Consider the following 57,671-nt stretch of genomic DNA (forward strand, 5'->3'; position numbering starts at 1 on the left):
ATCGCCCGGAAGGGCGTCAGTCAACAAACCGCAGCGGGTGCGCTCCCGGTTGTCGCCCCGGAAGGCTGCGTGTTCCATCTATCCCCTGGGGATAGCTGCTCAGGAATCGCCCAGGGTTGAACGCAGTTTCGCCAGGTAGGCCCGCGCTGCCTCGCGGCCAGGGCCGTTCGGCGCGGGCGGTGGCGGTGCAGACGGTGCCGGTGCGGCTGGCCGTGGCGGCGGCGCAGGCGGCGTCGATGGCGAACCGCCTTCGCCGGCCCAAGCCTTGAACTCGCCGCGGATCGCTTTCTGAATGATGCCGAACAGGTAGCCGGCCGGGTTGCGCACCGCGCTGTTGCGGCAGCGGGCATCCCATTCGTCCAGCACCGCTTGCCGTAGAGACTCGTCCACCTGCTGCAATGCCACCAGTGCGCCGCTTTGCTGCTCGTCTTTCAAGCGCAGCAAACGCTCGGGCAGGCACAAATGCTGCGACGCCTTTACGCGCGGTACTGTACGTACTTGATTTATACGACCCATACGTACTGTACGGTCCTCCTTCGGATTCCGAAGTAAGCCGTCTGGCGCGGGTTTCGGCCCTGCTTCAGATTTCGAAGACGGGGTTTCGAGATTCCGAAGTAGGCCGTCTTGGCCTTCTTCGGATTCGTGATCCACAGGCTCTTGTGGATAACTCGCATCCAGCCATTCGTTGCGGGCCATGCGCTGTGCCAGCACCTGCAGCCGCGTGGGCAACGTGCGGCCATTGAGCATCGGGTCTTCGGCGATCTCGCGCAGGGTGTTCATACCGACGATCTGTACCGCCTTCGCAGCATGGGTCAGTGCCTGGCTGACTAGGCCCAGGTAGTCGGGGTCGAGCTGCATTGCCTCGAAGGGCGTCAGCGGTTCGTCGTGCAGCACGTAGAGGTTGCCGAGGATGCGCCCGGTCTTCGGGTCGCGCCGCCGTCGCACCAGGCTCAGCCAGCGCGTCAGCCGCAGCAGCGTCAAGGCGCGCGCCACGGTCTCGTGCGAGGCCTGCGCCGCGCAGGGCATCGAGGCGAGATAGGGTCGGAGCTGGTCGTAGGTCGGAAAAGCGGTCACGCCGTCGTCGTTGAGCTGCAGGCGGAACACCTGCCAGGCATTGCGCTCCAGCGGTGTCAGGCGGCGGTCGAGAAACAACGTGCGCGGCACGCTTTCGTGCCGGTTGCCGCTGAAGAGGAAGCCATCGCTGACCGGCGCAGCCGGCGACGTGGGGGCTGTGCCGCGTGCAGCCAGCGCTGCCGGTGGCACCAGTTCCTGGATCGCCTCGTCAAACAGCTCCGACAGCGCCACGGGGCCATCGCGCCGGGGTGCGCCGCCGGTTGCCATGGCCTACACCAGCCCCTGGTCAATCCAGTTGCGTATCGCCGACCAGATCACCGACATCGGCAGGCTCAAGGTCTCGGCCAGGTCCATGGTCAGCGCCAGAATTGCCATCTCATCGTCGAGTGCGATGCCACGTTGCGCAACGCCGGCCTTCCAGTGCTTCCACAGCACCGTGTCCTGCGCCTCGTCCAGCACCGGATGCCGTCCCTTGCGCTTGGGCAGGCCGAGGATGTCGCGCCGCAACGCGACCTCCTGGTGCGTCAGCCCGTAGAAGCGGCTGACCATCTCCGTGCTAGCGCCCAGGCGCAGCATGCGGTCGACAGTCGCAATCTCCCGCTCCACGTCGTGCACCTGGCTCAGCAATCGCTTGAGCACCTCGCGGTTGACCGACACAGAGCACCACGAGACGGTGGCATTGACCAGCATGCTCACGAGTTCGGGATGCTTCAGCGCATCGAGTTCTTCCTCACCGAAGCCCATCGCCTTGCAGCGTCGCAGTTGCCCGTTGCGCAGGTCGTGCAACGCCTGCGCGATCACGGCCTGGTTGAGCGGGTGCGGTGCGGACATGGGCGGCCTCCGCTCAGACGCCGTGGTCGGGAGCGCTGGCGCCCGCGCCGGATTCCAGATCCACAAGCCGCCGCGCCAGGCGCAGCAGCCGGAACAGCTTGACCAGCCCGGCATCGCTCAGGCGCGGGTGGACCCCGCCGCCATACAGCAAAGGCGCCAGGTCGTCGGCCAGCCGGGCGCGATCGAGTCCGTCTGTGGCATGTGCGGCGCACAGCGCCTGCAGCAGCGTCAGCACCGCCCGCGCGAACGGTGGCATTGCGCGTGCGGCCGGCGGCGCCACGCAGGCGAAGCCGATCCCGCCGTCGCTGGGCTCGACCTGTTCGGTCACGCCGGCCTCCTCGGCGATCTCGCGTGCGAACTGCGCGATGTGCACGCGCAGCCGATCCGGCACGTCCAGGCCGGGCTCGATATACCAGACGTCCGAGATGGGATAGAGCCCGCCCACCTGCACGGGAATGGCGCGCAGCGCGTCGGCCTCGAAATCGGGTAGCTTGTCACCCATCTGGTCGGCGACCATGCGCTGGATGGATTGCAGGCGCTCGGTGGTCGGCGCCGGCGACACGATGTGGCCCTGCAGACGTTCATCGCGCTGGCCGTCGCCCTGCTGCTCGCCTTCGGCGCTAGCGGCCGGTGCTGCCTTGCCGGCATCCGCCGGCGCGGAAGCAGGAGGCCCCAACGACTGCACCGAAGGAGCAGCCGGCGACGAAGGCGGTGATGGAGGCCGTTGCGGCTCGGGTGCAGGTGTGGTCGGCGCCGAAGGTCGTGCCGATGGTGGCGCCGGATCGCTGGTCAGCGCACGCTGCCGGCTCTCCGTGTCGTCGATTTCCAGGGCCAGCGTGTCGTAGTCCGCTTCCAGCAGCTCGGCCATCTGGCCGACCAGCTCGTCCTGCACCCGCTGCGGCGAGAAGTTGTCGGGCTGCGTGTCGAACTGCCCCAACACGTCCTGGAATAGCGTGGCGAAATCCACCGGCAGGCTGCGGCCCAGGGCACGTCGCTCCCAGGTGCGTTCGCAGGCCTTGCGCAGCACTGCGAGCCGTTCGACCTGGTGCCGACCGAGCCCGCCATACAGCAGGTTTGGGATCGCCGGCAGCAGGTAGTGCACCGCGTCCTGCATGCGGCTGATGTGCGACTGCGGCACCGGAAAGCCATCGGCGGTGAGCCGCCGTGCCAGCTCGCTTTGCGACAGTGGCTGGCCGCTGTCCCGCCCCATTTCCTGCTCGTAGAACTCGCGCGCCTTCTCCACGCCCAGAGCCCGCTCGATGAAGCTCAAGCCACCGCGCAGCTCGTTCTCGGCCAGGTGGCCGGTCAGCATCACCACCTCGCCACGCTGCGGCCAGGGGCGAAACAAGCAGGGGATGCGGAAGAAGCGCTGGTCCTTGGTTTCGCTCCACAGCTCGCGCAGGATGGCTAGGCGCGTGTTGCCGCCGTTGCGGATGATGTAGTGCGGCTCGCCGGGCCGGCGGGTGATCGCGGGCGGCGCGTCCAGCCCGCGCTCGCGGATTGACGCCTTGATGTCCGCGTAGGCTGGGTTGCGCGTCACGCGCGGGTCGTGGTCATAGGGGCGTAACTGATCCAGCGTCACCACCATCGGTGTGTCGGCGATGGGATCGGCCAAGGCCGCGGCCGAAGGACCGCTGCGCTCGAAGCCCGAGACCAGCAGCTTGGCGACCATGTCGTCCGGCGTCATGTCAGCCATGGCCGCTCTCCTGCGGAGATGCCACGACTTCGACCGCCTGCGCCTGGCGGTCGGCGCGGCGAAGCTGCGCACGGGCATTGCGTTCGGCGCGGTAGTCGCTTGCCGTCGAGCTGGTGTAGATCGGCGCACAGTCCGGCTTCGTGAACAGCAGATGCCCGCCTCGGGTGCGCACCACCTTCCAGCCCTCGCCGAGGGCGAACTCGATCAGCGCTCGCAGCCGCTTGTGGCCGCGTTCCAGTTCATGCGCGCTGGCCATGGCCGGCCCCTCCCGCTTGTTCTCGGCCGGTGACGAGCGCAAAGCGCTCCTGCCAGGCCGGGAACAGCTCGCCGGCCAGCGCGCGCATGGTGTCCAGCGCCGCGGGTGCGGAGCGGCCCGCCGGCTGGCGGTACTCCACCCGATGCACCGGCAGGCCGCGCGTGGCCGCACGCGGATACGCCTCGATCGCCGGAACGTCGGTGTCCAGCACTCGCACACCGGGCTGCTCCTGGAATACCTGCCGCAGTGCCTGCTGGATCAGCCGCGCATTGGACGACACCGGATGCACGCGGTTGATGAGCAGGTGCAGCGGCGGCGGTTCGATGCCAAGGTGGCGGTATGGCGCGATGTCCTCGATGAGTTGCAGCGTGCCGCGCCGCAGCTCGCGGGCTGCGAGGATTTCCGGCGTCACCGGCGACAGCGCCAGGTTCGAGGCCAGCACCGCCATCTCCAGCAACACGCTGCGTGCGCCCTGGGTGTCGATCAGCAGCAGGTCGTAGCGCGGCGCCAAGGTGGGCAGCAGGTGGCGCAGCCTCAATCTGCCATCGGGCGCGTGCAGCAGCAGCGTGTTCAGCTCGCCCCGGTCGTCGTTCGAGAGCACCAGGTCAAGCCGCTCGATCGCGGTGTGCGACACCAGTTGCTCGACGCGCTGCTCGTTATAGGCCAGCATCTCGTAGATGCCGGCCGGCGCGCGTTCGGCCAGCGTGAAGTAGCTCGACAGCGTGGGCTGCACGTCCAGGTCCAGCAGCAGCACGCGCAGCCCGGCGTCGGCCGCGAAGCCGCCCAGGTTGGCCGCCGTCGTGGTCTTGCCTACGCCACCCTTGGTCGAAATGATGGACACCACCTGCATGGGCTTCTCCCAGTTGGTTGGCATGTGCCGGAAGAAGCGTCAGGCGCGCTCGTTGAGGCGGTCAGCGATCCACTGCTCGATCTCCACCGAGTCCCAGCCCACGGCGCGCACGCCCAGGCGCAGCGCCTTGGGGAACTTGCCTTCCTTCATGAGCGAATAGATGTGGGCGCGCTTGAAGCCGGTCTTGGCCTCGACTTCGGTGCGGCGCAAGATGCGGTGTTCGGCTGCCGGCGCGGCCGGTACGGTGGTCTGCGAAGACATGAGAGACACTCCTTGACGCTTACTGGCGCTGTTCGGAAAGTGCCTCGCATTGAATAGACGACCGCCGCCGAAATCACTGCAATTGCAGAAGGTGCGACTGCAATTGCAGACCGCACCCGGGGCGCAGGTCAGCGTGACGCTTCGAGGTGGCGCCGCGCCTGCGCAAGCTTGCTCCACAAGGTGCGTTCGCTCAGGCCAGGCCGGCCCTCGTGGTGCGCGAGCAGCGCGCTCACCACGGCATCCATGCTGTGGAACGACGAATAGGCCGCACCCGAAGGCGACTTGCCCAGCAGCAGCGTTAGTAGCCCGCCGATGATGTTGAGGTAAGTCGTCTCGCTGCGCAGGCCCGGCTCACGCGAAGTGTCGTTGGCGTCGCCGCGCGCGGCCTGCTTCTTCGCCAGGGCTTCATGCGCGGCGCGCAGCACCTCGTACACCTGCGAGAGTTCGGCGAGTTGCACCTTTGTCGCCTCGCGGTCCGCCAGCAGGATGTTGAGTGTGTCCACATTCACCATCGGATGCATCGTGCGTTCGATGTCGTCAAACAAGAATTCCGGCCGCTCGCCGGGGTAGTAGTGAGACATCCACGCTTTGAGATCCACGTGGCGCACGGTCAGCTCCGGGTCATCGAGCGCCGGCCGCTGCGCGTCGAGCACGATGCCGGACTTGCCGCCCGCAAGCTCGCCATGCGTTAGCGCGTCAAAGATGCGATCGACATACAGGCGAAGCAGCGGCCAACGAGGAAACTCACCAGACTCCGGCATGGCACGCGGCCCCAGCGTTTCCAGGATGTGCTGCTCGAAGCGCAGCAGCCCGCACCAGCGGATGCCCGCCTCGACCGGGCGGTAGGAGGTTTTTGCGCCAAAGGCAAGGCTGCTCGATTTCGGCATAATGCGCTCTTCCCATCGTCGGATCGACACATGGCAAGCGCGCGCGGCCCGATGAGGGCGCGTCGATTGCCCAGAACCCGATGAAGCGCGGGCCGGTCGGCACATGGCGGGGATTGCATCGGCGTTGACGCCGAGCGTTGCATAAGGGGCAAACACCTCCTGGCGATGCCCAATACGCCTCCACCATAATGCGCCTGCAAAAAATGCCTATTACCGGCGCAACGGTTTGAAAAGTCGCGCATCCAAACCAAAGCAGGGATGCCGCGCTTAACCGGGAAACCAGTGCAAAGTCTTCCGTAGGAAATCAGATCGGGTAAAGCGCCAATGCGTCAGCCGGATGAGCCGGTTTGCATCCAGGCAAAGCTCATGCGTTCTGCGTCAGTGCATTGGCCTTAAATGAGCTTGCGCGCAGGATCTTTCATGTCATGTAGATCGGCTGATCAATCGGCTGCGTCCCCGTGACGTAAAGAAGATGCCAAGCTGCGATCCAAATTGGGTCTGCCGTCAGACCAAAATAGAATCGCGCGATCCGAATTTCCCGCATCACATCGAGCGTTAATCGTCGTTTCGCACGCGCCCCACACGCTCCACACGGTCGATGAACTGCTGCAACGGCTCTGTGATTTCGCCTTCGAGCCGCAGTAGAAAGGTCGTCAACGAGGCGGTCTGATCGACCAGCGGACGAACCACGACGTTAGCCTGATGGCAACCGGCCATATGCGCCGCGCTCGTAAAACCCACACCGTAGCCGGCGGCCACGAGGGTCATCATCAAAGAATGTGTGCTGACGTACTCGGCCACCGTCGGCCGTACATCCGCCGTGCGGAACAACCGTTCGCGTTGTCGGTTGTACCATTCACAAAGCGGCGGTTCGCACAGCACCAGTGGATAGCTCGCCACTTCCTCCAGGGGCACTTCCTTGAAAACCAGCAGCGGATGTCGCGCCGGCAGCGCCACCATCAGCGGGTCTCGCCATACAGGCGTAGCGACAACGCCGGAATCCACCTCGCCAGCCAATGCAAGACCAACGTCATACAAGTCGTTGCGCAGTCCGCTCACCAACTGCGCCAGTGGCGCTTCAAATATCCGAATACCGAACCGTGGCACCTCCTCCCGGCAAAGCGCAAGCAACGCCGACAAGCGGACCTGCCCCATGTCCCCCGATAGCGCGATGCGCAACGTGTTCCGATGGTTCGTTGCGGCGCGCGCCTTGGTCTGAGCTTGCTCAAAGGCTAGCAGCACGCGCCGAGCATCTTCTAGGAAAACCTGGCCCGCCAACGTGAGACGAACGCTGCGCGGCAAGCGGTCGAGGAGTGACACTCCTAAGTCCGTCTCCATTTGGCGGATCGTCCGCGACAGTGGAGACTGTTCGATGTGCAGCCGTCTAGCAGCTCGGCCGAAGTGCAGTTCCTCGGCCACGGCGATGAAGCAGCGAAGGTGACGTAAGTTCATGCTTGCTCCCTACTGATGTGATCAATCCATATGATCGTAGGGAGCCCCATAGGTGCGGATGAGTCACCTCGGTATCGGGACGAGAAACAACCTAGGGGCGATATACGATTGAGATCCTTACTGTGCTACTCGGACAATTTCCCCGACTTCGTTTGCGTAACCTAGTGCGTAGGCGAGTTCCCCTTGCGTTTGCGCATGCAGGCGTAGCAATGTTTGGCCGCGTGCGACCTCATCGCCCAGCCGCACATGCATGCTGATGCCGGCGGCCAGGCTCTGCGGTGCTCCCGCCAGTTTGGCCAGTCGAGCGAGCTTGCGGTTGTCGATGTGCACGACTCGCCCTGCGTGCGCCGCGATCAGTGGTTCGACATACTCGGCGACGGGGGGCTGACGCAAGCCGCCTTGGGCTGCGCAAATGCGCTGGAATTTCTCCCATGCGCGACCGCTGTCGATCGTCTCCAAAGCCAGCCGCATGCCATCTCCTTCAGTTGCAGCCCCAGCCAATTCCAGCACTGCGCCCGCGACCGAGGCAGCGCGTTCACGCAAGTCCATAGGAGCGTCATCATCGCGATGCAGCACCGCCAGCACATCCTGTGCTTCCAGGGCGGGCCCGATGCCGCACCCCACTGGCTGATTGCCATCGCTGAAGATGCAGCGCAGAACCAGCCCGAATTGCGCAGCGGTCTCGGCCAGGCGGGCAGCCAGGTGTTGTGCCGCTTCCTTGCTGCGTACTTTCGCGGTGGAGCCTACGGGAATGTCGATGACGACATGGGTCGCACCGGCAGATATCTTCTTGGACAGCACCGATGCGATCAACTGGCCTTCGGTGTCGATGTCCAGTTCGCGCTCGATGCGCACGAAAATGTCGTCGGCGGGTGACAGGTGCATGGCCCCGCCCCAGGCGAGGCATCCGCCTTCGGTCTCGACCACGCGCCTCAGCGCCGCGATGTCCAGGTCTACCGGCGCCAGCGTCTCCATGGTATCGGCCGTGCCTGCCGGCGAGGTAATCGCGCGCGAGGAGGTCTTGGGCATGACCAGTCCATTGGCGGCAGCGATCGCGACCACGATGGGCGTTGTCCGGTTGCCGGGCAGACCGCCGACACAATGCTTGTCTACCACGATGGGTGCGTTCCATTTCAGTGTTTCACCGACCTCAACCATGGCGCGCGTCAGGGACACGGTTTCTTGCGCGTCGAGCGGCAATACTGCTGTGGCCGTCAGGAAAGCCGACAAATGCACGTCGGTGTAGCGCCCCTGAACCACATCGCGCACGATGGCCGCGAGCTCCTCTGGACTCAGGCGTTGCCCATGGACGCGCCTGCGAATGCCGGCCAGCGATTCCAGCACTGGCGGATGCCGGACGACCACGCTATCGCCGTCTCCGATGTCCAGGGCCGTCCAGGCGGCTTCGGACAATGCGACCTGGCCGGTGGCGAGCAAGTCGCTGTCGATTTGGTACAGCAGGGCTTGCACCTCGCGGTCGCCTGCAACGATCAGCACCTGGGAGCGAGGTGCCAGACCTTCAGCGCGGCAGACGTGACAGTCGGTGCGCATGAGCGCGACAGGCTGGTGCTGGGCATGCAGGTACATGCGTACCGCCCGCAGGGGAGGCGGAGGTAGCCGTGCGCTCACAGCTCGAACTCCTGGCCTTGCAGCGGCACCGTGGCCAGCCAGTTGAGTTCGCGCTGGACACGTTCGCGCAGGCCTTCGGAGGCATCGGGCTCACCATGCACGATGAAGAGGCGTTTGGGTGCTTGCGCAAAGCCCGACAGCCATTGCACAAGCTCGTCGCTGTCCGCATGCGCTGAAAGCATCGGCAGTTCAGCCACTTCAGCGTTTACGGGGATCCACTGGCCGAACATCTTCACCTCGCGTGCGCCTTCAATCAGCTTGCGTCCGCGGGTGCCTGCGGCCTGGAAGCCGGAGAAGAGCAAGGTGTTGCGGTGATCTGGCGCGAAGGCGGCAATGTGATGCAGCACGCGGCCACCGGTGGCCATGCCGCTGGCCGACAGAATCACCTTGGGATAACGGTTGGCCGACAGCGCCTTGGACTCTTCGACTTCGCGCACGTAGGTGACGGCCGCACAGGCTTGCTCGAACTCGTGCTCCGCGAGCTTGTGCTCGCTCTTGTGCCGGTACAGCAGTTCGGTCGCACTGCTCGCCATGGGGCTGTCCAGGTACACGGGGACGTTGTTCAACCCGCCTTGTTGGCGCAGCAGCCACAGATCGTGGATCAAGGACTGGGCACGGCCGACCGCGAACGCCGGCACCACCACCGTACCGCCGCGTTGCACCGTGCGGGAGATCACTTCGCCAAGCGCCTTGACCGCGTCCGAGCGGTCATGGCGGCGATTACCGTAGGTGGATTCGATCACAATATAGTCGGCCGACGGCACCGCTTCGGGATCGTGCATGACCGTGTCGCCGTAGCGCCCCAAGTCGCCCGAGAAGACGATGCGCTGGCCATCGATATCGATCTGTGCCGTTGTGGCGCCCAGGATGTGGCCCGCGCGGCGCAGCGTGAGTCTGGCACCGCCGGGCAGTTCGACCTCACTGTGCAGCGCTACCGGATGGAAGTGCTTGAGCGCACGTTCGGCGTCTGGCACGGTGTACAGCGGCAAGGCCGGCTTGTGCTTGGAAAATCCCTTGCGGTTGGCGAAGTCAGCGTCCTTTTCCTGCAGCCAGGCACTGTCGAGGAGGATCAACTCGGCCACGTCGCGCGTGGGCTGGGTGCAGAAGATCTTGCCGCGGAATCCGTCCAGTATCAGTCGGGGCAGGTAGCCGCAATGGTCAAGATGGGCGTGAGTTAGCACCACTGCATCGATGTCGCGAGGCGACACTTCCAAGCGGCGCCAGTTGAGTTCACGCAGGTTCTTCAGCCCCTGGAACAGGCCACAGTCGATCAGGATGCGTGTGTCGCCACTGGTGAGCAGGTGCTTGGAGCCGGTAACGGTGCCGGATCCGCCTAGGCTGGTCAATGAAAGCATGGATTTTTCTTTCTATGTTGGAATGATGTGAATCAGGCTGCCGATGAGCCCGTGGCAACCGCCTCAGAACTGGCAGACGCTGATTGGTCGTCCGGGTTGCCCACGGCAGCCTGCGAGTTGTTCCAGCCCGTGACTTGCGCTGCGGCATAAATGGCACTCACCCAGGTGCATCGGTTGGCGATCAGCATGCCAGCGACGTCGAGTGTGCCGCCACGGTTGATGTAGCCGAGCGCCCGTGTCTTCGAGGGGCCCGCGTCGATCCGGCGCAACACGCCCAGCATGGGTTCCGGACGGGTGTGGCTCAGCAGCACGCGTGGCAGCTGCGGGGGAAAGAGGCTCTCCAGGTCGGCATCGCCGAGCACGAAACCGGCTTCGATATCGTCGCGCGGCATGCGCAGCCGGCCGGGCTCGACCACCACGGTGACGCACGATGCCAGGCCATGGTGTGCCAGGCGCGCATGAGCCTTGAGGGCTTCCTCTAACTGGTAGGCACCGACCGCCACGAACTGCAGCTGCGCGGTGGCTGGGTCGCCGGCCACATGGGCCGCCCCGTGCGCGAGCAACGCCTGGGCCGCTTCGGCTGTGAAATGATTCGGCGTGTCGCGCTTGGACACCACGATGCAGGCCAATTGGCCCCGGCCGGCGTAGACCTCGCGCAGCGCGGCGGTCGCCGTGTTGGCATCGACCGGAAACAGCACCCGCGCGGTGTCCGACATCTCGCCCAGCAGTGTTTCTCCGATGGTGGGATCTTGGTGCGACTGCTCGTTCTTGCTGTTCTCCCAAGTGTGGGAGGTCACGATCAGCGGAACCGAGATCCAGCCCGGCGATTGGCCGAGCTCCTTCTGCCGGCGCGCGAAGATGATCTCCTGGCGCAGCATGCCCAGCATCTTGACCGCGAAGGCTTCGTAGCTGACGATCAAATTCAACCCACCCTTGTTGCCGAGCGCGGCTCCCGCAACGGCCTCCTCGTTCAGCGCCGTGATCACCGCGCCGTCCAGCGATTCCGCAACGCCGGGCTCGGGCACGTTGACGCGGTGCTTGAGTAGCGCCAACGTGGTGCCCATCTTGTTGCTGGCGAGTTCGTCGGGGTTGCCGATGCGCACGCGCAGCTGTGGATTCGCCTGCACTAGCGCGACGAACCAGTGGTCCAGCGCAGCCATGGCGCAGCTCGATGCGCCCGCCGGCGCCCAGTTCGGCAGCGGCAAGTGAGGGTTCGCTGGACGGCGGTGGGCCATAGGGTGTCCGCTCTCGCGCGGGCGCCGGTTCCAATCGTGGTTCGTGAGCGCGGCGAGAGCCTCCTCCAGCTGGGCCTCCGGCACAAAAAGCGCCGCAGCGCTCGCATTGAAAACCGCTCGTACTTGTGCGTTCTCGCGCGGGTTGCCCGCTAGCGGCAGGTTGTGGGCGGCATTGGTAGCAGCGCCCGGAAAGCCGAAGCCTTTCTCCGTCTCGGCAATCACGTAGGGCAACTTGGCTGGATAGCGCCGGTCCGCTTGCGCTACGAATGCGCTCAATGCATCCTCGGCTTCGATGATGGCACAGGCGATCGCCGCAGGATCGCGCCCATCGACAATGATGGGATCGAAGCCGTTGTGGCGCAGATCCTCGGCCAGCCAGCCAGCGCCGCCCTCCTGCACGATCTGGGTGCGTTGCTCGATGCGCCGGCCGTTGAGGACCATGACGGGGATGGCAAAGCCGCAGTCCTCGGCACGCCACCAGCGCGGCGCCCAGTCCGAGCCGCGCTGCTCCTCGAAGGCACCGTCGCTGAGGAAGGTGACCAGGCTTTCTCCCGGCAGTGGCGTATGCACATACTGCAGCTCGGCAAGCCCCAGGTAACCACCCTCGGAGATCGCGCCGGCCGTGTTCGGTCCGGCATGGCTGCCCAACGGCACCGCAGGCCGGCCCTGCTCATCGATGGCATAGGAGTAGAAATCCCCGATCAGCCGCGACAGGCCCGCCTCGCTGCGGTCGTAGCGGCCGCGTTGCGTAGCGGATACATCGCCGATCAAGGCATTCACCGCCTCGATGGCGGCCACGCAGTGGCCCTGTCCCATCACCCAGCCGCGTGTCGTTCCGGTCAACGCATTGGCCAGCAAGTAGCCCACGAAAGCCGGCACCATGTTCAGCGAGCCGCCGGTGTGGCCTTCAGGGGTGCGCTTGAAATCCTCGGGTTCCAGAGGGTTGCCGCTGCGGTCGATGCGCCGGGCATAGGTCATGTGGGCCACCACGCTCATGGCCGTGCAACTGACACGGTCGGCCGCACTCAACAGCGCATGGGCCGTGGCAACGTCTGCCACACGCATTTGTGTGACCAGTCGCTGCACCAGGGCCTGCATGCGTTCGATGGTTTCAGCGCGGTGGACGATGGGCCCGTAGCCGGACTGCCAGTCGGCAAGAGGGTTGGCCTGATGAGGGGGCATGTCGGTCTCCTTCAGATGTTGGGTATGCAGGGATCAGCCGCACGGATCGGTCTGACCGCTGAGCAGGGCTTGGGCGAACAATGGAGCCAAGGCAATCCGGTTGCTCGCATGCGGTACCGCGTCGGTGGACGTGATCCTGAAGAACAAGGGCGCCAGTTGTGTCCAGGCATCCTCTGCGAACAGCGCATGCACCACGACGCACTCAGGCCGACGCATCCCCTGCTCGACGAGCTTGTGCGCCGCCATGGCCAGCGTGCGCCCCGACGACGCGATGTCGTCCACCAAGACCGGGGTTCTGTCGCGCCAGGCGGACAGATCGGGGGCGTCAATGTCGACACTGCGATCACCATGGCGGGTCTTACGCAGCACGGCGTGCGGGACGCCGATGCGAGCCGCGATGGCGCCCACCCATTGCTCGCTCTCCTCGTCGGGACCGACGACCAAGGGCTTTTCGACGTGTTGCACGATCCAGTCGGCCAGCAACGGCGCGGCATGCAAAGCCTTGGTAGGAATGGTGTAAACCGCCGAGAGCGTGGGATGCCGGTGCAGATGCGGATCCACCGTGAGCAGCTTGTCGAATGTCGACGAGACCAAGCGTGCGAAAGACAGCGACGTCACGCTTTCCCCCTCCTGGAATCGCTTGTCCTGGCGCATATAGGCCAGATACGGCGCGACCAGGTTCACCTCGCTGGCGCCAAGCTCGCGCGCAGCATCAGCGGCGAACACCAGAGACAGGAATTGTGGATCGGGCCGGGCCAGCGTGCAGACCAGATCGACGGGACGACCCAAGGGATCGCCATGCAGACGGACATAGCTCTCGCCATCGGGGAATCGGCGTATTTCGATGCCGCCGACCTCGCTGCCGCACGCCTGGGCGAGGCTATGGGCCAGTTCTTCATTACCGGGAAGGGCCAGGGTCAGTCGTCGCATGGGGTGCTCTCTTTCTTCATGAGCTGCTTTGGATCTCACATGGTGACGCTGCCTCAAATAGCCACGACTGGGCCAGGGCGCGCAACGTCGCTACGTACAGCATGCCGCCTGCCAGTGCCTCAGAAATACGGTACCGGCGCAGCGGTTCCACGCCAGCGACCAAGCCCTTGCCAATGAACAGCAGCAAGATGGCCAGTGTGGAGCCCAGGAAGCGATCGACCTGCATCAAAATCTCCGCCCCACGGTGATCGTTCCGTAGACTGGGATCTCTTGCTGTCCGCGAAATTCGCGTGTGCGGTAGTAGCGCGCGAACGCGATGCGCCAGTGATCATGCGTGAACGCGAGGCCATAGCCGATGTCGGCCACGAAGGGCCGCTTGTCGACACTGTGGCTGGACTGAAAGGTATTGCCGTCCAGCGTGATGTCGTGCAAAACCCAGCGGGCGTCAAGCGCAACGAACAGATGCCCGTTCCAGTTGCCGCCAGCGGTTTTTCTGACAGGCGAGGTATTTTCACCGGCTGGCCGCAGCGGCGCGGTACCGAGGTCATCGGGCAGACGTATTCCGTAGCGAAGCTCTGCACCCGCGTTCGCGTAGGTGGCGAAGTTGCCCAGGCTGCCGCCCCAGTGGTGGGTGAAGTCCAATCCCCAACCGCCGGCAGTCTCTTGCCTGAATGCGCGAGTCCTGCGTTCGTGGATCAACTGCAGCACCGGTTCGTCGCGCAATTGATGCCCCCAGCCATTGAAGCGATCTACTCCAATGATGTCGTGCCACCAGTTCTGTGTTTGTCTGGCCAGGGAGGATGGCCCTACCACGCCAACGCGAATCTGCGAGGTACGAAGCGTATCTGCAAGCCTCGCGTTGTAGCCGAAACTCAGCATCAATGCGCCGGCGAAAGGCCGGTCATCAGCCATCAGATCACTGCGCGTCTTGTCGGTCGGGGTGTACATCATCTGCCCGAGTCCGATCGTCATGTTCTGCTCGTCGAAACCCTCGGGCTGCAGAACTGCGAGAAAGCGATTCAGTCCACGGACAAGTCGCGGAAGGCATGGGTCATCGATATAGTCGATCAGGTTTGGAGAGACCCAACTGACGAGAAACCCATTGGTGTACCCCCGGTCCTGACCAACGCCTCCGAACATGTCGTTGTCGATCCGCAGATTGAGCGTTCCGGTCGAGCGCAGCGGGTTGTCGCGCGGGCAGGACTGTTCCTGCGCAAAGGCATTTTCGGACGCGATGCTCAGCGACAGCAACAGTACGGCTGCGGCGCCAAGTCTCTGAACGAAGTGTTTGGGCTGGACTGCCGTCACGCTGCAGTGCCCACCCACTCCGGTTGGCTGGTTACAGCGGCTGATTGGGGCTGACGCACCAGCATGACAGGAACCGGTGCTATGCGGGCCACCTGCTCAGCGTCGCTGCCCATCAGCAGCCGGTCCACGCCGCGGCGGCCGTGCGTGCCCAGCACCACCAGATCGCAGCGCGCGGACAGGGCCTGTTGGGCGACCAGTACCGACACCCGCTCGCCCTTGCTCTCGACCAGCAAGGTTTCCACTGCCAAGCCTTGGCCGCGCAGGCGTGCGGCAGCGGCATCGAGCAGGGCCTGGCCGGCGGCCAGGAAGCCGGGGTGGACCTGTTCGATATAGACCTGCGGCCGTTCGAAGCCGTTGCAGTGCTTCAGCTCTTCGATTACGTGCAGCAGCACCACGGTCGCGCCGCTTAGGCGCGCCAGCGACGCGGCATGGTCCAAGGCCAGTTCGGCAGTGGTACTGCCGTCGAGCGGCACCAAGAGTCTGGAATACATGGGGGGTCTCTCAGGAAAAGGCAAGGGCCGTGGCGTCGAGCAGGCGCTGCGCATGGCAGGCCGCGATCCACTCCTCGTTGGTTGGCTCCACGGCCACGCGCACGCAGCTCGTGGCGGTGGAGATCAGGGGCGCGTCGGCCGCGTTGGCTGGTGCATCGATGTCCACGCCCAGCCAGCCCAGCTCGGCGCAGATGCGCTGGCGCAGCACCGCGCTGTGCTCGCCGATGCCGGCCGTGAACACCAGCAGGTCCAGCCCGCCCAGCACGGCGCTGAGCGCGCCGATCTCGCGCACGATGCGGCGCACGTAGAGCTGCAACGCCAGCGCAGCGCGCGGCTCGCCGGCCTCGCGGGCCAGCAGCACGCGCGGGTCGGACGAGAGGCCCGACACGCCCAGCAGACCGCTCTCGTGGTACAGGATGTGGCCGACCTGTTCCAGCGTCAGCTTCTCCACCTCCATCAGGTAGAGCACCGCCCCCGGGTCCAGCGCGCCGGTGCGCGTGCCCATCATCAGGCCGTCCAGCGCCGAGAAGCCCATGGTCGTGGCCTGACTCGCCAGCCCGCGCATCGCGCACAGGCTGGCGCCCGAACCGAGGTGGGCGACGAGGGTGCGGCCCTGCGCGGCCTCGCCATGGCGCTCGGCCAGCGTGACGGCCATGTATTCATAGGACAGGCCGTGGAAGCCGTAGCGGCGCAGGCCACGCTCCGTGAGCGCATGCGGCAGCGGCAGCAACTGCTCGACCGGCGGCAGCGTGTGGTGGAAGGCCGTGTCGAAGCAGGCGATCTGCGGCAGCTCGGGCCGCTCGCGCAGCAGGATCGCGATGGCCTCCAGCGCAAAGGGCTGGTGCAGCGGCGCCAGCGGGACCAGCGCCTTCAGGTCGGCCAGCACCTGGGCACCGACGCGCGTCGGCGCGACGTATTTGGCGCCGCCGTGCACCACGCGGTGGGCGACGGCCGCGATGGGGCGGCCGTCCAGCCAGCGCAGGACCGCGTCGCGGATGATCTGCAGCGCCACGGCATAGGGGTGCTCGGTGCCCAGGTCCACCGAGTGCACCGGCAGCGTGCTGGCGCCGAAATCGGGGCTGGGCCCGCCGATGCCCTGCACCTTGCCGTTCCAGGCCGGCCGGCGCCCGCCGCCGGTGGTCTCGAACACGCCGAACTTGATGCTCGATGAGCCGCAGTTCAGCACCACGATGTAGGCCGGCGTGCTCATTGCGGGTTGCCCTGGAAGTGATGGGCCAGCAGCACCGCGACCGCGCAGGAGGCGATGCGCGTCTCGCGGCTGTCAGCGCGGCTGGTCAGCACGATGGGCAGCCTGGCGCCCAGCACGATGCCGGCGGTAGCGGCGTCGCCCATGTATTCAAGCTGCTTGGCCAGCATGTTGCCGCTCTCCAGGTCGGGCACGATCAGCACGTCGGCCTGACCGGCGACCGGCGAGGCGATGCCCTTGGTGCGGGCGGCCGCAGCCGACACGGCGTTGTCGAAGGCCAGCGGGCCGTCCAGCACCGCGCCGGTGATCTGGCCGCGGTCGGCCATCTTGCACAGCGCGGCGGCGTCCAGCGTGGCCGGCATGGCCGGGTTCACCATCTCCACGGCCGCGAGGATGGCGACGCGCGGTTCGGCCACGCCGATGGCATGCGCCAGCGTGATGGCATTGCGGATGATGTCGGCCTTGTGCTCCAGCGTGGGCGCGATGTTGATCGCGGCGTCGCTGATGATGAAGGGGCGCGGGTAGGCCGGCGTCTGCATCAGGAAGCAATGCGACAGCCGGCGCTTGGTGCGCAGCCCGGCGGCCGGCGCCAGTACGGCGCTGACCAGTTCGTCGGTGTGCAGGCTGCCCTTCATCAGCGCCTGCACCGCGCCCTGGCCGCCCAGCTCGGTGGCGCGTGCGGCGGCGGCGTGGCTGTGCGGCACGTCCTCGATCTCGATGCCGGCCAGGCTCAGCCCGGCCTCGGCGGCCACCGCTTCCAGCCGGGCGCGCGGCCCCACCAGTACCGGCTCGATCAGGCCGGCCGCGCGCGCGTCCAACGCGCCGCCCAGGCTCAGCGCGTCGCAGGGGTGGACCACGGCCACGCGGATCGGTCCCAGGGGTCGGACGTGCTCCAGCAGCCGGGGCAGGCCGCTGGCCGCCAGCAGCCGCACCTCGGGCAGGGTGCTGGCCGGGCGCTCGATCTTCTGCTCGGGCGCCAGCACCAGGGCCTCGCCCTCGATCACGGCCTGGCCGTCCTGGTTGACGCAACGGCAGGCCAGCGTGACGCGGCGCCTGGCCTCGTCCTTGGCGCTGACGGTGACGCCGATCGTGAGCCGGTCGCCGACGCGCACCGGCGCGCGGAACTTCAGCGTCTGGCTCAGGTAGACGGTGCCGGGGCCGGGCAGCCGGGTGCCGAGCACGGCCGATATCAGCGCGCCGCCCCACATGCCATGCGCGATGACGCCGTGGAACTGCGAGGCGGCAGCGTATTCGGCGTCCAGGTGGGCCGGATTCAGGTCGCCGGACATGACGGCGAACAGCTCGATGTCCTGCTGGGTCAGCTGGCGCTCGATGCTGGCGCTGTCGCCGAGCTGCAGCTCGGCGAAGGTGTGGTTGCGCAGCATGCCGATGGGCTGCGTGGTGTCGTTCATGCCTGGTCTTTCTTGTTTGCCCGCGGCGAGCGGCGGGATGTGGTGGACTGGCGTCCCGGCTTCGGCTTGACCTGCGCTGCGACTGCAAGAGCGTCGAGCACCCGCGCCAGCGCCTGTTCGCCTTCGTCCGTCAGCCCGGCCCCGCTGCTGCGCAGCAACTGCTCGATGAAGCGCGCCGTGGCCTGCAGCGTGCGGGCGGGCGTGCCGCGCAGCAGGACCGGCAGCGCGTCGACGATGGCCGGCCCGTGGTAGCGCACGATCAAGGCCTGCTCGCGCAGCACACGGCGGAGCTCCGCGCTGCCGGCCCGGCCGCTGACGTTGTCATGCAGCAGCCGCGCGGCCTCGTGATGCAGGCGCTCGTCCATCTCCCCACAGTGGCCGAAGATGTAGAACAGCGCGCGCAGTGCGGCCTCCGGCAAGCCGCCCACGTGCAATTGCTGTTGCAGATAGGCCCCGACCTGCTCGATGAAGGCGCGGTGCTCGGGTGATTCGCCGGGGTGTGGGCGCACGGGGCCGGCGGCGTCGCCGCCGATGAGCGACTGCAGCCACGGCGAGCTGTACAGCGTCTCGAAGGCGAGGCGCCAGCCTTCGTCGCGCTGCACGCGGTAGGCGTCCAGCGAGCGCTCGATCGCCTGCGAGGCCAGCGCCTGCCACTGCAGGAAGGGGTTGTCCGGCGCCACCGCCACGCGCTGCGCGCGCGCCTGCTCGGCCAGGGCCTGCACGCAGGGCGCCAGCGGGTGCGCGCTGGACCAGTGCGCGAAGCTGACGCGCATCGGGTGCAAGGCCTGCAGCGCCTGCGCCACCGGCGGCGTGGCCCAGGCCCTGACGCAGGGTTGCAGCAGGCTGCGGTACAGCGCCAGGTTGATCTCGGAGACGCGCGCGGCGGCCGCGAAGCGGCGCTCGGAGACGGCGTCGGGCTGCACGATGGCGCGTACCTCCTCGATGCCGCTGCGGCGTATCGCCAGCAGGTGCGGGTCCTGCAGCGGGGTGCCCGGCGGCGCGTCCTTTACGGTGGCGTGGAAGATGCCGGCCGGCAGCAGCTCGATCTGCTCGATGGCGCTGGCGAACTTGCGGTGCTCCTTGCCGCCCACGGCGCTGGACACGAAGATGCCCAGGTGGCCGATGCTGTCGTGCGTGGCGTAGACGATAGTCTGGTCGTGGCTGAGCAGGTCGCGGTCGTCGCGGTACAGGTCGGTGATCCAGCCCAGCGCCTGCGCCGGCGGCGTGATGTCGTCGCCGTAGGAGCAGAACACCAGGATGGGCGAGCGGATGTTGCGCAGGTCGATGCGGACGCCGTCCGAGGTCAGCAGCTGCGCGGTCGACAGCTGGTTGCCGATGAACAGCTTGTCGGCGATGTACTGCATCTCGACATCGTTCAGGAACACATAGCCGCCCCAGTATTTCTCGAATCCCAGGTAGCGCGGCCCCTCGGTGTCGGCGTTGGCGTAGAGGTGGTAGTGCTTGCCCCACAGCGTGTGGGCCGGGTCCAGGTTCTCGAAGTTCTGTACCAGCCAGGCGCCATCGAAGCGGCCCGCGCCCAGGTCGCCGCCCAGCGCGGTCAGCCAGCTGCCGCCGGTCAGCCCGCCGCCGTAGCGCATCGGGTTGTCGCCGGCCCAGTAGGACAGCGGCGCGCCGGCCACGATGATGGGGCCGAACAGCTCTGGCCAGACCGCCGCCGTCATCAGGATCTGCCAGCCGGCCTGGCAGTTGGCGACCACGGCCGGCTTGCCGGCGCTGTCCGGATGCAGCTCGGCCACCGTGCGCAGGAAGGCCGCCTCGGCGCGCATCACGTCTTCCACGGTCTGGCCGGGCACCGGGTCGGGCGTGAAGCCGACGAAGTAGCAGGGGTGGCCGGCCTGCAGCGCCGCGCCGACCTCGCTCTCGGCCTTGAAGCCACCGATGCCGGGACCCTGGCCGGCGCGCGGATCGACCACGACGAAGGGCCGCATGCCGGCCTCGGTGGGCCGCCCCTCGGGTGGCAGGATGCGCACCAGGCCGTAGTTCACCGGGCGCGGCAGCTCCGCGCCGGACATCACCGGCTCGAACGCGAAGTGCAGCACGTGCGGCGCGTCCATGCCGCGCTGGGCCTGGTATTGGTCGCCGACTTGGCGCTCGATGTCGGCCACCAGCAGCGCCCGCTGCCAGGCGTCCGCGGCATAGGCGCAGGCGGCCTGGGCCAGCTGCGAGAACGGGGCCGGCGCGCCGCAGGCGACAGGCGGCGCGCCCGCCAGGGCGCTGTCATCCGGTGGGGTCATGGGGGGCTCGGTCGGTGCAAGGGGCTCGGCGCTCAGCCCATGTACTGGCCGCCGTTCATCGAGATGTTGCTGCCAGTCATGAAGCCGGCCGCCTCGCTGGCGATGAAGGTGACGAGTGCGGCGATCTCCGCAGGCTGGCCCAGGCGGCCGACGGGAATGCCCGCGACGATCTGCTGCAGCACGTCCGGCGGCACGGCCGTCACCATCTGGGTGGCGAGGTAGCCCGGCGACACGGTGTTGACCGTCACGCCCTTGCGCGCCACCTCCTGGGCCAGGGCCTTGGTGAAGCCGTGCATGCCGGCCTTGGCCGCCGAGTAGTTGGTCTGGCCGAACTGGCCCTTGAGCCCGTTGATCGACGAGATGTTGACGACCCGCCCCCAGCCGCGCTCCAGCATGCCGTCGAGGAAGGGCTTAGTGACGTGGAAGACCGAGTCCAGGTCGGTGCGCAGCACGGCGTCCCAGCCGTCCTTCGTCAGCTTCTTCAGCGTCGCGTCGCGGGTGATACCAGCGTTGTTGACGACGATGTCGACCTGGTGGCCGTCGGCGGCGATGCGCGCGGCCATGCGCTGGCAGGACTCCCAGTCGGCCACGTCGGCGGCGTAAGACTGGAAGGCGTAGCCCTCGCCTTGCTGCACGGCCAGCCAAGCGGCCGCGGCGCCCTCATCGCGCGCGTGGGTCAGCAGCACGCGGTGGCCCGCGTCGTGCAGGCTGCGTGCGATGGCCTCGCCGAGACCGCCCATGCCGCCGGTGACCAGGGCGGTGCGTTGTTGTTGCGTCATTGGATCACTCCTTCTGAGCCACTGCGGTCGTGCCTTGCTGCGGCAGCAGCGCGGCCCAAGGTTTGAGCCAATCGGGCACGGCGGCGGCCGTCGGCTGTTCCGCGCCGCTGCGGGTCACGGCGTGCTGCCAGTGGACCAGCGCCTGCTGCACGCCGCTCGCGAAGGCGGCCTGGTTCTGCACGGCCAGCTGGCCTATCGTCTGGCTTTCGGCCAGGCGCCGCTGCACCGCGGACGGGAAGGATTCGGCGGGCAGGCGGGTCAGGGCCTGCCAGTCCGCAGCGCCCTGCAAGCCGTCGATGCCGGCCCTGGCTTCGGCCAGACCTTGGGCGGCGCTGCGCTGCAGCAGCTCGCCGTTGCGCTGCGCGTTCTCTAGCAGCAAGCGGCCGAACTCAAGCTGCAACTCGCCGTTGGCCTTGCAAAGGTTCAGGGCAAAATTTTCGTGACTCATGGCGATCTCCAATTCAACAGGAATGACGGTGAAAGGAACTCAGGCCATCTGCGTGATGGTCTTGCGAAAGCGCGCCAGCGAAAGCGCGAACAGCACCGAGCCGATGGCCAGCAGCGCCAGGAATTGCGGCCACACCACGGACAGCCCGGCGCCGCGATACAGGATGGCCTGGGCCATGCTGACGAAGTGGGTGGTCGGGGCCAGCAGCATGATGTCCTGCACCATCTGCGGCATGGATTCGCGCGGCGTGGCGCCGCCCGACAGCAACTGCAGCGGCACCAGCGTGAGCACCAGCAGCAGGCCGAACTGCGGCATGGAGCGCGCCACCGTGGCCATGAAGATGCCCATGGCCGTAGTGGCGAACAGGCTCAGCGCCGAGCCGGCGAGGAACAGCCCCACGCTGCCTTCGATGGGCACTTGCAGCCAGCCTCGCACCACCAGGTTCAGCGACACCCCGGCCGCGAGCAGCACCACCGCCCCCATGGACCAGACCTTGGCCAGCATGATCTCGGTGGGCGTGACGGGCATCACCAAGAGATGCTCGATGGTGCCGTGCTCGCGCTCACGGAGCAGCGCCGCGCCGGTGAGGATGATGGACAGCATGGTCACGTTGTTGATGATCTGCATCACCCCGCCGAACCAGGTCTTGTTCAGCGTCGGGTTGAAGCGCGCGCGCAGCGTCAGGTCCACCGGAGAGCTGCTCGCCGCGCGGTGGCGCTGGGTGAACTCATTGATTTCGTCGCTCACGATCTGCTGCACATAGCCGCTGCCCGAGAAGGCCTGGGACATGCGCGTGGCATCGACGTTCAGCTGCAGTTCCGCCGTCTTTCCAGCCAGCACATCGCGCTGGAAGCCCGGCGGGATGGTCAGCGCGAAGGTGATGCGGCCGGCATCCATGGCCGGGTCCACCTGCGCGAAGTTCATCATCTGCGGCGCCGTGAAATGCGGCGGGTAGAACGCCGACGTGATGCGCGCGGACAGCGGCGACTGGTCCTCGTCGACGATGGCGATCGGCGCGTGGTGCAGCGTCTCTGGCATGGCCGAGGCCGCCGTGTAGACCGACAACGTGAAGGTGTAGACGATCAGCACCAGCATCACCGGGTCGCGCCACAGGCTCCACAGCTCCTTGACGCCCAGACGCCAGATGTTTTTCAGATGGTGCGCCATGGCTACTTTTCCTGTTTGGGGAGCGCCCAGATGGCGATGCCGACGATCACCGGGATGGCGATCAGCATGGGCCAGAAGGAACTGCTCAGGTCCTGCCAGCCGAGCGACTTGCTGAACACGCCGCGGCTGATGATGATCATGTGGGTGGCGGGGTAAATCTCGCCAATCCAGCGGCCCGCCCCCTCCAGCGAGGAGACCGGGTCCGTCAGGCCGGAAAACTGCGTGGCCGGGATCAAGGTGCCCAGCATGGCGAAGAACATGGCCGCGATCTGGCTGCGCGTGACCGCAGAAGCCAGCAGCCCCATGCCGGTGGAAATGCAGCTGAACAGCAGGGCGGCCAGCGTCAGCGTGAAAAAACTGCCCTTCATCGGCACCCCGAACACAAACACCGCCAGGCCGCTCATCAGCAGGTAGTTCAGCATGGCCAGCGCCACGTAGGGCAGCTGCTTGCCCAGCAGGAATTCCACCCGCGTCACAGGCGTCACATAGAGGTTGACGATGGAGCCCAGCTCCTTTTCGCGCACCACGGCCAGCGCCGTCAGCATGGCCGGGAACATCAGCAGCAGCAGCGGCATCACGGCCGGCACGATGGCCGGCAGGCTCTTCACATCGGGGTTGTAGCGGTAGCGGGTCTCGATGCTCACTTGGCTGCTCAGTTGCTGGCCCGTGCGTTCGCGTACCTGCTCGCTCAGCCACCGCTGGTGCATGCCTTGCACATAGCCCTTGACCGTTTCCGCGCGCGTGGGCATGGCGCCGTCGAACCACGCTCCGATGGCGGTGGCGCGGCCGCTCAGCACATCGCGGCCGAAGTCGGGCGGGATTTCGATGGCCAGCGCGATCTTGCCGGCGCGCATGCGCTGGTCCAGTTCCTCGTAGGAGCGCAGTGGCGCCTGCTCGATGAAGTAGCGCGAGCCCGACAGGCCATGTGTGTAGCTCTGGCTCAAGGTGCTCTGGTCGCGGTCGAGCACGGCGACCGTCAGGTTCTCCACATCCATGTTGATGCCGTAGCCGATCACGATCATCAGCACCAGCGAGCCCACCAGGGCCAGCGCGGCGCGCACCGGGTCGCGCTGCAGCTCCAGCGCTTCGCGCCACAGATAGCTCCACAGGCGCTGCAGGCTGAAGCCCGCGGCGCGCGGACGCGGCTCTGGAGCCGGCGCAGCCGCGGCGCCGGCTGGATCGGCATCAGCCGCTTCCACCTTGGCGGCCGGCGCGGGCGCCGCTTCGCCCGAGGCTTCCACCAGATAGCCGATGAAGGCTTCCTCCAGCGTGGCGGCGCCGCGCTTAGCCACCAGGGCGGCGGGCGTGTCGGAGTCCAGCACCTTGCCCGCATGCATCATGGACATGCGATCGCAGCGCTCGGCCTCATTCATGAAATGGGTGGAGATGAAGATCGTCACCTGGTCGCGGCGCGACAGCTCCACCAGCAGGCGCCAGAACTGGTCACGGGCGATCGGGTCCACGCCGGACGTGGGCTCGTCCAGAATCAGCAACTCGGGCTTGTGCACCATGGCCACGGCCAGCGACAGGCGCTGGCGCAGGCCCAGCGGCAGCTTGTCGGGCAGGTCATGGCGCTCTTCGCGCAGGCCAAAGCGCTCCAGCATTTCCTCGACGCGCGCGGAGATCTCGGCCGCCGGCACGTCGAACAACTGGGCGTGCAGCACCAGGTTCTGCAACACCGTCAGCTCGCCGTACAGCGAAAAGCCCTGCGACATATAGCCCACGCGGCGGCGCGTGGCGATGTCGCTGGAATCCACTTCGTGGCCAAACAGCCAGGCCCGGCCTTCGCTGGCAGGCAGCAGACCCGTCAGCATCTTCATGGTGGTGGACTTTCCGCAGCCGTTGGAGCCGAGGAAGCCGAAGATCTCGCCGCGGCGGATGCGGAAGTTGACATGGTCCACGGCAACGAAATCGCCAAAGCGCATGGTCAGTTCGCGCGCCTCGATGGCGATGTCGTCCTCGCGGGTCTGCAGCGGCGGGATCACCACGGCGGCGTGGCCGCGTTTCTTGTCCTCGGGCAGTAGCGCGATGAAGGCCGCCTCCAGCGACTGCGTACCCGTGCGTCCGAGCAGTTCACTGGGCGTGCCGGTGTCGAGCACCTTGCCATCGTCCATGGCCACCAGCCAGTCGAAGCGCTGGGCCTCGTCCATGTAGGCCGTAGCCACCACCACGCTCATCTGCGGGCGGGTGGCGCGGATGCGGTTGATCAGCTCCCAGAACTGAGCGCGGGCCAACGGATCGACGCCCGTGGTGGGCTCGTCCAGGATCAGCAAGTCGGGATCATGGATCAGCGCGCAGCACAGGCCGAGCTTTTGCTTCATGCCACCCGAGAGCTTACCCGCGGGGCGGCCCAGGAACTTGCGCAGGCCGGTGCTCTGCGTCAGGTCATCGATGCGCCGGCGGCGTTCAGCGGCGTCGTGCCCGAACAGGCGCGCAAAGAACTGCAGGTTCTCTTCGACCGACAAGGTGGGATAGAGGTTCTTGCCCAGGCCCTGCGGCATATAGGCAATGCGTGGGCACACGGCATTGCGGTGCCTGCGGCGGGCCATGTCGCCGCCCAGCACGAGCACCTGCCCGTGCTGCACGGCACGTGCGCCCGCCACCAGCGACAGCAGACTGGATTTGCCGACGCCGTCAGGGCCAATGAGGCCCACCATGCCGCCCGCGGGGACGTCCAGCGTGATGCCGCGCAGCGCTTCGGTCTTGCCGTAGCGCTGGCGCACATCGTGCAGGGAGATGACCGGGGTTGAATTGCTTGCAGAAGCCATGAAGCCGAGCCTTCCGCCGCGCCGTCAGGGCGCAACCCTGGTTTGCAGCTTGGCCGGCCACTCGCTGTGCGGGTCGAGCTTGATCCAGGCCTCGCCCGGCAGACCCGTCTTGACCTGCTCCAGGTGCTTTTGCAGCAACTCGGGTGCAATGCGCGCCTTCACGCGGAACATCAGCTTCTGGCGTTCGCTGGCGGTTTCGACCGTCTTGGGCGTGAACTGGGCCGTACTGGCCACGAAGGACACCTGGGCGGGAATCACGAACTGGGGCGCGGCGTCGAGCACGATGCGCACCTCCGAGCCCAGCGCCACGCGGCCGGCCGCGGTCTCGGGCAGGAAGAAGCTCATGTAGACGTCGGACAGGTCGACTAGGTTCAGCACCTTGCCGCCGGCGCCCAGCACCTCGCTGGGCTGGGCCAGGCGGAACTGCACGCGGCCGTCGCGCGGTGCCTTCAGCTGGCTGTCGTCGATTTCGGCCTGGATGCGCTCCAGCGTGGCATCGATGGCTTGGACCTGGGACTGCGCGCTGGTGACCTGCATGCGTGCGGCGGCGACGGCGGCATCGGCCGAATCGGCCTGCGCCTGCACAGAGGCAATCGCGGCTTCGGCGCTGCGCGCGCGAGCCCGGTCGTCGTCCAGCGTCTGCACCGAGGCTGCACCTTCCTTTGTCAGGGTCTCCGAACGTGCCAGCCGGCGCTTGGCAGCGTCGAACTCGGCCTCGGCCTGGCGCATCCGGGCCAGCTGGGCCGTCTTGTCGCTCTGGCGCATGACCACCTGGGCCTGCGCGCTGGCGACGGCGGCCAGGGTCTGCTGGCGCTGGGCCTTGGCCTCGCGCAGCTGCGCGTTCAGCGTCTGCACCTGCATGGTGGCCAGCACCTGGCCTGCCTTTACGAAGGCTCCTTCGCTGACCAGGATATTGTCGACGCGCCCTGCCAGCTTGGTCGCCACGTCGACTTCGGTCGCCTCGATGCGGCCGTTGCCGTGCAGTAAGGCGCCGTCGTCTTTGCCGCCTTTGTACTTCTGCCATGTGTACCAGGCACCCGCAGCCAGCGCTATCGCAATGCCGACGGTAATCAGTTTCTTTTTCAATGCGTTGTCCATGGTTTTCAGTGGGCTGTGGGTGCTGCGGCAGAGGCAGGAAGGGTGGGAGAAGCCAGCAGTGGCGCATCGGGCAGCGCTTGTGCGCCACCGCCCAGTGCGCGGTACAGGGCGACTTGGCTGGCCAGCAGCGCGCGGCGGGTTTGAACCAGTTGCTGCGCGGCGGAGATCAGCGAGCGCTCGGCGTCGAGCACATCCAGAAAGCTGGTGGCGCCGTTGTCATAGGCTAGGCGCGACAGGCGGGCGCGTTCCCGCTGCACGGCCAACGCTTCGCGCTGAACCTGCACCTGCTCGGCGAGCCAGCGGCGTGCCGACAGCGCGTCGGCTACGTCGCGGAAGGCGGCCTGCACGGCCTGCTCGTACTGCACCACGGCCAGGTTCCGGCGTACTTCGGCCAGGTCGAGATTGGCCTGATTGCGCCCCCCGTCAAAGATCGGTAGGGAAAGGCTGGGCGCGAAACTCCACGCGCGGTTGGCCCCTTTGAACAGGCCATCGAGCTCGTTAGAGGCCGTACCGCCGAAGGCCGTCAGCCGGATGCTAGGGAAAAAGGCCGCACGAGCAGCGCCGATCTGAGCGTTGGCAGAGCGCAACTGGTGTTCGGCCGCGACGATGTCGGGACGCTGCAACAGCAACTCCGATGGCAGTCCCACCTGTAGCGGTGGCAACTGCCATGCCGCTTCGGCCTGGGCCGGAGCCGGAGCCGGCATCGGCGGCAGTTCGGCTGGGCTGCCCAGCAGCAAGTCCAGAGCATGAGCCTGCTGGTCGCGCTGCTGCTGCAGCTGGACAACCAACGAATCCGCCTGCGCCACCAGGGTCTGCACCTGCGTCAATTCCAGTCGCGATGCAGAACCAACCTCGAAGCGGCGTGTGAAGATGCGCAGGGATTCGCGCTGGCTGGCCGCACTCTCCTGCGCCAGGCGCAGGCGTTCGTCCACCTCGCGCAGGCCCAGGTAGGTATCGGCCACCTGCGCGATCAGGCTGAGCGTGGTGGCGCGACGGGCCGCGTCCGTGGCCAGGAAGCTTTGCAGCGCCGCCTCGTTGAGGCTGGCGAGGCGACCCCAAAAGTCGAGCTCCCAGCTGCTGACACCCAGGCCGACCTGGAACTGGCTGGCGGTGATGGCGTGGCCGGTGAGGCTCAGGTCGGCGGGGGTGCGGGCGCGCGCCGCCTCGGCGGACAGGCCCAGCGTGGGGTAGCGTGCGCTGCGCTGGATGCCGTAGGCGGCCTGCGCCTCCTGCACGCGCAGCACGGCCGTGCGCAGGTCGTGGTTGTGCGCCAGCGCCTGCTCGATCAGCCGCTGCAGCGCCGGGTCGGTGAAGTAGCCGCGCCAGTCGAGCGCGGCGGCATCAGCACCAGTGGCCGCCAGCCCGGCACCGTACTGTGCGGGCAGCGGCGCGGCCGGGCGCTCGTAAGAAGGTGCCATCGAGGCACAACCGGCCAGCAGCAGAGCGCCGGCCAAAGGGAGGAGTCGGGATATCAGCATGCGTTCAACCGAGGATGTGGTAGCCGGCGTCCACGTAGAGCGTGCTGCCGGTGATGGCCTTGGCTCCATCGCCGGCCAGAAAAGTGCACAGTGCACCGATTTCGTCAATGTCCACCAGACGGCGCAGCGGTGCGCGCTGCACGGCCTCTTGCAACAGCGTATCGAAATCGGGGATGCCCGAGGCCGCGCGCGTGGCCAGCGGGCCGGGCGAGATGGCATTGACACGGATGCCCTTGGGGCCCAGTTCGGCTGCCAGGTAGCGCGTGCTGGCCTCCAGCGCGGCCTTCACCGGCCCCATGAGGCCGTAGCCCGGGATCACTTCTTCCGCGCCCACATAGCTCATAGTCATCAGGCTGCCGCCCTGCGGCATCAGCGGCTCGGCCAGATGCGCCATGCGCGCAAAGGAATGGCAGGAGATGTCCATGGCCCGCGCGAAGCCCTCGCGCGAGCTGTCGACCACGCGGCCGTGCAGATCGCTCTTGGGTGCGAACGCGATGGAGTGCAGCACGAAGTCCAGCTGACCCCATCGCTGCGCGATGGCGGCGAACACGGCCTCCATCTGGCCGGCTTGCTCGACGTCCAGCGGCAGCGTGATGGGGGCCTGCAGTTGCTGCGCCAAGGGCTCGACATGCGGGCGGGCCTTGTCGTTGAACCAGGTGAGGGCCAGTTCGGCGCCGGCATCGCGCAGGGCGCGTGCGCAGCCCCAGGCGATGCTCTTGTCGTTGGCGACGCCGACGACCAGGCCTTTCTTGCCTTGCAATGCGCCTGCCATTTACTTTTCCAGGACGTAGCTGCCGGGTGCATCGGCGGTGGCCGGGTAGGCGCTGCTGCCCATACGCGGCGGTTTGACTTGGGCACCCGAACGCGCGGCCAGCCATTGCTGCCAAGCCGGCCACCAAGAGCCCCGCACGGTGGAAGCCGCAGCCAGCCATTCATCCGGCGCCAGATAGGTACCCCCGGCCTCGCGGGTCAGCCACTGGTACTGGCGTTTCGACGTCGACACTGGGGGGTTGACGATGCCTGCGTTGTGGCCGCCGCTGGTCAGCACGAACGTGATCTCGGCCGGGCACAGGTAGTGCAGCTTGTGCACCGAGCGCCAGGGCGCGACATGGTCCGTGGCGGTACCCACCATGAAGGTCGGGAGTGTCAGGCTACCCAGCGAGACTGGACGGCCATCGACCGGATAACGGCCCTCGCTGAGGTCGTCGTTCAGGAACAGCCGTCGCAGGTACTGCGAATGCATGGTTGCCGGCATGCGCGTGGTGTCGGCGTTCCACGCCATCAGGTCGTTGAAACCGCTGCGGTCGCCGAGCAGGTAGTCGTGCACCAGGCGTGACCACAGCAGGTCGTAGGAGCGCAGCATCTGGAACGCGCCAGCCATCTGGCTGGCCTTCAAATAGCCGGTCTTGGCCATCTGCGCTTCGAGCAGGCTGACCTGGCTCGCGTCGATGAACAGACCCAGCTCGCCGGGCTCACTGAAATCGGTTTGTGCGGCAAAGTAGCTGGTGCTGGCTAGGCGCGTGTCGCCGTCGCGGGCCATGGCGGCGGCCGCGATGGCCAGCAGCGTGCCGCCCAGGCAGTAGCCGGCGGCATGCACTTTACGCTTGGGAAGAATCGCGTTGACGGCATCCAGCGCGGCGTGAAAGCCGTCGCGAAGGTAGTCATCCATGCCCAGGTCGTGCTCGGCCTCGCCGGGATTCTTCCAGGAAATGCAAAATACGGTGTGGCCTTGATCCACGAGGTACTTCACCAGCGAGTCATGCGGCGACAGGTCGAGGATGTAGTACTTCATGATCCAGGCCGGAATCAGCAGCACCGGCTCGGCGTGCACCAAGCCGGTGGCGGGCGCGTACTGGATCAGCTCCATCACGCGATTGCGCAGCACCACCTGGCCGGGCGTGACACCGACATCGCGGCCGACCGTGAAGCCGGTCTCCGGCCCGGTTCCAGTGACGGCCTGCTGCAGATCCTCGACCAGATGCTGCGCGCCACGCACGAGATTGGCGCCGAGTTCCTCAACCGTCCGGCGCAGCGCCAACGGATTGGTCGCCAATCGGTTGCCGGGCGAGAACATGTCTAGCCACTGCCGGGCCCAGAACGAGACCATGTTCTCGTGATGCCGGTCGACGCCACTCACGCCATGTGTCGCCGCATCCCACCACTGTTCGGTCAACAGGAAGGATTGCTGCCAGAGACAGAACGGCCATTTCCGCCACGCCGGATCAACGAAGCGTCGGTCTTGTGCCGGTGGCTCCACCAGCACCTGCTCATGGTCCGGTGCGGCTTGCAGGCGCGCGCGCATGTACTGACTCAGCGCCTGGGCTTGCGTGCCGGCCAACTGCGCCAGCGCCATCTGCTTGCCGGGCGAGTTGGCCAGGTGCACAGCCCAGTCCTGCCAGGCCAGCAGCGCCGAGGCCGGCGAGAGCCCGCCAGAGGCTCGGGCCAGCAGAGCGTGGGCCTGCGCGTCAAGACGATCCGCCAGCGTCGCGCCTGGCAATGAGGATGTGGTTGCAGAGGTCATGCTTAGGATCTTGGGGCTTTTCCGGGGGATGGATTTGACATACATCAATCGATCATCTTTTAAATACCGACTGGCCGGCCAATAGTATACTGTTGCGCGACCACGATGACAACGGCGAACAGTCGCGGGGAGCAGGAAGCTGTGGGTAAAGTGTCGGCTTCTTCTTGCCTAGCGCACACCACCATGATCAACAACGATATTTCAGCAGCCTCACCTGGCGTCAGCGAGCCAGGTCCGCCACGCCGGCGCCTGCCTGCAGCCACGCGCGTCACGCAGATCCTCGACGCAGCGCTGCAGGTGTTCTCCGACAAGGGCTTCGCGTCCGCGCGCCTCGACGACATCGCCGAGGCGGCAGGCCTGTCCAAGGGCGGCGTCTACACGCATTTCGCCAGCAAGGAGGAGATTTTTGGCGCACTACTCAAGCGCCTGATCCAGCCGCCCATGCCGGCCGCTCCCGAGGCCCTGGCGGACGAAGAACCCGTGACCGTGGACCTGCTAGTGCGCCGTGTCGTGGAACCGATGTACCAATCCCTCGGTGATCCCTCAGTGCTGCAGGCCGTGCGCTTGCTGCTGGCTAACGGCACGCGCGTGCCGCAGGCCTTCGACCAATGGCACCAGACCATGTTTGAGCCGCACATCGCCGATGTGGCGCGCCTGCTCCAGCGTGGTGTCCGGCAGGGCACGCTGCGTCGCAGTGCTATTACGCATGCGCCGCGGCTGATCCTGTCGCCTGGCATACATGCAATGCTCGACGGCGTGGTCCGCGGCCTGGTGGCCCCTGATGCGATAGCCGAATGGAAACGCCTTCATGTAGCGATGCTACGGGAGCTGCTGACGCCATAACGTGGCTTTGTCGCTCGGGGCTTGGAATATTCGCTTGGTGGAATGGAGGGCCTTTGGGCAGAAACCAAGCATTCAAAACTGATGTTTGGGTCGATACAGGTGAGGTCTGTGGTGTTGATGGAATAAGGAGGACTGTGGCGAATTTGCTCCCTAAGCAGAGCCGGAACCTCTTTCCCATCATTGCAGGAGAGAGCGAGGCGCAATCCGCATGACGTGGACGCAGGCCGAGAACGGGGCGAACAGGAGGCCGCATTGGAACTTAGACTACTGCGCTATTTCGTTGCGGTCGCGGAAGAACTGCATTTCGCGCGAGCGGCGGAGCGCCTTGGCGTCGAGCAATCGCCCGTGTCACGCGCGATGCGCCATCTCGAAGCCACGCTCGGCGTGCAGTTGTTCGACCGCAGTGCAAACCAGACGCGACTGACCAGGGCCGGTCAAGTGTTCCTTGGTGAGTGCCGGCGCGTGCTGGCTACCGTGGAGCAGGCGGTGAGTGCCGCAAAGGCGGCGGCACAGGGCTATCAGGGCTACCTGCGCATCGCCATCTGCGACAGTTTGGCACAGCCCCACATTGCCACCTTGCTGGCGCGCAGCCGCGAGGAAGAACCCGAGCTGGAGATTCGCGTCTTCGAGCTGCCTTTCGCGCAGCAACTCAAGGGCCTGCATAACGATCTGCTGGACATCGGTTTTGCGCTATCGGACGCGGTGACTGAAGGCCTTGTCGCCGAGCCCGTGTGGACCGATCCGCTGTCGGTGATTGTGCCCGTGCGCCACCCCTTGCTGGCACACGCGGAAGTGCCGCTGGATGACGCCTTGAAGTTTCCGCTGGTTCTATGCCATCCGGATGCAGGATCGGGCTGCCACCATCAAATCCAGGCTGTACTGCAAAGTGCGTCCATGCCGCTCAAGCTGGTAGATCAGGTGACGAGCTTAGGCGTAATGCTGACTCTGGTCGGTGCCGGTTACGGCATCGGTTTCGCCATTGCTTCGCAGGTGCAGACCCTGAACCGCCCCGACATAACCGTCCGCCCCCTGGCCGGCACGCCGCACATGCTGTCCACTTATCTGCTGCGCCGTGGCGCCGAACCCACTGAGCCGATGAAGCGGTTCCTGCAGCGCGCACGCCAGGAGTTCCTGTTAAAGGGAGATGAGCCGGCCTCGTGACGTTGAGCGCTCGGGTACATTGGCTATTGCTGGCTGTCCATGACTCGCACTGGACCTGCTCGGAGCGCGCGTTGACCAAGGGTGGTTTTTCAGTCCATAATTATGTACATCTCGGTTCGCCGAGTTCGAAAAACTCGTTATCAATCAACGAGTTGGGAACACGATGAGGTTCCCATCACCCGCTCCAGATTCGCAAAAAGCCATTGAATTTCAGTAAGCTACTGATCCTCAATGGCTTTTTTCATTGCTGGCCTCCATGGGTATTACACATGACTGAGAAAACCATGCCCCAAGCAGTACATGTTGTACGCCGATGTTTGGTCCAGGCCTTCCGTCTTTGCATTGCCTCTGATCGCTAGATCATCATTAACAGCAAGAACAAGATCACCTTCTCTGGCTGAAAACCCGAAAGATGCCGCCAAATGCACAAGGCTCAGATCCTGAAGCACGGCTGCCAGTCTTGGTGGCAAGGACGGCACAAAAGAGGCCCCGGGAACAAATGAAAGTAACCCGCTCATACGCACTGCTGTTCATCGTCTTGAATACCTTGGTCGCAGCCTGGCTATCCAGCCCCTGCTCCCCATACATATGGTCGCTAAAGGGGACTAAGGTTGCTGCGCTTGCTATCACCTTCGCCCTCGCTCTTGCCGCCTTGCTGATTTTGATCATGAAGATGGCAATCGAGGATATGAAACGAACACAGACCATACCCACACCGCTTTTCCTGTCGGGATGTGCTTCGCTGGTTTTCTTCAAGCTAATCGCGAGTATGGCAGCCAAGGCTTGTGGCCATTAAGTGCGCAGCCAGAGTGGCTCTGTGGCCAGCCACAAGGTTGAACAGGCCGCATGCCCTCGACTTGCTCAGACGACACAGCAAGCATCTGATGCCTGACCTGCCTTCCTCCTGTCCTCACTGCTCGCCAAAAATGGCAGGCGCTTCAGCGCGCACCAAGTCGATAAAACGACGCAAGCGGGCCGGATAGAAACGGGCGTAGGGATACACCAGGCTGACCGGTAGCGGTGCGGCCTGCCATTTGGGTGCCAGCTGGATCAACTGCCCTTGCTCCAGGTATTCGGTCATCACCCAGCGCGAGCCGATACCGACACCTACCCCCTGCAGGGCCGCACTGCGCAAGGCATAGAGGCTGTCGGTGCTGAAACGCGGGCGGATCTGGATGCGCTTGTGCCTGCCCGTCTCCGAGTGGGTCAACTGCACCTCGTTGCGGTAAAAGGTGCGCAGGGCCAGCCAGGGCAGCGCCGCCAGTTCGGCCGCGTCTTGCGGTATCGGCTGGCCATCAAGCAAGGAAGGCGCTGCCACCACAATGCGCGGCACCTGGGCCAGCGGCAGGGCCACCAGCCCTGGGTCGGTCACTTCTCCCACCTGTATCGCACAGTCGATACCGGCGGCAATGTAGTCCTGAATGGCCCGGTCATCATGCAGCAGCCATTCCACCGACATGCCGGCATGCTGCTGCAGATAGCTGGCCAGCGGGCCGATCAGGCGTTCCTGGCCAAAGGCGTGCGGCACAATCACGCGCAGCACGCCCTCAGGCTCTTCCCTGGCCCCTTTGAGTTCGGATTCAAAACGCGCCCAGCCAGCCAGCAGCTCCTTGGCGCGCTCATAGCAGCGCTCTCCATCCTGGGTCAGCCGCATGGTGTGGGTGGTACGTTGCAGCAGGCGTAAACCCAGCGAACGCTCCAGCATTTGCAGCCGGCGGCTGATGGTGGGCTGGGTCGTGCCCAGTTGCAGCGCAGCTGCGGACAGGCTGCCCGCCTCGACAATTTTCAGAAAGGTCAGCATCAGCTCGATGCGCTCTCCGGTTCCTGCTTGCAAGGGCATGCTCGTCCGCAGCGGACTGCCCGGTTCTTGTATGTCATCCATCATGGTCAGCCTTGTTCTGTCATACGCAATACGTATAACAGATCTTCAATCCACGCGCCTACCCATGCACAGCACACACAGCCATGATGTCACGGTCATCACTTGATTCATGAGGCTGCACATGTCTTCCACCAAAGTCCTGCCACATCCGCTGGCTCCGTCGGTCACACCGGCCCAATCTCACGCCCTGCCCCGCTCGCTGATCGGGCTGATGGCCACCGGTGCCGGGCTGTCGGTTGCTTCCCTTTACTACAGCCAGCCCATGCTGGGCGTACTGGCTGGCGATATCGGTGCGTCCGGTCAGGCCACCGGCCTGGTGCCCACCCTGACGCAGCTGGGATACGCGCTGGGTATCTTGCTGCTGGCCCCGCTGGGGGACCGCCATGACCGGCACAACATCATGCTGATCAAGGCTGCCGTGCTGGTGCTGGCCTTGCTGCTGGCCGGGCTGTCGCCTTCGCTGGCGGTATTGCTGCCGGCTTCGCTGCTGATCGGCCTGAGCGCAACACTGGCCCAGGACATCGTACCGGCTGCCGCCACGCTGGCCGCCGAGGCTGAGCGTGGCAAGGTGGTGGGCACCGTGATGACCGGCTTGCTGACAGGCATCCTGCTGTCGCGGGTCATCAGCGGAGTGGTGGCCGAGCAATACGGCTGGCGGGCCATGTTCTTCATTGCCGCTGCCAGCATCCTGTGCATCGGCCTGGCCATCCGCCGTTACCTGCCGCGCTTTCAGCCCAGCACGACACTGCCCTATCACGCCTTGCTCGGCTCGCTGCTTGGCCTGTGGTGCCAGCATCGTGCCCTGCGCCGTGCGGCCATTGCGCAAGGGCTGCTGTCGGTTGGCTTCAGCGCATTCTGGTCCACGCTGGCCATCATGCTGCACGCAAGCCCCTTCCACTTGGGTAGTGCAGCTGCCGGCGCGTTTGGCCTGGCCGGTGCCGCCGGGGCGCTGGCTGCACCGCTGGCCGGTCATCTGGCGGATCGCAAGGGGCCGGAGGTGGTCACCCGCGCCGGTGCTGCTCTGGCTGCCATGGCCTTTGTCATGCTGAGTCTGGCACCCATGCTGTCGCTGAACACGCAGCTTGGCCTGCTGGCAGCTGGCGCAGTGCTGTTCGACCTTGGTGTGCAAGCCAGCCTGATCGCCCATCAGGCCGTCATCTACCGGATTGACCCGGCGGCGCGCAGCCGACTGAATGTAGTACTGTTTGTCTGCATGTTCATCGGCATGTCGCTGGGTTCGGTATTGGCCAGCATGTTGCTGGCCGGGTATGGCTGGAGTGCGGTCACCGGCTTTGCTGCGCTGGCATCCTTGCTGGCCTTGCTGGTGCGGTGCCGGAGGTAAGCATCTGGCCACAGCGTGTTGTCGGCAAATCCGATGACAGCCAGTGCAGGACAGTGGGGGTAGCCTCTGGCGTTTCCCCACCTTTTGTGACTGGAGCGCGCCGATGCAAGCTGTACATCTCCCCCCGCCTTTGCAACTGTGGTTAAACCTCTCGGTCAATATCGGCCCCGAAATGGCAGTAGGTAATACGGAAGATGGTTACCGCTGCCTGTACCCGATCACCGGTGGCGTGGTGCACGGGCCGGATGGCCTGTCGGGCCGGGTATTGCCGGGTGGATTCGACAATTACCTGCAGCGTGAGGACGGGGTTGGCATCATGGATGCCCGCTATGCCGTGCAGCTGGATGATGGTGCAGTGCTGCTGGTGCATAACCGGGGATTCCTGCATCTGTCACCCGCAGGCGCAGCGCTGGAACGCAACGGGGTATGGCCGGTTCCGGCTGAGTTGTACCACTGCCGTTGCCAGCCCGAAATCAGGACTGGCGCAGGCCCCCATCACTGGGTCAACCATCAGGTTTTTGTCGGGACAGTGCATTATCCGCTGGCCGACCGGGTGGACATTGCCATCTACCGGCTGGCTTGAAAAGCAGCCGCCTCACACTGGCGGGGCGGCTGCAGCAGCATGCTCAGAAGGCGTAGATGAACTGGGTGGCCAGAATGTCGTTATTGCGTGACAGACTGCCATCGCTGCGCTGGAACACCGCATTGCTGGCAAAGTCATGGCGGTATTCCAGCTTCACCGTCATTTTGTCTGCCGGATAGAACAGCAAATCCAGTGCGATGTCACTGCGGTTGGTCCCCTTGCAGTCGATGCCGTTGTTGCTGGAAGCATTCAGGCATTGCTGGTCCACGCCCCAGCCGCTGGTGGGATTGATGCTGGCCGTGTTACCGCTCAGGCCATACAGGATGCCGCTGCCACCACCACCGTTGCGGCTGTTGTTCAGGTAGTCCACCCGCACCACCGTACCCACCTTGCCCAGCCAGTCGGTATTCCACTTTTTGGCCGCCAGCAAGGAGAAGCCATACCATTGCGCCATGCCGCCATTCCAGGCGGCGTGCGCCTGCTGGCCGTAATCCAGCTGGGCGTTGTACTGGATGTCCGACCAGGTATAGGTCAGGTCAGCTTCGGCATAAAAGTAGCGGCCAAAGGGCGATGTCAGATTGCATTGATAGCCGAAACCACTGGTGCAACTGGATGGTGTGTAGATAGTCTGGCGGCCGATATTGGCGGAAAAGCCCAGGTCCAGCGAGCTGGTGTACTGGTAGTCCACCCGCGCCGCCAGCGTGGGGGTGCTGTTACTGTTGCTGCGCCCGTTCTGGCTGACGATGGAACCGGCTGACTTGAGCTGTTCATTGGCCAGCATGAACTGCCACAGCGTCTGGTAGTTGTTGGTGAACAGCTTGTAGTTCATGCCCAGATAGGATGCCGGTTCACTGAAGTCGAACAGCAGGTTGTGGGTGAGAGTCTGGGTCAGATTGGCCGGATTGGGCTCATAGCCAGCCAGACTGGGTAGCAGGCCCAGTTGCAGGGTGCCGGTGGAACTGAGCGGCAGGTTGACATTGGCCTGGTTGAAAATGCTGTTGGTCAGGCCGCCGCCTTCACTGCTGAAGCTGGCACCGCTGCCGCGGTCCGGCTGGATGACCAGCTCCACGCTGGGGGCCTCCGGCCCCACGCCAAAGGTTTTCTTGATGTCCAGATACACATCGCCCAGATTGCTGTCGTAATAGTTATAAGCGCTGTTCTTGTTGAGAAAGCGGAAACCGGCAGAGTTACTGTTGCGGTTGTACAGGAACATCGGGTCAACAAAACCGCTTACGCTCAGGCCGGCAATCGGCCCGGTTTGTGCCGCTTCGCTCAGCGTGTCTACCTTGATCTTGAGGCTGTTGACGGTTTGCTGCAGGGTTTCCGGCTCCTCGCTTTCGCTTGCTGTTGGCGCATTGCCAGTACTTGCTGCGGTGTTGCTGCTGCCCAGTTGCTGTTGCAGGTTTTGTACTTGCTGCTGCAGCAGCGGAATCTGGGCATTGCTTTGCTGCAGGGCCTTTACCTGCTGCTCCAGTGCCTCCAGTTTTTGCAGCAGGGCGGTGCTGCTGTCGCTACCGGCGTGCGCCATCACCGGCAGGGCCATGACGGCCATGGCGATCAGTTTTCTTTGCATGATGTTTACCCCGAATGGCTAAGCGATGACGTTCAGTGGGTTTTCAGTTCCTGCCACAAGCGGGTTTCCAGCCGCATGATTTCGGTAGGCAGGGCACGCACGGTGAACAGCTTTTTCATTTCGGCGGCGCTGGGGTAAACAGTCGGGTCGGACAGCACTTCCGGCCGGATCAACGGCTTGGCCGCCGGTACTGCGCTGGGGTAAAAGGTTTCGTTGCTCAGCGCCGCGGCCTCGTTGGGCGAAATCACATGGTTGATCCATTTCATCGCGGCATCGACATTGGGGGCGGTCCTGGGAACAGCCATCACGTCGAACCAGATCACACTGCCTTCCCTGGGCAGGATGTACTGGATGGTGTAAGGCTTGTGCGCGGCCAGCGCCGCCATGCGGGCAGTGTTGACGTCACCGGAATAACCGAAGGCCATGCAGATATCGCCACTGGCCAGATCGGGTGCGTAGCTGCTGGAATTGAACTGGCCGATATAGGGCCGGATGGTTTTCAGCAGCTTGAATACTTCCTGGTAATCGGCCGGATTGGTGCTCAGCGGATTCTTTTTCAGGTAGTACAAGCCCATGCCGAACATGTCCACCGGCGAATCCAGTACCGACACGCCACACTTGGACAGTTTGGCCATGTATTTGGGGTCGAACAGCATGTCCCAGGTATTGAGCGGCACGCCCTTGCCCAGTACGGACTCCACTTTTTGCAGATTGATGCCGATGCCGTCGGTACCCCAGTTCAGCGGCACGCCGTATTGATTACCGGGGTCGCTGCCTTCCAGAATCTTCATCAATGCCGGGTCCAGCTTCGCCAGATTGGGAATCTTGCTCTTGTCCAGCTTGCGGAACATGCCGGCCTGCAACTGGCGGCCAAAGTAGGCATCGGAGGGGACGACAACGTCGTAACCGGAATTACCCACCAGCAGCTTGCTCATCAGGGTGTCATTGCTGTCGAACTCCTGATAGCGCACCTTGATGCCGGTCTGCTTGAGGAAGTTGGCATTGCTGTCCTTGGCCAGGCTATTGCCCCAGTTGTAGACATTGACCTGGCCGGCATCCGCTGCCGCATGGCCGGACACGCCGCCCAGCAGGGCGAGCGCACAACAGGTATGGATCAGTTTCTTCATTTCTCAGCCTTTGTAGTGATGGCCGCTCTGCTGGCGGCATGGTGTGAACAAACGGGAATCAGGCAGCGACTGCGTTGCAATCCGTATCCGCGCCATACACGGCTTCCCCACGGAACACCGTGCAGAGCACCCGGGTCTGCTGCAGCTGCTGTATCGGTTGCGCAAACAGGCTGCGCTCCAGAATCAGGAAATTGGCCTCATGCCCCGGCAACAGGCCGCGGCAAGCATCAAAGCGCAGCGCATGGCTGGCGTTCACGGTGTGTGCCTGCAACATCACTTGCAGGTCCAGGCGCTCCTCCGGGTTCCAGGGTTCTGCAGTAGGGTCATCCGTGGGCAGGTGAGTGACACCGGTCTGCATGATGGCCAGCGGGTCCATGGTGGAAACCGGCCAGTCCGAACCACCGGCCAGCATGACACCTGCGTTGCGCAGGCTGCGTAACGGATAGCTTTGTGCGGCCCGTTCGCGGCCCAGGATTTCCTGGTAAAGGGCCTGCAACTGCGGGGCAGCAGCAGTCCACAGCGCCTGCACACTGGCAATGGCGCCAAGCGGGCTGAAGCGGGGCATGTCGTCCGGATGCACCAGCTGCAAATGGGCCAGTTGTGCCCGGCGGTCACGCGGGCCATTACACCTGGCAGCCCATTCCAGTGCATCCAGCGCCATGCGCACGGCGCGGTCGGCCAGGGTGTGAAAGTGCAGGTCGAAACCGGCGGCATCGGCCATGGCGACAATTTCATTCAGCGCGCCCTGCTCCCACAGCGCGAGGCCTCGGTCCTCGGTGCCCGGATAGGGTTCCAGCAAGGCCGCGGTATGGGATTCGGTCACCCCGTCAATGAAGATCTTCACCGTATGCACGTGCAGGGTGTCGCCCGCGTAACGGCGTTTCCAGTCTTGAAAGCGGGCAATCTGTGCCGCGGGATCATGCCGTGGCGTGGCCAGCAGCCCGGCACTGACATGCAGCTTGAGCGTGCCGGCATCCCGCGCGGCCGCATAGGCTTGCAGCAGGCCTTCATCCACCCGGGCGTCGAACCAGCCGGTAATGCCCAGACGGTGCGCCATGGCGATGGCCTTGGCCAAGGACTGCGGATAACGGGCAGGGCCCAGTTGCGGAATCAGCCCGAACAGCCGGTACAGGGCGGCTTCGTGCACCACGCCGCTGGGCTGCCGGCTGCCCGGCTCCCGCTCATGGATGCCTCCCTTGGGGTCCTGGGTGTCGGGGCCGATGCCGGCAGCCGCCAGGCCCACGGTATTCAGGCAGCCGCTGTGCACATCGTGGCCCAGCAGCAGCAAGGGGCGGTCCGGCAGGGCGGCATCGAGTTGCTGACGGGTGGGGTAGCTGCCGAATACGTTCAAATCAATGCCGCCGAGAAACACCCAGGGCTCCTCCGCCTGGGCAATGGCAGCCTCGCGGATCAGCTGCAGCACTCCTGCGGCGCTGTCGGCCCGGTCAAGGTCGGTATCGCCCACCATTTGCTGCCCTTCCAGCGGGTGGGCATGGCCATCGACAAAGGCCGGGATGATCTGCTTGCCGCCAAGGTCGATCCGCTCGGTCTGGCTGCCGGCCATGGCAAGCATGGTCTGGTCATCGCCGCTGGCGATGATCTTGCCGCCGCCAATGGCCAGCGCGGTGTGCAGGGTGCTGAAGTCGTTACCGGTATGGATGCTGCCGTTGTAATAGATTTTTTCGGGATACTGCATGCCTGCCTCCTGATTCATGACCGGCACAGGGTCGTGCATCAGGAGGCTGTTGCGCCCCTTGGCAGAACCGTGTGCAACCAGTCCTGATCATGGCGGGAGGCGGGGCTGACTGTCTGTCCTCGGATTTCAGGACATGGCCGCAGGCGGGCGGTGACGCTGCTCCACCGTCACGCACCAGGCAAACAGTTCGGACTTGCTGGTGACACCGATTTTGGCCAGCGCCCGCTCCATATAGGTGCGCACGCTGCACTGGCTGATGGAAACATGCTCGGCAATCTGCGGCACCGACCAGCCTTGCAGCATGGCGTGACAAATCAGCCGCTCGCGCCCGGACAGCTGCTTGCCAGCCAATTGCAGGCAACGGTCGAAATACTGCAACAGGGTGTCTTGCGACGGGGTGATGCAGGGCGTGCTCAGCTGGGCATGCCGGGCCAGCAAGGGAATGAGGAAATGACAGGTCTGGCGCAGGCGGCTGAGTTCGCCAAGGGTAAAGGAAGGCGTGTGGCGGTTACGAAAGATCGACAGCAAATACACATAATCCGTTTCACAGCCCAGCAAGCTGCACTCTTCGCCCAGCGGGCTCTGGGCAATCATGCGGCCATAGGCGGTAGGCGGGTAAACCTCGTTGCGCGACAACACCAGCTGCGGGTCCTGCACTTGTTCGATGAACTGCAATAACTGGCGATCCTGCTTCCACTCCATGTCCTGCTGGTATAGCGACAGGGCAAGCCGGGTTTCTTCCGGGTCGGCATTACCGGCAAAGAACAGCACATCCAGCTGTTCCACCGCTTGCTGCTGACTGTCACGGCGAAAGCGCAGTGCGGTCATGTGATAGGAACTCGGGTCGACCACTCCGTGCAGCCAGCTCCACAGGCGCGTGGTGAACTGTGCAGTCCCCAGGCTCTGTAGCAAGCCACCTGCCGTGTCCAGTGCAATGGTCTGTTGCATCCTGCCTCCTCATGCCGGCTGATCGGGTATCCGTTTCAGCCACACTATATATTGATGTGACGGATAGCCAGATCGAAAGCACAAATCGCGCCATGCAGCAGGCCCCTGCACGCTCCTGCCGTACAACCCTGCCCGGCTGCAAAACAAAAAGCCAACCGGCAAGGGTTGGCTTTTTCTGCTTTGTACGGCTGTTGTGGCTTACTGGCCGAGTGCCGGGGTGCGCGGCGGAATCATCCGTCGGCTGCCGGTAGCCTCGAAGGCGCTGGCAAAACGCAGCAGCGCGTTGTCGTCGTAAGCACGTCCGGCAAAAGTCAGGCCCACCGGCATGCCGATATCGGCCATCACGCCCATCGGCACGGTCACCGTGGGTACGCCCAGATGGCGGATGGCGAGGTTGCCATTGGCCACCCACACCCCGTTGCTCCAGGCAATATCGGCGGAAGCGGGGTTGACGTCGGCATCCGCCGGACCAACGTCGGCCACGGTGGGAAACAGCACGGCGTCCAGCTTGAGTTCGTCCATCCAGTCTTCCAGGTCCATCTTGCGGATTTTCTCCAGGCCGCGCAGCCCGTCCGGCACGCTGGCAATCTGGTCGAAGGACTTCAGTCCGCGCTTGGCCATGTTGACATACTCTTCCATGCCGGCTGCCAGATCGCCCTCGCGGTTGGGCAGGGTGCCGGGGTCGTGCGGGAAGATTTGCGGGCCATCCACGTCCGCCAGCTTGTTGAGCTTCGGGTCGCCGTTGGCACGCAGGAATTCATCGAAAGCCCAGCCGGACAATTCCCATAATTCATCGTGCAGGAAGTCCGGCGGCAAGATGCCGCGATTGGCCACGGTGGGTGCGCCGGGCCGGTCGCCTTCGCAGTTGGACACCAGCGGGAAATCCACCTCAATCACTTCTGCACCGGCGGCTTCCAGCGCCTGCCGCGCGGCTTCCCACAAGTCGATTACCGAGGCGCGGGTATGGATGCGCTGCCCGGTGGGGCCGCCAATGCCGGGCGCAGCGCTGGTGCCGGCCAGTTCGTCCTTGTTGATATACATGCGCGGCACGCCAAAGCGCTTGCCTTTGAGCGTTTCGGGCCGGGACAGCAGGGCCGGATAGGCTGCCGGTCGCACGCTGGAGGCTTTGGGAATCGCCACCCAGGGTTGCAGGCGCCACAAGTCGCCACGGGTGACCGGGTCGTCAGCCACGATGATGTCCAGCACTTCCAGCAGGTCGGCCATGGTGCGGGCATAGGGCACCACCACGTCCATGGTGGGGGTCAGCGGCCAGTTGCCACGTACCGAAATCACCCCGCGCGACGGGGTATAGGCGCACAGGCCGTTATTGGATGCCGGGCCGCGCCCGCTAGACCAGGTTTCTTCCGCCATGCCGAAGGCAGCAAAGCTGGCGGCAGTGGCAGTACCGGCCCCATTGGACGAGCCGGAGGCAAACGGCGCGGTCAGGTAGTTGGCGTTATAGGGACTTTCGGCGCGGCCATAACAGCCACGTTGCATGCCGCCATTGGCCATCGGCGGCATATTGGTCTTGCCCAGGCAGATGGCACCGGCGGCGCGCAGACGGGAAATGGTGAAGGCATCGTGCTGGGACACCAGCTCCTTGAAAGCCGGGCTGCCGGAAGCGGCGGTCAGCCCCTTCACCAGATAGCTGTCCTTGGCGGTGTAGGGAATGCCGTCCAGCGGGCCCAGCGTTTCGCCACGGGCGCGGCGCGCATCGGAGGCTTCTGCCTCACGGATAGCTTCCGGATTGGGCACCACCACTGCATTGAGCCGGGTTGCCGTGGCGGGGCCATCGTAGGCCGCTATCCGTGCCAGATAGGCCTGGACCAGTTCCACCGCAGTGGTACGCCCGGATTCGAGCGCGGCACGCAGCTCGGCAATGGATAGCTCGGTAACCTCGATCATGCTTCTACCTCCACTTAAGAAGACGGGTTTCATTCCCATCACGCTGACAGCCTTGCACCAAGCGCAGGCATGGGCGATGACGCAATATGGCGGCTAATCTACAAGAGTCCGGCTCATGCGGGAAAATGATTCATTTTGATACACCCATTCATGCGATGAATACCGGTCTGCCAGCTTCATGCCGCTAGTCGGTGGATTCGATCAGGCTGCGCATCAAGCCACGCAGCCACAGCAGCGCCGGGTTGCTGTCCTGTACCGGATGCCAGATGCAGTTGAGGTGATAGCCAGGCAACTCCTCCGGCAGCGCCACCATCTTCAGCGGCCAGTAGCCTGCCATCATCGCTGCCACTTTCTTCGGCAGGATGAACAGGTGGTCGGTATGGCTGACAATGGCCGCCGCCGCCATATAGCTCTGGCTGTGTACCGAAATCTTGCGCTGCAAGCCGCGCGCGGCCAGAAAGTCATCCATCGGCGAGCCCAGATTGCCCAGCGGCGCATGGAAGACATGCGGCAAGGCAATCAGGTCGGCCAGGGTCAGCCGGTCGCTGCAAAAAGGGTGGCCGGCACGCAAGATGCCGATCAAGGGCTCGTTCAGCCAGGTTTCCCGGCACAGATAGCCGGGAATCTTCATGTATTCGTCAAAACCCAGCAGAAAGTCGATTTCCCCGTCGGCCAGCGCCAGTTCCGGAATCTCTTCCCGCAGGATGGTGATGTCGATATGGACATTGGGCGCTTCCACCGCCAGCTTTTTCACCAGCGGCGGAATCAGCACGCATTCCACGTAATCCGTGGTGCACAGGGTGAAGCGGCGCGTCGAAGTGGCCGGGTCGAATGCTTCGGGCTGGCTGAAGTGGCTTTGCAACAGGCTGAGCGCCTGATGCACACCCTGCTGCAGGTAGAGCGCCTTTTGCGTGGGCTGCATGCCATGTGGCGAGCGCACCAATAATGGGTCGTTGAAGAATGCCCGCAAGCGGTTGAGCGAGTGACTCATCGCCGGCTGGCTGACAAACAGTTTCTCCGCTGCCCTTGTGACACTGCGCAGGCTGACCAGGGCATCCAGCGCCAGCAGCAGGTTCAGGTCCAGCTGATGCAATTTCACATCATTCACCGTATTTATGAAAGTATTCGTATTGTTCATTTGCTGAATAGTTTGCCTCTCCCTAGACTGCGTCTGTCAATCACTTCCTCGTGCATGGCAGGCAAAACCGGCTGGCTTGTCGCACCGCCGGACTGCACTGCAGCTGCACGATGTCTTGAAAACTTCCGATGGCATCAATCATTGCATGGTGATTTCAATGAACAGCACAACGCACACTAGCCTGCCTGCCGCCGACGGCTTTCACATGCCGGCTGAATGGGCTCCGCAACAAGCGGTATGGATGATCTGGCCGCAGCGCCCGGATAACTGGCGCCATGCCGGACGCGAGGCACAGCAGACTTTTGCCGCCATCGCCAAGGCCATTGCCGCAGCCACCCCGGTGTTCATGGCCGTGCCGCAAGAATGCATGGCCGCAGCCCGTGCCGTGATGCCCGCCGAAGTGATGCTGGTGGAAATGAATAGCGATGACTGCTGGATGCGCGACAGCGGCCCCACCGTGGTCATCGACCAGGCTGGCCAGGTGCGCGGCGTGGACTGGCAGTTCAATGCCTGGGGCGGTTTCAACGGTGGCCTGTATCACCCGTGGGACCAGGACAGCGCAGTGGCCAGCCAGGTATTGGCCCACCATGGCTTTGACCGCTACGCCGCGCCGCTGGTGCTGGAAGGCGGCTCGATCCATGTCGATGGTGAAGGCACACTGATGACCACCGCCGAGTGCCTGCTCAACCCCAACCGCAATCCGCATTTGTCCAAACAGCAGATTGAAGCCTTGCTGTCCGAATATCTGAACGTCAGCCATTTCATCTGGCTGCCCGAAGGCGTGTTCATGGATGAAACCGACGGCCATATCGACAATATGTGCTGTTTTGCCCGCCCGGGTGAGGTGATCCTGCACTGGGTGGACGATGAAAACGACCCGCAATACCCGCGTTCGCAGGCCGCCTATGAAGTGCTGTCGCAAGCGCGCGATGCCAAGGGCCGCCAGTTGAAGATCCACAAGATGCTGTCGCCGGGCCCCTTGTACTACACCGCAGAAGAAACCGCCGGCGTGGTAGCCAGCGGTCAGGCCGTCCCGCGTGAAGTGGGCGAGCGCATGGCGGCTTCCTATGTGAATTTCCTGATCAGCAACGGCCAGATCATCTTCCCGCTGCTGGACGAGCGCACTGATGCCGCGGCCGCCAGCCGCCTGCAGGAAATCTTCCCGGAATACCGCATTGTCGGCGTACCGGCGCGCGAAGTGCTGCTGGGCGGTGGCAACATCCACTGCATCACCCAGCAGATTCCGGCAGGCAAGGCGAGCTAAGCACTTCTCTCCACTGAATCCGGCACCACAAAAGCCAGGCCTTGCGCCTGGCTTTTTCATTTGCCAGGCCTTGCCCGTGAACGCTCCAGCACAAAGGCATAGTCTGTTTGCATTATTGTCCCCGGCTACGCAATCCTCTTAACATCAAACCATACCTGATTGATGGCCAATGCCTGTGCGCCACAGCCGCCTTGCCATCAGCTCCGTCACCTGCACCGCACTGGACAGCGGGCAATCCGGCACAGACCGGCCAAGGGCATGACGGTTTCACTCCAGGCATGGGACACGACAGATGAAAAGCTTTCACAGCATCAGCGCCGGGCTGATCACCGCCAGCATTGCCATTTCCGTCAACGCAGCCTTTTCCGACCTGCTGGGCAACGCCCTGCATGCCGCTACGCTGCGGCCACTGCTGTTCACCCTGATGATGGCATCCTGCTGCCTGGCCATGCTGCTGCTTGCCGCTAACAGCCGGCTGAAACTGGCCATTCCCGGACTGGATGAACCGGCCATGGTCATCCTGTCCGCCCTGGTTACCGCCAGCAGCCTGCATCTGCTGGGCCAGCCATGGTCGACCGGGCAGGTGCTGTCCACCTTGCTGTGCATCAACGCCCTGACCGCCCTGCTGACCGGTGCCGCCTTCTTGCTGGCCGCCCGTTTGCGCGCAGGACAGCTGGCCCGCTGCCTGCCCTATCCGGTATTGGCAGCCTTCATGGCCAGCAGCGGCCTGCTGCTGATTGTGTTCGGCCTGAGCATAGCCGCCGGGCACAGCCTGTCACTGACCCAGCCTGCCAGCTGGCAGCTGGATGGCGGCCAGGCAATGCAACTGGGCTGGGGAGTGGGCTTTGGCGTCCTGCTGTTGCTGTGCATGCGCAAGATGGATCACCCCGCCACCCTGACTGCACTGTTGCTCCTGGCCTGCCTGTTCGGGCCGACGTCAGCCACAGCGCTGCAGCAGTCATCCGCCCCCCTGTGGCCCGGCCTGGAACTTCCGCTATGGCAGGAAGTGCTGTCCGCACTGCCTACTGCCCTGGCCGCCGCGCTGATGGCCATGCTGGGTAGCACCAGCAACATCATGGCGCTGGATCAGGCGCAGCAGGCACGGGCAGATCTGAACCAGGAAATGCGGGTCAACGGCCTGGCCTGCCTGGCCTCTGCATTGTGCGCCACGCCCCCGGTCAGCATCATGCTGTCCGACAGCCTGCTGGCGGGCCGCATGGGTGCCCGGCGCTGGCCGCTGGCCATCTGCTTTGTCACTTGCTGCCTGCTGGCCATCTGGCAGCAACAATGGATGCTGGGGCTGATCCAGCCTTATGTGCTGGGCGGGGTATTAATGTATTTCGGGGTGGAACTGCTGAGCCACTGGCTGCAACGCTGGCCAGCGCTGGCACGGGCAGAGCGCGGTATTTTACTGAGCACCATGCTCACCTTTCTGGCCATGAATGTGCTTGCCGGGATCGTGGTGGGTCTGGTGCTGTCTGCCTGGCAGTTCTGCTATCGCGCCAGTCAGCAAAACCCCTTGCAGGACATCCGCCTGCAGCCTGCCGATACTGGCAGCCAGCAGCCCGCGGTATTGACGGCCGAGCTGTGCGGCCCCTTGTACTTCGGTTCGGCCAGCCGCCTGCACGACCAGTTGCAAGCTGCCATCGCGGCACAGTTGTCCCGTGGCGATCTGGTGCAGCTGTGCCTGCGCCAGGCCAGCCTGGACAGTTCGGCCATGCAAACCCTGCACCGCCTGCACCAATGGTGCGATGAACATGGCTACCGTTTGCAATTGCTGTGCCAGGACGGAGCGACTGCCAGCCAGTTGCAACAATGGGGCATGTCGGCCAGCTGCGCCCATCCCGCAGCACCTTCGCCCCGACCGGTGGCGGCACGACAACGCCGTGCCGGGCATGCCGGAGCAGTCCAGCCGGCACAGCCGCGCTTCATCCACTTCATGCAAACCGGGCGCGAGTAAACCGTTAGCAATTTCTTCTACATCGACCCTCCCCCCGTACCACGCCAGCATCAGCACCATCTGGCTGCCAACCGGTTAAAAACGGTAAACCAGTCCCGGCCCCGCCAGCCATCCCGGGGCTGGGCCGCCCGTGTGACGGGCCTTTCCAGCCATCCCGGGCCGCTGGCAGCATTTCATGCTAAAATTCGCGCTTTACAAATGCGGGCTGCCCGGTAATATTTTGGCTTCGCCAAACTCGGGCAAGCGGCTGCCTTATCCCTGTCAGCCACCGCATGCTTGCATATGAAACACTCCGCTTAGCCCCCCGAAGATGCACTCATGAAATGGAACTCCGGCCGGCTATGGCTACGAATTGCCGTCTACGGCAGCGGCTCAGTGATTGCGCTGTTCGTACTGATACAGGCCCTCATTTTCTGGCAGTTTGATGAAGCCGCAGTGCGCAAGACCCTGAACAGCGCACTGAATGACACCGGCCGACAGGTCGCGGTGGAAGGCAAGATCACGCCGCTGTTATTCCCGTCCCCGGGCCTGAGCATTCACCAGTTGAACATCAGCGAACCTGGCAGCAAGCAAAGCTTTGCCCGGGTGGAACAGCTGGATGTCTATCTGTCATGGATTCCGCTACTTACCGGCAACCGCGAAATCAAGGCGCTGGAAATGCATGGCGTCACCGCCAGCATTGCCCGTGGTGCCGATGGCCGGCTGTCCATCATGGACCTGCTGCTGCATCGCTCCCCCGGCACCGTCAGCATGAAGCTGGACCGCTTGCTCGTCCGTGAAGGTACCTTGCTGTATACCGATCACAGCAGCGGGACCGAACAGAAGCTGGATACCGTCAGCCTGGACGCCGACGACCTGCGCAGTGGCGCCAGCCTGACTGCCGCTGCCATTCTCAGCAATGGCAAGCGCCCCATCCGCCTGGCGGTCAGCACCCCGCTCACCATTCAGGATGATCAGGTCAGCCTGGAAAAGCTGGACGCCGTGGCCATTTCCGAAGTACCCGGCCTTGGCGAAAGCAAGTTTGCCGCCACCGGCCAGTACAAACTCAACTTTGCCACCTTACAGACTTCCGGCAAGGACCTCAGCTTCCGCTTCAGCAGCGAGCGGCCCAGCAGCCAGCTGGAACTCAAGGTGCCAGAGCTCAATGCCAGCTTCAATGAAGTCAGCATTCCCACTGGCCGTCTGAGTGGCAAGCTGAGCTATGCCCACAGCCAGTACCAGCTGGACGCGGGCCTGGACAACCTGAAACTGACCGAAGGCGGCATGGCTGCCGACAAGGTGAATGGCAATTTCAACTGGCAGGCCGGTGATACCCGTCTCAACTTCAAGTTGGATGCTCCGCTGGCGCTGATGGGCATGAAGCAGCTGCGCATGCAGCCCCTGAACATGACCGCCACCGTCACCACCCCGCTGCTGCCGCGCGGCAAGCTGGTGTCCAGCATGCAAGGTGCGCTGGATGGTGATCTGGACGAGCCCCGCCTCAACCTGCGCGTGGCAGGCAAACTGGACGGCTCGGACCTGTCGGTCACCGTCAGCCAGTTTGGCCTGATGAAACCACGGCATGAAGTCACGCTGTCGGTGGGCAAGCTGGACCTGAACCGCTATCTGCCCGAGAGCAAGGGCGATCCGGTGGCCATTTTCCAGGATGGCAAGCCGATTCCGCTGGACTGGCTGGACTACTTCGACCTGACCGGCAAAGTGGCCGTCGGCGAACTGTCCATGGGCCGCTTCCGCATGAACAACCTCAACGCCAGCGTGCGCATCAACCCGCGCGAACTGGAGCTGGACCAGATGTCCGCCGACATCTACCAGGGCCGCTTGCAAGGCGACATGCTGCTGGCGCGCCGCGATACACCGCATCTGGAAGTCAAGCAGACACTGAAGGACATGAACATCCGCCCGCTGTTGGTGGACCTGCTCAACTTCAACCGGCTGGATGGCAAGGGCAATGGCAAGATCGACGTGACAGCGGACGGCAAGTCCTTCCTCGAACTGCGCAACACCCTGACCGGCAATGTGGAAACCAGCCTGAACAAGGGCGCGCTGACCGGTATCGACCTGGTAGCCGCACTGAAGAACCTGCCGGCAGAACTGAAGGAATGGAACTCGCCGGCGCAGGCCGACCAGAAAACCACCTTCTCCACCCTGTCCGCCGCCTTCCGCCTGGACAAGGGCGTGGCACGCAGTCAGAACATGCAGCTGGCCTCGCAACTGGTGAATGTCAAAGGCGCTGGCAAGGTGGACCTGACGCAGAATATTGTGGACTACACCATGGATGTGCAGGCCAATCCGCAAGAATTCAGCCGCCTGAAGGGCGTCAACGTGCCACTCAAGATTACCGGCCCGCTCAATGCTCCGGTTTACGCGCTGGACTTCAACGCCATGGTGAAGGGCAAGAAGACCGAAGGTGAAAAACAGCAGGCGCTGAAGCAGGAACTGAAAAAGCAGATCACCACCATTCTGCCCTGAACCCCGTTCAGTCAGCCAAAGCAAAAGGCCGTGTCAATGACACGGCCTTTGTCATGCCAGACCTTGCATCAGCTCTGCAAGATCACCCCTGCAGGATACGGCTTTCAGCAAGGGCCAGTTGCTCCGGCGTCCCCAGCACCACCAACACGTCATTGGCGGCGATTTCAAAGCTGTCGTCAAAATCCAGCCGGCGAATGCTGTTGCGGCGGATGGCCTTGACCTCCACCCCCAGCGCCTGCAGCTGCAAGGCCCCCAGCGGATGGCCGATGGCATGCGCGCCAGGGCAGGCCTGAATGCTCAGCAAGCGCGGCACCAGGGCCTCGTCCAGCCCCTCGCCATCGTCACTGGTACCGCGAAAGAAGCCACGGAACAGGTTATAGCGTTCTTCACGTACAGAACGGATACGGCGCAATACCCGGTTCAGCGGCACCCCCAGCACCATCAGCGCTTGCGAGGCCAGCATCAGGCTGCCCTCCATCACCTCGGCCACCACTTCATCCGCCCCTGCCTTGCGCAACTGGTCGATATCGCTGTCGTCCACCGTGCGCACGATCACCGGCAGATCAGGCCGCGCAGACTGTACGGTATGCAGGATGCGCAGCGCCGCATGGGTATCGGCAAAGGTCACCACCACCACCTTGGCGCGCATCAGGCCACCGGCCACCAGCACTTCTTTCTTGCCGGCATCGCCAAACACCACCGGGTCGCCAGCCTCGCCAGCTTCGCGCACCCGTTCCGGGTCCATGTCCAGCGCAAAGAAGGGAATGTCTTCCGTCTCAAGCAAACGGGCCAGCGCCTGACCGCTACGGCCATAACCGCAAATCAGCACATGGTCGGACTTGCCCATGCTTTCCACCAGCAAGTGGTGCAGGCTGAAGGCCTGCATCATCCAGTCCTGCTTTACCAGACGACGGGTGATGGCTTCGCCGTGCATGATCATGAAGGGTGCCACCAGCATGGACAGCAGGATGGCGGCAATGGCGGCCTGCTCGGTGCTTTCGGCAATCAGGCCCAGGTTGCCGGACAAGGCCAGCAGCACAAAGCCGAACTCACCACCCTGCGCCAGGGCGAGGCCGGCACGCATGGAGTGATTGGGCTGGTGACGCAGCAGCCGCCCCAGTACAAACACGATGCCCAGCTTGGCCAGCAGCAGCAAGCCCAGCATCAGCGCCACTTCGCCAAAGCGCTGGTACAGGATGGGCAATTGCAGGCGCATGCCGACGGTGACAAAGAAAAAGCCCAGCAGGATATCGCGGAAAGGCTTGATGTCCTCTTCCACCTGATAGCGGTATTCGGTTTCGGAAATCAGCATACCGGCCACAAAGGCACCCAGTGCCAGCGACAGGCCGGACAGCTCGGTCAGCCAGGCCACCCCAAGGGTGATCAGCAAGACGTTGATCATGAACAGCTCGCCCGAGCGCTGTCTGGCCACCAGATGGAACCAGGGACGCATCAGGCGCTGGCCGAAAAACAGCAGCAAGGCCATCACCGCCACCACTTTCACTGCAGCCAGGCCCAGGTCCATCCACAGGGTTTCACTGCCACCGGCAAAGGCAGGCAGCAGAATCAGCAGCGGGACCACGGCAATGTCCTGAAACAGCAGTACACCGATGGCCAGTTGTCCGTGCTGCAGGTTCAGCTCCAGCCGCTCGGTCAGCAATTTGCTGACAATGGCGGTGGATGACATGGCCAGGGCGCCCCCCACGGCAAAGCCGGACAGTGCAGAGCCGGTCAGCCAGCCCATCACCACGGCAATCAGCAGCAAGGTCACCACCACCTGCGCCAGGCCAAGGCCGAATACCAGATGGCGCATGGCCCGCAGCTTGGGCAGGGAGAACTCCAGCCCGATGGAAAACATCATGAACACGATGCCGATTTCACCCAGGAACTGCGTTTCTTCGCCTTCCGGAATCACGCTGGCCACACCGGGTCCGGCCAGGAAACCCACCACCAGGTAGCCCAGCATAGGTGGTACGCGCAAGCTGCGACACAAGGTAACGGACAACACGGCAGCCAGCAAAACCAGCACAATCGGGGCGAGCGAATGCATGAACGCAACCATCTCCTGTGAAAAAGCGGGAAAAAAGCCATGACAAGCAGCACGGCACAAGGCAATGATCAAGCGCCCCGACCATCCGGCAAGCGCATGGTCCGGAACAAAAAGGCAGGCAGGTGCATGACACCATGACAGGGCAAAATCACACGCCAAGCAAAAGATGCACCAGCTTCTGCCTCCGACGATTATAACCTTTGATATACTTTCCCCTATGGAAAAAGCGCAAACAAGCTCCCGGCTCGATCTGGCACGTGAAGTGCTGCAGACCGAGGCGGATGCAATTCTGGCCCTGTCAGGCCGCCTGAACGGCGATTTTCTGCGCGCCGTGGATGCCATTCTGGCCTGCCGTGGCCGCATTGTGGTAACAGGCATGGGCAAGTCCGGCCACGTCGGACGCAAGATCGCCGCCACGCTGGCCAGCACCGGCAGCCCGGCCTTTTTTGTTCACCCGGCCGAAGCCGCCCACGGCGACCTGGGCATGATTACCGCACAGGATGTGGTCATCGCCCTGTCCAACTCCGGCGAATCCGGTGAAGTGGTTGCCCTGCTGCCCGCGCTCAAGCGCAAGGGGCTGGTGCTGATCGGCATGACTGGCAACCCCTCATCCTCGCTGGGCCGCGAAGCCGACATCCTGCTGGACACCCAGGTGGAAAAAGAAGCCTGCCCGCTGGGCCTGGCCCCCACCACCAGCACTACGGTGCAGATTGCGCTGGGCGATGCCCTGGCAGTCACCCTGCTGGATGCCCGCCAGTTCGGCCCGGAAGACTTTGCCCTGTCGCACCCCGGCGGCAGCCTGGGCCGGCGGCTGCTGGTCCATGTCAAGGACCTGATGCACAGCGGCGACGAACTGCCGCGCGTATTGCCCGGCACGCCGCTGAAAGATGCCTTGCTGGAAATGTCGCACCAGCGCCTGGGCATGGTGGCCATTGCCACGGCGGACAATGACATCAAGGGTATTTATACCGATGGCGACCTGCGCCGCACACTGGAACGCTCCGGCAATATCTACGACCTGCAGATCGACCAGGTGATGAGCCCTGCCCCGCAAACCATCCTGCACAGCAAGCTGGCCACCGAGGCCGTCCACCTGATGGAACAGCGCCGCATCACCAGCCTGCTGGTAGTGGATGCCGACGGCAAGCTGGCCGGCGCCATCCACATGCACGACCTGCTCAAGGCCGGCGTCGTCTAGCCGCCAACAAGGAAGCCCATGCAAGCCATTACCGAACAAGCCCGCAAGATCAAGCTCCTGATCATGGACGTTGACGGCGTCATGACCGATGGCCGCATTTACTACAATGCCCAGGGTGAAGAGAGCAAGTCCTTCTATGTGCAGGACGGCCTGGGCCTCAAGCTGTTGCAATCCACCGGCGTACGGCTGGCCATCATCTCCGGGCGGGCCGACCGCTGCGTGGAGCACCGCGCGCAGGCACTGGGCATCGACTTTTACTTCGGTGGCATCCACAACAAGCAGGAAGCCCTGAACCAGTTGCTGCAACAGGCGGATGTCACGCTGGAACAATGCGCCTTCATCGGCGACGACCTGATCGACCTGCCGGTTCTGCGCCGCGTCGGCCTGGCGGTGGCCGTGCCGGCCGCCCCCACCCTGGTGCGCCAGCATGCCCACTATGTCACCGGCTTCCCCGGCGGTCAGGGTGCAGTGCGTGAACTGGCCGAGCTGATCATGCAGGCGCAAGGCAATTTTGACGCCATCGTGGCACGGTATCTGGCATGATCCGTTCGCACCGCCTGTTTCCCATCCTGCTGGTGCTGATCACCGGCTTGCTGACCGTCTGGCTGGATGCCGTGTCACGCTGGCAGCCCAGCAAGCACGAGCTGGACCCGAACAAGCCAGAAGTCGTGGCGCAAGGCGTGATGGCCACCCGCTTCGACCCCAAGGGCATGCTGCAGGACAAGATGATTGCCAGCCGCATGTGGCAATACCCGGACCGCACCGAGTCGTATTTCGAATCGCCGGACCTGCAAAGCTACAAGAATGGCGTACTGGCCTACCATGCCATTGGTGAAAGCGGCCGTTACAACAGCAAGACCAAACAGGTACTGTTCGACAAGAAAGTCACGCTGATCCAGCCGGCCACCGCCACACAACAGGAAACCCGCGTAGTCAGCAGCAATATGCGCATTGACACCGTCAAGCACATTGCCCGCGCCGACACCCTCACGCACTTCTACTATGGCAAGTCCAGCGGCAGTGCCGTGGGCTTCATTTACGAGCAGCAGGCTGGTCAGTTACAGCTGCTGTCCAACGCAAAGGCCACTTATGAAAAATAACTGCCGCCGCTTCATCCGGCTGGCCTGGCTGGCCCTCGGCCTGTGCGCCATCCAGACCGCCCATGCCGAAAAGGCCGACCGGGACAAGCCCATCGAAATCAGTGCCGACCGGGGCAACCTCGACCAGCTCAAGGGCGTCACGGTATGGCAAGGCAATGTCGTCATCATCCAGGGCACACTCAAGCTCAATGCCGACCGCGCCACGGTCACCCAGGACAAACAGGGTAACCAGACCATGCAGGCCACCGGACGCCAGGTCAACTTCCGCCAGAAAATGGACGGCAAGAACGAATGGATCGAAGGCCAGGCCAACCAGCTGGACTACAACACCGTCACCCACGTTGCCGTGCTCACCGGCAATGCCCGCGTCAAGCGCGGCAGTGACCTGGTCATCGGCAATGTCATTACCTACAACACCGAAACCGAAATGTATGAAGTCAGCAGCGGTGCCAGCAGCAACGGCGGCCGCGTGACTGCCATCATCCAGCCCAGGCCCAGAGACAACAGCCCTGCCAAGAAAACTGACGGAAGCACTCCATGAGCGGCCCCAGCATCCTGAAAGTGGAGCGCCTGAAAAAGCGCTTCAAAAAACGTACGGTGGTAAAGGACGTCGCCCTGCAGATCCAGAGCGGGGAAGTGGTCGGCCTGCTTGGTCCCAACGGTGCCGGCAAGACCACCAGCTTTTACATGATCGTCGGACTGATCGGTGCCGATGAAGGCGAAATCACGCTGGATGGCAACAGTATCACCCACCTGCCCATTCATCAGCGCGCCCGCCTGGGGCTAGGCTATTTGCCGCAGGAAGCTTCCATTTTCCGCAAGATGACAGTGGAAGAAAACATCACGGCGGTGCTGGAAATTGCCGGTTACAAGGGCGACAAACTGGAGCAGGAACTCAGCCTGTTGCTCGACGACCTCAATATCGCCCACCTGCGCGAAAGCAATGCGCTGGCACTGTCCGGTGGCGAGCGCCGCCGGGTGGAAATTGCCCGCGTACTGGCCACCCGCCCGCGCTTCATCCTGCTGGACGAACCGTTTGCCGGTGTAGACCCGATTGCCGTCATCGACATCCAGAAAATCATCACCTTCCTGCAACAGCGTGGCATTGGCGTATTGATTACCGACCACAATGTGCGTGAAACCCTGCGCATCTGCGATCGCGCCTACATCATCAGTGATGGTTCGGTACTGGCTTCCGGCGAGCCGGAAGAACTGGTCAACAACGAGAAAGTGCGCCAGGTTTACCTGGGCGAGCACTTCCACCTGTAAGCCATGAAACAGTCACTACAGCTGCGGGTCTCCCAGCAACTCACCCTCACGCCGCAACTGCAACAGTCCATCAAGCTGTTGCAGCTGTCCACGCTCGACCTGCAGGCAGAAGTCGAACGCTTCTTGCTGGACAACCCCATGCTGGAACGCGGCGATGAGCCGCCCTCGCATGACAGCAGCCCGGCAGAAACGCCGGCTGCCCAGGAAGAATCCACCAGCACGGCGTCGGACAGCAGCGATGGTGACAACAGCCAGGACGCCAGCAATGGCGAACTCACCGACTGGGGCAGTGGCAGCCGCCGCAACGACGGGGACGATGAATTTGACCCCATGCTCAACGTACCCTGCCCGGTCAGCCTGCGCGAACACCTGCTGGCGCAGCTGGGTGAACTGACCCTGCCCACCCGCGACCAGGCCATTGTCCAGCTGCTGATCGAAGAACTGGACGACAACGGTTTCCTGACTACCGATCTGGAAGAACTGGCCAGCAACCTGCCGCTGGAACTGGAACTGGAAACCGATGAACTGATGGTCGGGCTGCGCCTGTTACAGCAATTCGACCCTCCCGGCATTGCCGCGCGTAACCTGGCCGAGTCGCTTGGCCTGCAACTGGCCCGTTTGCCCGCCAACGAGCCCGGCCATGCACTGGCACGCCAGATTGTGGCCGAGCACCTGACGCTGCTGGGCAACCGCGACTACACCCGGCTGAAGCGCATTCTGGGCGTGGATGACGAAGCCATCCGCCAGGCACAGCAACTGATCGCCCGGCTGACCCCTCACCCGGCGTCCGGTTTCGGCGGCGAAGACGTGCACTATGTCATCCCGGATGTGACCGTGCGCAAACGGCGTGGTCACTGGGTAGCCGAACTCAATAACGGCGCGGTACCGCGCTTGCGCGTCAACCAGCTGTATGCCCAGATGCTGTCGGAAAACCGCGCTGGCGCAGGCGAACTGACTGGCCGACTGCAAGAAGCAAAATGGCTGGTCAAGAACATCCAGCAACGATTTGACACCATTCTGAAAGTGTCAGAAGCTATAGTCGAAAGACAGCAAGCGTTCTTTGAACACGGTGAAGTCGCCATGCGGCCGCTTATCCTGCGGGACATCGCAGACGAACTTGGCCTGCATGAATCGACCGTATCACGCGTCACCACGCAGAAATACCTGCTTTGCCCTCGTGGTCTGTTCGAGCTGAAGTATTTCTTTGGCAGTGCACTGGAAACCGACAGCGGCGGCGAATGCTCGGCAACGGCCATCAAGGCGCATATCCGCCGCATGATAGACGGTGAAAACCCGGCCAAGCCACTTTCGGACAGCGCCATTGCCGACGAACTGGGCAAGCAAGGGATTCAGGTTGCAAGACGCACCGTTGCGAAGTATCGTGAAGCTATGCAGATACCGCCGGTCAATCTGCGCAAGGCATTGTGATTCACGCCTTGAAGTATATCCGCTCGCCCGGCCGACCCGACCGGGCAGTCAACACAAGAAGGAGTTAGGGTATGAACCTCAAAGTAACCGGTCTCCACCTCGAAGTAACCCCGGCCATCCGCGAATTCGTGGAAACCAAGCTGGAACGCATCACCCGCCATGTCG

The 57,671-nt window shown here is 64.2% G+C and carries 49 protein-coding genes (1 of these 49 running past the window's edge); 15 read left to right on the top strand and 34 right to left on the bottom strand.

Going from position 1 to position 57,671, the window contains the following annotated elements; translation table 11 throughout:
• Positions 1-99: 99 nt before the first annotated feature.
• From ACE3SE_RS09185 to ACE3SE_RS09310, 26 genes are all read right to left on the bottom strand, one after another.
• Complete coding sequence (locus ACE3SE_RS09185) at positions 100-1,341, bottom strand: STY4528 family pathogenicity island replication protein (RefSeq protein ID WP_374554798.1); 1,242 nt, start codon at positions 1,339-1,341, stop codon at positions 100-102.
• A gap of 3 nt (positions 1,342-1,344) precedes the next feature.
• Positions 1,345-1,905, bottom strand: coding sequence for a DUF2857 domain-containing protein (locus ACE3SE_RS09190; RefSeq protein ID WP_374554800.1), 561 nt, complete (start codon positions 1,903-1,905; stop codon positions 1,345-1,347).
• Positions 1,906-1,918: 13 nt separating this feature from the next.
• Positions 1,919-3,601, bottom strand: a complete 1,683-nt coding sequence (locus tag ACE3SE_RS09195; RefSeq protein WP_374554802.1) for a ParB family protein — start codon at positions 3,599-3,601, stop codon at positions 1,919-1,921.
• The gene (locus tag ACE3SE_RS09200; RefSeq protein ID WP_374554804.1) at positions 3,594-3,857 is read right to left on the bottom strand and encodes a type II toxin-antitoxin system HicA family toxin; all 264 of its coding nucleotides are present in this window, start codon (positions 3,855-3,857) and stop codon (positions 3,594-3,596) included. The genes ACE3SE_RS09195 and ACE3SE_RS09200 overlap by 8 nt, the downstream gene beginning before the upstream one ends.
• A complete protein-coding gene (locus tag ACE3SE_RS09205; RefSeq protein ID WP_374554806.1) occupies positions 3,841-4,707 on the bottom strand; it encodes a ParA family protein in 867 nt (288 codons plus the stop codon). Before ACE3SE_RS09205 ends, ACE3SE_RS09200 begins: the two co-directional genes overlap by 17 nt.
• Before the next feature lie 39 nt (positions 4,708-4,746).
• Positions 4,747-4,968, bottom strand: coding sequence for an AlpA family transcriptional regulator (locus ACE3SE_RS09210; RefSeq protein ID WP_324581666.1), 222 nt, complete (start codon positions 4,966-4,968; stop codon positions 4,747-4,749).
• 128 nt (positions 4,969-5,096) lie between these two features.
• Positions 5,097-5,855, bottom strand: a complete 759-nt coding sequence (locus ACE3SE_RS09215) for an ATP-binding protein (RefSeq protein WP_324581664.1) — start codon at positions 5,853-5,855, stop codon at positions 5,097-5,099.
• A 555-nt stretch (positions 5,856-6,410) separates the two neighbouring features.
• On the bottom strand, positions 6,411-7,307 hold the full coding sequence (locus ACE3SE_RS09220) for a LysR family transcriptional regulator (protein ID WP_374554808.1): 897 nt from the start codon (positions 7,305-7,307) through the stop codon (positions 6,411-6,413).
• A 117-nt stretch (positions 7,308-7,424) separates the two neighbouring features.
• Positions 7,425-8,936 (bottom strand): thymidine phosphorylase family protein, encoded by a 1,512-nt coding sequence (locus ACE3SE_RS09225; protein ID WP_374554810.1) that lies wholly within the window; start codon positions 8,934-8,936, stop codon positions 7,425-7,427.
• Positions 8,933-10,291 (bottom strand): MBL fold metallo-hydrolase, encoded by a 1,359-nt coding sequence (locus ACE3SE_RS09230; protein ID WP_374554812.1) that lies wholly within the window; start codon positions 10,289-10,291, stop codon positions 8,933-8,935. Before ACE3SE_RS09230 ends, ACE3SE_RS09225 begins: the two co-directional genes overlap by 4 nt.
• 32 nt (positions 10,292-10,323) lie before the next feature.
• Positions 10,324-12,708, bottom strand: coding sequence for a xylulose 5-phosphate 3-epimerase (locus ACE3SE_RS09235; RefSeq protein WP_295382697.1), 2,385 nt, complete (start codon positions 12,706-12,708; stop codon positions 10,324-10,326).
• Positions 12,709-12,741: 33 nt separating this feature from the next.
• Positions 12,742-13,638 carry a ribose-phosphate pyrophosphokinase gene (locus ACE3SE_RS09240; RefSeq protein ID WP_295382698.1) on the bottom strand — a complete coding sequence of 299 codons (897 nt, stop codon included), beginning with the start codon at positions 13,636-13,638 and terminating at the stop codon, positions 12,742-12,744.
• Between the two features lie 16 nt (positions 13,639-13,654).
• The gene (locus tag ACE3SE_RS09245; protein ID WP_295382699.1) at positions 13,655-13,864 is read right to left on the bottom strand and encodes a sodium/glutamate symporter; all 210 of its coding nucleotides are present in this window, start codon (positions 13,862-13,864) and stop codon (positions 13,655-13,657) included.
• Positions 13,864-14,889 carry a lipid A deacylase LpxR family protein gene (locus ACE3SE_RS09250; RefSeq protein WP_374554815.1) on the bottom strand — a complete coding sequence of 342 codons (1,026 nt, stop codon included), beginning with the start codon at positions 14,887-14,889 and terminating at the stop codon, positions 13,864-13,866. Before ACE3SE_RS09250 ends, ACE3SE_RS09245 begins: the two co-directional genes overlap by 1 nt.
• A gap of 53 nt (positions 14,890-14,942) precedes the next feature.
• Positions 14,943-15,437 carry a universal stress protein gene (locus ACE3SE_RS09255; RefSeq protein ID WP_295382701.1) on the bottom strand — a complete coding sequence of 165 codons (495 nt, stop codon included), beginning with the start codon at positions 15,435-15,437 and terminating at the stop codon, positions 14,943-14,945.
• A 10-nt stretch (positions 15,438-15,447) separates the two neighbouring features.
• Positions 15,448-16,647 (bottom strand): acetate/propionate family kinase, encoded by a 1,200-nt coding sequence (locus ACE3SE_RS09260; protein ID WP_295382702.1) that lies wholly within the window; start codon positions 16,645-16,647, stop codon positions 15,448-15,450.
• Positions 16,644-18,056, bottom strand: a complete 1,413-nt coding sequence (locus ACE3SE_RS09265) for a bifunctional enoyl-CoA hydratase/phosphate acetyltransferase (RefSeq protein WP_374554818.1) — start codon at positions 18,054-18,056, stop codon at positions 16,644-16,646. Before ACE3SE_RS09265 ends, ACE3SE_RS09260 begins: the two co-directional genes overlap by 4 nt.
• Positions 18,053-20,311, bottom strand: a complete 2,259-nt coding sequence (locus tag ACE3SE_RS09270; protein WP_295382704.1) for a DUF3141 domain-containing protein — start codon at positions 20,309-20,311, stop codon at positions 18,053-18,055. The genes ACE3SE_RS09265 and ACE3SE_RS09270 overlap by 4 nt, the downstream gene beginning before the upstream one ends.
• A gap of 32 nt (positions 20,312-20,343) precedes the next feature.
• Entirely contained in the window at positions 20,344-21,090 is a 747-nt protein-coding gene (gene phbB / locus ACE3SE_RS09275; RefSeq protein WP_295382705.1) for an acetoacetyl-CoA reductase, read from the bottom strand.
• 4 nt (positions 21,091-21,094) lie between these two features.
• Positions 21,095-21,538 carry a phasin family protein gene (locus tag ACE3SE_RS09280; RefSeq protein ID WP_295382706.1) on the bottom strand — a complete coding sequence of 148 codons (444 nt, stop codon included), beginning with the start codon at positions 21,536-21,538 and terminating at the stop codon, positions 21,095-21,097.
• A 39-nt stretch (positions 21,539-21,577) separates the two neighbouring features.
• Positions 21,578-22,705, bottom strand: a complete 1,128-nt coding sequence (locus ACE3SE_RS09285; RefSeq protein WP_276706193.1) for an ABC transporter permease — start codon at positions 22,703-22,705, stop codon at positions 21,578-21,580.
• 2 nt (positions 22,706-22,707) lie between these two features.
• Positions 22,708-25,473 (bottom strand): ribosome-associated ATPase/putative transporter RbbA, encoded by a 2,766-nt coding sequence (gene rbbA, locus ACE3SE_RS09290; RefSeq protein ID WP_374554821.1) that lies wholly within the window; start codon positions 25,471-25,473, stop codon positions 22,708-22,710.
• Positions 25,474-25,497: 24 nt separating this feature from the next.
• Positions 25,498-26,571, bottom strand: coding sequence for an HlyD family secretion protein (locus tag ACE3SE_RS09295; RefSeq protein WP_374554823.1), 1,074 nt, complete (start codon positions 26,569-26,571; stop codon positions 25,498-25,500).
• Between the two features lie 5 nt (positions 26,572-26,576).
• On the bottom strand, positions 26,577-28,049 hold the full coding sequence (locus ACE3SE_RS09300; RefSeq protein ID WP_374554825.1) for an efflux transporter outer membrane subunit: 1,473 nt from the start codon (positions 28,047-28,049) through the stop codon (positions 26,577-26,579).
• Positions 28,050-28,053: 4 nt separating this feature from the next.
• On the bottom strand, positions 28,054-28,821 hold the full coding sequence (gene fabI, locus ACE3SE_RS09305; protein WP_295382710.1) for an enoyl-ACP reductase FabI: 768 nt from the start codon (positions 28,819-28,821) through the stop codon (positions 28,054-28,056).
• The gene (locus ACE3SE_RS09310; protein WP_374554827.1) at positions 28,822-30,570 is read right to left on the bottom strand and encodes a PHA/PHB synthase family protein; all 1,749 of its coding nucleotides are present in this window, start codon (positions 30,568-30,570) and stop codon (positions 28,822-28,824) included.
• A 183-nt stretch (positions 30,571-30,753) separates the two neighbouring features.
• Here ACE3SE_RS09310 and ACE3SE_RS09315 point away from each other — a divergent pair, with 183 nt between their 5' ends.
• From ACE3SE_RS09315 to ACE3SE_RS09325, 3 genes are all read left to right on the top strand, one after another.
• Positions 30,754-31,413, top strand: coding sequence for a TetR/AcrR family transcriptional regulator (locus ACE3SE_RS09315; RefSeq protein WP_374554829.1), 660 nt, complete (start codon positions 30,754-30,756; stop codon positions 31,411-31,413).
• 252 nt (positions 31,414-31,665) lie between these two features.
• Positions 31,666-32,574 carry a LysR family transcriptional regulator gene (locus tag ACE3SE_RS09320; RefSeq protein ID WP_295382714.1) on the top strand — a complete coding sequence of 303 codons (909 nt, stop codon included), beginning with the start codon at positions 31,666-31,668 and terminating at the stop codon, positions 32,572-32,574.
• A 499-nt stretch (positions 32,575-33,073) separates the two neighbouring features.
• A complete protein-coding gene (locus ACE3SE_RS09325) occupies positions 33,074-33,370 on the top strand; it encodes a hypothetical protein (RefSeq protein ID WP_374554831.1) in 297 nt (98 codons plus the stop codon).
• 114 nt (positions 33,371-33,484) lie between these two features.
• On the opposite strand, the gene ACE3SE_RS09330 is transcribed toward ACE3SE_RS09325, so the two are convergent.
• A complete protein-coding gene (locus tag ACE3SE_RS09330; RefSeq protein ID WP_197077116.1) occupies positions 33,485-34,408 on the bottom strand; it encodes a LysR family transcriptional regulator in 924 nt (307 codons plus the stop codon).
• A gap of 169 nt (positions 34,409-34,577) precedes the next feature.
• Between ACE3SE_RS09330 and ACE3SE_RS09335 the strand changes: the two genes are divergently transcribed.
• Positions 34,578-35,798, top strand: coding sequence for an MFS transporter (locus ACE3SE_RS09335; RefSeq protein ID WP_374554833.1), 1,221 nt, complete (start codon positions 34,578-34,580; stop codon positions 35,796-35,798).
• Positions 35,799-35,901: 103 nt separating this feature from the next.
• The gene (locus ACE3SE_RS09340) at positions 35,902-36,381 is read left to right on the top strand and encodes a DUF3237 domain-containing protein (protein WP_374554835.1); all 480 of its coding nucleotides are present in this window, start codon (positions 35,902-35,904) and stop codon (positions 36,379-36,381) included.
• Between the two features lie 43 nt (positions 36,382-36,424).
• On the opposite strand, the gene ACE3SE_RS09345 is transcribed toward ACE3SE_RS09340, so the two are convergent.
• From ACE3SE_RS09345 to ACE3SE_RS09370, 6 genes are all read right to left on the bottom strand, one after another.
• Positions 36,425-37,954, bottom strand: coding sequence for a DUF3138 family protein (locus ACE3SE_RS09345; protein WP_374554837.1), 1,530 nt, complete (start codon positions 37,952-37,954; stop codon positions 36,425-36,427).
• Positions 37,955-37,986: 32 nt separating this feature from the next.
• On the bottom strand, positions 37,987-39,081 hold the full coding sequence (locus tag ACE3SE_RS09350) for an extracellular solute-binding protein (protein WP_374554839.1): 1,095 nt from the start codon (positions 39,079-39,081) through the stop codon (positions 37,987-37,989).
• Positions 39,082-39,139: 58 nt separating this feature from the next.
• Positions 39,140-40,777, bottom strand: a complete 1,638-nt coding sequence (locus ACE3SE_RS09355) for an amidohydrolase (RefSeq protein WP_374554841.1) — start codon at positions 40,775-40,777, stop codon at positions 39,140-39,142.
• A 126-nt stretch (positions 40,778-40,903) separates the two neighbouring features.
• Positions 40,904-41,725 carry a helix-turn-helix transcriptional regulator gene (locus ACE3SE_RS09360; RefSeq protein WP_374554843.1) on the bottom strand — a complete coding sequence of 274 codons (822 nt, stop codon included), beginning with the start codon at positions 41,723-41,725 and terminating at the stop codon, positions 40,904-40,906.
• Between the two features lie 198 nt (positions 41,726-41,923).
• Positions 41,924-43,630, bottom strand: coding sequence for an amidase (locus tag ACE3SE_RS09365; protein ID WP_374554845.1), 1,707 nt, complete (start codon positions 43,628-43,630; stop codon positions 41,924-41,926).
• A 184-nt stretch (positions 43,631-43,814) separates the two neighbouring features.
• Positions 43,815-44,729, bottom strand: a complete 915-nt coding sequence (locus tag ACE3SE_RS09370; RefSeq protein ID WP_045845725.1) for a LysR family transcriptional regulator — start codon at positions 44,727-44,729, stop codon at positions 43,815-43,817.
• Between the two features lie 196 nt (positions 44,730-44,925).
• On the opposite strand from ACE3SE_RS09370, the gene aguA reads away from it, so the two are divergent.
• The 3 genes from aguA (at position 44,926) to ACE3SE_RS09385 (ending at position 50,461) form a co-directional block, all read left to right on the top strand.
• Complete coding sequence (aguA, locus tag ACE3SE_RS09375) at positions 44,926-46,032, top strand: agmatine deiminase (RefSeq protein ID WP_374554847.1); 1,107 nt, start codon at positions 44,926-44,928, stop codon at positions 46,030-46,032.
• A 292-nt stretch (positions 46,033-46,324) separates the two neighbouring features.
• A complete protein-coding gene (locus tag ACE3SE_RS09380) occupies positions 46,325-47,992 on the top strand; it encodes a SulP family inorganic anion transporter (protein WP_374554849.1) in 1,668 nt (555 codons plus the stop codon).
• Between the two features lie 318 nt (positions 47,993-48,310).
• Positions 48,311-50,461 carry an AsmA family protein gene (locus tag ACE3SE_RS09385; protein ID WP_374554851.1) on the top strand — a complete coding sequence of 717 codons (2,151 nt, stop codon included), beginning with the start codon at positions 48,311-48,313 and terminating at the stop codon, positions 50,459-50,461.
• Positions 50,462-50,543: 82 nt separating this feature from the next.
• Here ACE3SE_RS09385 and ACE3SE_RS09390 read toward each other — a convergent pair whose 3' ends face one another.
• Positions 50,544-52,511: a cation:proton antiporter domain-containing protein gene (locus ACE3SE_RS09390; RefSeq protein WP_045845723.1), complete on the bottom strand. Its 1,968-nt coding sequence runs from the start codon at positions 52,509-52,511 to the stop codon at positions 50,544-50,546.
• Between the two features lie 217 nt (positions 52,512-52,728).
• On the opposite strand from ACE3SE_RS09390, the gene ACE3SE_RS09395 reads away from it, so the two are divergent.
• The 7 genes from ACE3SE_RS09395 to hpf form a co-directional block, all read left to right on the top strand.
• Positions 52,729-53,709, top strand: a complete 981-nt coding sequence (locus tag ACE3SE_RS09395; protein ID WP_374554853.1) for a KpsF/GutQ family sugar-phosphate isomerase — start codon at positions 52,729-52,731, stop codon at positions 53,707-53,709.
• Between the two features lie 18 nt (positions 53,710-53,727).
• Positions 53,728-54,252: a KdsC family phosphatase gene (locus tag ACE3SE_RS09400; protein ID WP_045845551.1), complete on the top strand. Its 525-nt coding sequence runs from the start codon at positions 53,728-53,730 to the stop codon at positions 54,250-54,252.
• A complete protein-coding gene (lptC, locus tag ACE3SE_RS09405) occupies positions 54,249-54,809 on the top strand; it encodes an LPS export ABC transporter periplasmic protein LptC (RefSeq protein ID WP_045845550.1) in 561 nt (186 codons plus the stop codon). The genes ACE3SE_RS09400 and lptC overlap by 4 nt, the downstream gene beginning before the upstream one ends.
• Positions 54,799-55,350 (top strand): lipopolysaccharide transport periplasmic protein LptA, encoded by a 552-nt coding sequence (gene lptA / locus ACE3SE_RS09410; RefSeq protein ID WP_374554856.1) that lies wholly within the window; start codon positions 54,799-54,801, stop codon positions 55,348-55,350. The genes lptC and lptA overlap by 11 nt, the downstream gene beginning before the upstream one ends.
• A complete protein-coding gene (gene lptB / locus ACE3SE_RS09415) occupies positions 55,347-56,078 on the top strand; it encodes an LPS export ABC transporter ATP-binding protein (RefSeq protein WP_045845548.1) in 732 nt (243 codons plus the stop codon). Before lptA ends, lptB begins: the two co-directional genes overlap by 4 nt.
• A gap of 3 nt (positions 56,079-56,081) precedes the next feature.
• Positions 56,082-57,506: an RNA polymerase factor sigma-54 gene (locus tag ACE3SE_RS09420; RefSeq protein ID WP_045845547.1), complete on the top strand. Its 1,425-nt coding sequence runs from the start codon at positions 56,082-56,084 to the stop codon at positions 57,504-57,506.
• Between the two features lie 71 nt (positions 57,507-57,577).
• On the top strand, positions 57,578-57,671 hold the 5' end (the start) of the coding sequence (gene hpf / locus ACE3SE_RS09425; protein WP_045845546.1) for a ribosome hibernation-promoting factor, HPF/YfiA family. 233 nt of this gene lie beyond the right edge of the window; 94 of the gene's 327 nt are visible here — the first part of the coding sequence; it begins with the start codon at positions 57,578-57,580; its stop codon lies off the right edge, out of view.

Origin of the sequence: Aquitalea pelogenes, from assembly GCF_041914625.1 — a bacterium.
Taxonomy (GTDB): domain Bacteria; phylum Pseudomonadota; class Gammaproteobacteria; order Burkholderiales; family Chromobacteriaceae; genus Aquitalea; species Aquitalea pelogenes.

Bases quoted from the DNA above. Each gene is read 5' to 3' on its own strand.
- ACE3SE_RS09185 (WP_374554798.1), bottom strand. From the start codon at position 1,341: ATGGCAACCGGCGGCGCACCCCGGCGCGATGGCCCCGTGGCGCTGTCG.
- ACE3SE_RS09190 (WP_374554800.1), bottom strand. From the start codon at position 1,905: ATGTCCGCACCGCACCCGCTCAACCAGGCCGTGATCGCGCAGGCGTTG.
- ACE3SE_RS09195 (WP_374554802.1), bottom strand. From the start codon at position 3,601: ATGGCTGACATGACGCCGGACGACATGGTCGCCAAGCTGCTGGTCTCG.
- ACE3SE_RS09200 (WP_374554804.1), bottom strand. From the start codon at position 3,857: ATGGCCAGCGCGCATGAACTGGAACGCGGCCACAAGCGGCTGCGAGCG.
- ACE3SE_RS09205 (WP_374554806.1), bottom strand. From the start codon at position 4,707: ATGCAGGTGGTGTCCATCATTTCGACCAAGGGTGGCGTAGGCAAGACC.
- ACE3SE_RS09210 (WP_324581666.1), bottom strand. From the start codon at position 4,968: ATGTCTTCGCAGACCACCGTACCGGCCGCGCCGGCAGCCGAACACCGC.
- ACE3SE_RS09215 (WP_324581664.1), bottom strand. From the start codon at position 5,855: ATGCCGAAATCGAGCAGCCTTGCCTTTGGCGCAAAAACCTCCTACCGC.
- ACE3SE_RS09220 (WP_374554808.1), bottom strand. From the start codon at position 7,307: ATGAACTTACGTCACCTTCGCTGCTTCATCGCCGTGGCCGAGGAACTG.
- ACE3SE_RS09230 (WP_374554812.1), bottom strand. From the start codon at position 10,291: ATGCTTTCATTGACCAGCCTAGGCGGATCCGGCACCGTTACCGGCTCC.
- ACE3SE_RS09235 (WP_295382697.1), bottom strand. From the start codon at position 12,708: ATGCCCCCTCATCAGGCCAACCCTCTTGCCGACTGGCAGTCCGGCTAC.
- ACE3SE_RS09240 (WP_295382698.1), bottom strand. From the start codon at position 13,638: ATGCGACGACTGACCCTGGCCCTTCCCGGTAATGAAGAACTGGCCCAT.
- ACE3SE_RS09245 (WP_295382699.1), bottom strand. From the start codon at position 13,864: ATGCAGGTCGATCGCTTCCTGGGCTCCACACTGGCCATCTTGCTGCTG.
- ACE3SE_RS09255 (WP_295382701.1), bottom strand. From the start codon at position 15,437: ATGTATTCCAGACTCTTGGTGCCGCTCGACGGCAGTACCACTGCCGAA.
- ACE3SE_RS09260 (WP_295382702.1), bottom strand. From the start codon at position 16,647: ATGAGCACGCCGGCCTACATCGTGGTGCTGAACTGCGGCTCATCGAGC.
- ACE3SE_RS09265 (WP_374554818.1), bottom strand. From the start codon at position 18,056: ATGAACGACACCACGCAGCCCATCGGCATGCTGCGCAACCACACCTTC.
- ACE3SE_RS09270 (WP_295382704.1), bottom strand. From the start codon at position 20,311: ATGACCCCACCGGATGACAGCGCCCTGGCGGGCGCGCCGCCTGTCGCC.
- phbB (WP_295382705.1), bottom strand. From the start codon at position 21,090: ATGACGCAACAACAACGCACCGCCCTGGTCACCGGCGGCATGGGCGGT.
- ACE3SE_RS09280 (WP_295382706.1), bottom strand. From the start codon at position 21,538: ATGAGTCACGAAAATTTTGCCCTGAACCTTTGCAAGGCCAACGGCGAG.
- ACE3SE_RS09285 (WP_276706193.1), bottom strand. From the start codon at position 22,705: ATGGCGCACCATCTGAAAAACATCTGGCGTCTGGGCGTCAAGGAGCTG.
- rbbA (WP_374554821.1), bottom strand. From the start codon at position 25,473: ATGGCTTCTGCAAGCAATTCAACCCCGGTCATCTCCCTGCACGATGTG.
- ACE3SE_RS09295 (WP_374554823.1), bottom strand. From the start codon at position 26,571: ATGGACAACGCATTGAAAAAGAAACTGATTACCGTCGGCATTGCGATA.
- ACE3SE_RS09300 (WP_374554825.1), bottom strand. From the start codon at position 28,049: ATGCTGATATCCCGACTCCTCCCTTTGGCCGGCGCTCTGCTGCTGGCC.
- fabI (WP_295382710.1), bottom strand. From the start codon at position 28,821: ATGGCAGGCGCATTGCAAGGCAAGAAAGGCCTGGTCGTCGGCGTCGCC.
- ACE3SE_RS09310 (WP_374554827.1), bottom strand. From the start codon at position 30,570: ATGACCTCTGCAACCACATCCTCATTGCCAGGCGCGACGCTGGCGGAT.
- ACE3SE_RS09315 (WP_374554829.1), top strand. From the start codon at position 30,754: ATGATCAACAACGATATTTCAGCAGCCTCACCTGGCGTCAGCGAGCCA.
- ACE3SE_RS09325 (WP_374554831.1), top strand. From the start codon at position 33,074: ATGAAAGTAACCCGCTCATACGCACTGCTGTTCATCGTCTTGAATACC.
- ACE3SE_RS09335 (WP_374554833.1), top strand. From the start codon at position 34,578: ATGTCTTCCACCAAAGTCCTGCCACATCCGCTGGCTCCGTCGGTCACA.
- ACE3SE_RS09340 (WP_374554835.1), top strand. From the start codon at position 35,902: ATGCAAGCTGTACATCTCCCCCCGCCTTTGCAACTGTGGTTAAACCTC.
- ACE3SE_RS09345 (WP_374554837.1), bottom strand. From the start codon at position 37,954: ATGCAAAGAAAACTGATCGCCATGGCCGTCATGGCCCTGCCGGTGATG.
- ACE3SE_RS09350 (WP_374554839.1), bottom strand. From the start codon at position 39,081: ATGAAGAAACTGATCCATACCTGTTGTGCGCTCGCCCTGCTGGGCGGC.
- ACE3SE_RS09355 (WP_374554841.1), bottom strand. From the start codon at position 40,777: ATGCAGTATCCCGAAAAAATCTATTACAACGGCAGCATCCATACCGGT.
- ACE3SE_RS09360 (WP_374554843.1), bottom strand. From the start codon at position 41,725: ATGCAACAGACCATTGCACTGGACACGGCAGGTGGCTTGCTACAGAGC.
- ACE3SE_RS09365 (WP_374554845.1), bottom strand. From the start codon at position 43,630: ATGATCGAGGTTACCGAGCTATCCATTGCCGAGCTGCGTGCCGCGCTC.
- aguA (WP_374554847.1), top strand. From the start codon at position 44,926: ATGAACAGCACAACGCACACTAGCCTGCCTGCCGCCGACGGCTTTCAC.
- ACE3SE_RS09380 (WP_374554849.1), top strand. From the start codon at position 46,325: ATGAAAAGCTTTCACAGCATCAGCGCCGGGCTGATCACCGCCAGCATT.
- ACE3SE_RS09385 (WP_374554851.1), top strand. From the start codon at position 48,311: ATGAAATGGAACTCCGGCCGGCTATGGCTACGAATTGCCGTCTACGGC.
- ACE3SE_RS09390 (WP_045845723.1), bottom strand. From the start codon at position 52,511: ATGCATTCGCTCGCCCCGATTGTGCTGGTTTTGCTGGCTGCCGTGTTG.
- ACE3SE_RS09395 (WP_374554853.1), top strand. From the start codon at position 52,729: ATGGAAAAAGCGCAAACAAGCTCCCGGCTCGATCTGGCACGTGAAGTG.
- ACE3SE_RS09400 (WP_045845551.1), top strand. From the start codon at position 53,728: ATGCAAGCCATTACCGAACAAGCCCGCAAGATCAAGCTCCTGATCATG.
- lptC (WP_045845550.1), top strand. From the start codon at position 54,249: ATGATCCGTTCGCACCGCCTGTTTCCCATCCTGCTGGTGCTGATCACC.
- lptA (WP_374554856.1), top strand. From the start codon at position 54,799: ATGAAAAATAACTGCCGCCGCTTCATCCGGCTGGCCTGGCTGGCCCTC.
- lptB (WP_045845548.1), top strand. From the start codon at position 55,347: ATGAGCGGCCCCAGCATCCTGAAAGTGGAGCGCCTGAAAAAGCGCTTC.
- ACE3SE_RS09420 (WP_045845547.1), top strand. From the start codon at position 56,082: ATGAAACAGTCACTACAGCTGCGGGTCTCCCAGCAACTCACCCTCACG.